This is a genomic window from Enterobacter sp. MGH 24 (genome assembly GCF_000493015.1).
In the GTDB taxonomy this organism is placed as follows: Bacteria; Pseudomonadota; Gammaproteobacteria; order Enterobacterales; family Enterobacteriaceae; genus Enterobacter.
This window is the reverse complement of sequence record NZ_KI535657.1, coordinates 3657218-3714888: the sequence shown is the minus strand read 5'-3', so window position 1 is coordinate 3714888 and position 57671 is coordinate 3657218. Positions and strand designations below refer to the sequence as shown.

The 57671-nt window shown below is 57.1% G+C and carries 41 protein-coding genes (2 of these 41 running past the window's edge); 23 read left to right on the top strand and 18 right to left on the bottom strand.

All coding sequences use genetic code 11. The annotated features are described in order from the left end of the window. Both L370_RS04535 and L370_RS04540 read right to left on the bottom strand, forming a co-directional pair. A protein-coding gene (locus L370_RS04535) for a transporter substrate-binding domain-containing protein (RefSeq protein ID WP_021242531.1) crosses the window boundary here: on the bottom strand, nt 1-667 show its 5' portion. Its footprint begins 107 nt before the window's first position; only the first 667 of its 774 coding nucleotides appear in the window; it begins with the start codon at nt 665-667; its stop codon lies beyond the left edge, outside the window. Between the two features lie 10 nt (nt 668-677). Continuing rightward, nucleotides 678-1847 (bottom strand): pyridoxal phosphate-dependent aminotransferase, encoded by a 1170-nt coding sequence (locus L370_RS04540; RefSeq protein WP_023335672.1) that lies wholly within the window; start codon nt 1845-1847, stop codon nt 678-680. Nucleotides 1848-1962: 115 nt separating this feature from the next. On the opposite strand from L370_RS04540, the gene L370_RS04545 reads away from it, so the two are divergent. Next, complete coding sequence (locus L370_RS04545; protein ID WP_023335671.1) at nt 1963-2805, top strand: LysR family transcriptional regulator; 843 nt, start codon at nt 1963-1965, stop codon at nt 2803-2805. On the opposite strand, the gene L370_RS04550 is transcribed toward L370_RS04545, so the two are convergent. Both L370_RS04550 and L370_RS04555 read right to left on the bottom strand, forming a co-directional pair. Continuing rightward, nucleotides 2792-4297 carry a carboxylesterase/lipase family protein gene (locus L370_RS04550; RefSeq protein WP_023335670.1) on the bottom strand — a complete coding sequence of 502 codons (1506 nt, stop codon included), beginning with the start codon at nt 4295-4297 and terminating at the stop codon, nt 2792-2794. The genes L370_RS04545 and L370_RS04550 overlap by 14 nt on opposite strands. Before the next feature lie 43 nt (nt 4298-4340). Continuing rightward, a complete protein-coding gene (locus L370_RS04555; RefSeq protein ID WP_023335669.1) occupies nt 4341-5684 on the bottom strand; it encodes a 2-oxoadipate dioxygenase/decarboxylase HglS in 1344 nt (447 codons plus the stop codon). A 527-nt stretch (nt 5685-6211) separates the two neighbouring features. Between L370_RS04555 and L370_RS04560 the strand changes: the two genes are divergently transcribed. The 8 genes from L370_RS04560 to L370_RS04595 all read left to right on the top strand — a co-directional run bounded on the left by L370_RS04560 (nt 6212) and on the right by L370_RS04595 (nt 12747). Continuing rightward, nucleotides 6212-6397 carry a con-10 family general stress protein gene (locus L370_RS04560; RefSeq protein WP_004136767.1) on the top strand — a complete coding sequence of 62 codons (186 nt, stop codon included), beginning with the start codon at nt 6212-6214 and terminating at the stop codon, nt 6395-6397. 94 nt (nt 6398-6491) lie between these two features. Continuing rightward, on the top strand, nt 6492-6986 hold the full coding sequence (locus L370_RS04565; RefSeq protein WP_023311678.1) for a YciE/YciF ferroxidase family protein: 495 nt from the start codon (nt 6492-6494) through the stop codon (nt 6984-6986). A gap of 22 nt (nt 6987-7008) precedes the next feature. Next, nucleotides 7009-7212, top strand: coding sequence for a hypothetical protein (locus L370_RS04570; protein ID WP_023335667.1), 204 nt, complete (start codon nt 7009-7011; stop codon nt 7210-7212). Nucleotides 7213-7236: 24 nt separating this feature from the next. After that, nucleotides 7237-7743 carry a ferritin-like domain-containing protein gene (locus tag L370_RS04575; RefSeq protein ID WP_014883791.1) on the top strand — a complete coding sequence of 169 codons (507 nt, stop codon included), beginning with the start codon at nt 7237-7239 and terminating at the stop codon, nt 7741-7743. A 15-nt stretch (nt 7744-7758) separates the two neighbouring features. Then, a complete protein-coding gene (locus tag L370_RS04580) occupies nt 7759-8631 on the top strand; it encodes a manganese catalase family protein (RefSeq protein ID WP_008502274.1) in 873 nt (290 codons plus the stop codon). 68 nt (nt 8632-8699) lie between these two features. Then, the gene (locus L370_RS04585; protein WP_023335666.1) at nt 8700-10103 is read left to right on the top strand and encodes a cytochrome ubiquinol oxidase subunit I; all 1404 of its coding nucleotides are present in this window, start codon (nt 8700-8702) and stop codon (nt 10101-10103) included. After that, nucleotides 10103-11113 carry a cytochrome d ubiquinol oxidase subunit II gene (gene cydB, locus L370_RS04590; RefSeq protein WP_023335665.1) on the top strand — a complete coding sequence of 337 codons (1011 nt, stop codon included), beginning with the start codon at nt 10103-10105 and terminating at the stop codon, nt 11111-11113. Before L370_RS04585 ends, cydB begins: the two co-directional genes overlap by 1 nt. An 8-nt stretch (nt 11114-11121) precedes the next feature. After that, a complete protein-coding gene (locus tag L370_RS04595; protein WP_023335664.1) occupies nt 11122-12747 on the top strand; it encodes an alpha-amylase family protein in 1626 nt (541 codons plus the stop codon). Here L370_RS04595 and L370_RS04600 read toward each other — a convergent pair whose 3' ends face one another. From L370_RS04600 to L370_RS04615, 4 genes are read right to left on the bottom strand one after another with little or no spacing between them, the layout of a single operon-like run. After that, nucleotides 12748-13734: an SDR family oxidoreductase gene (locus L370_RS04600; RefSeq protein ID WP_023335663.1), complete on the bottom strand. Its 987-nt coding sequence runs from the start codon at nt 13732-13734 to the stop codon at nt 12748-12750. It lies immediately after the preceding gene. 17 nt (nt 13735-13751) lie between these two features. Beyond that, a complete protein-coding gene (locus tag L370_RS04605) occupies nt 13752-14270 on the bottom strand; it encodes a 2-oxo-tetronate isomerase (RefSeq protein WP_023335662.1) in 519 nt (172 codons plus the stop codon). An 11-nt stretch (nt 14271-14281) separates the two neighbouring features. Next, a complete protein-coding gene (locus L370_RS04610; RefSeq protein ID WP_023335661.1) occupies nt 14282-14728 on the bottom strand; it encodes a DUF421 domain-containing protein in 447 nt (148 codons plus the stop codon). 9 nt (nt 14729-14737) lie between these two features. Next, nucleotides 14738-15241 carry a hypothetical protein gene (locus L370_RS04615; protein WP_023335660.1) on the bottom strand — a complete coding sequence of 168 codons (504 nt, stop codon included), beginning with the start codon at nt 15239-15241 and terminating at the stop codon, nt 14738-14740. 138 nt (nt 15242-15379) lie between these two features. Here L370_RS04615 and L370_RS04620 point away from each other — a divergent pair, with 138 nt between their 5' ends. From L370_RS04620 to L370_RS04635, 4 genes are all read left to right on the top strand, one after another. After that, nucleotides 15380-15769 carry a YdeI family stress tolerance OB fold protein gene (locus L370_RS04620; RefSeq protein ID WP_023335659.1) on the top strand — a complete coding sequence of 130 codons (390 nt, stop codon included), beginning with the start codon at nt 15380-15382 and terminating at the stop codon, nt 15767-15769. Between the two features lie 64 nt (nt 15770-15833). After that, on the top strand, nt 15834-16718 hold the full coding sequence (locus L370_RS04625) for an SDR family oxidoreductase (RefSeq protein ID WP_023335658.1): 885 nt from the start codon (nt 15834-15836) through the stop codon (nt 16716-16718). Between the two features lie 181 nt (nt 16719-16899). After that, entirely contained in the window at nt 16900-17823 is a 924-nt protein-coding gene (locus L370_RS04630; protein ID WP_023335657.1) for a LysR substrate-binding domain-containing protein, read from the top strand. Between the two features lie 257 nt (nt 17824-18080). Further along, complete coding sequence (locus L370_RS04635) at nt 18081-20462, top strand: glucose/quinate/shikimate family membrane-bound PQQ-dependent dehydrogenase (protein ID WP_023335656.1); 2382 nt, start codon at nt 18081-18083, stop codon at nt 20460-20462. A 90-nt stretch (nt 20463-20552) separates the two neighbouring features. Here L370_RS04635 and L370_RS04640 read toward each other — a convergent pair whose 3' ends face one another. From L370_RS04640 to L370_RS04650, 3 genes are all read right to left on the bottom strand, one after another. Continuing rightward, on the bottom strand, nt 20553-22244 hold the full coding sequence (locus L370_RS04640; RefSeq protein WP_023335655.1) for a methyl-accepting chemotaxis protein: 1692 nt from the start codon (nt 22242-22244) through the stop codon (nt 20553-20555). 160 nt (nt 22245-22404) lie between these two features. Then, a complete protein-coding gene (locus L370_RS04645) occupies nt 22405-23523 on the bottom strand; it encodes an S-(hydroxymethyl)glutathione dehydrogenase/class III alcohol dehydrogenase (protein WP_023335654.1) in 1119 nt (372 codons plus the stop codon). A gap of 30 nt (nt 23524-23553) precedes the next feature. Next, a complete protein-coding gene (locus tag L370_RS04650; protein ID WP_023335653.1) occupies nt 23554-23829 on the bottom strand; it encodes a metal/formaldehyde-sensitive transcriptional repressor in 276 nt (91 codons plus the stop codon). A 230-nt stretch (nt 23830-24059) separates the two neighbouring features. Between L370_RS04650 and L370_RS22980 the strand changes: the two genes are divergently transcribed. The 4 genes from L370_RS22980 (at nt 24060) to L370_RS04665 (ending at nt 26756) form a co-directional block, all read left to right on the top strand. After that, complete coding sequence (locus L370_RS22980) at nt 24060-24428, top strand: hypothetical protein (protein ID WP_023335652.1); 369 nt, start codon at nt 24060-24062, stop codon at nt 24426-24428. Next, nucleotides 24428-24931 carry a YqhG/Tai3 family protein gene (locus L370_RS04655; RefSeq protein ID WP_023335651.1) on the top strand — a complete coding sequence of 168 codons (504 nt, stop codon included), beginning with the start codon at nt 24428-24430 and terminating at the stop codon, nt 24929-24931. Before L370_RS22980 ends, L370_RS04655 begins: the two co-directional genes overlap by 1 nt. Before the next feature lie 63 nt (nt 24932-24994). Continuing rightward, the gene (locus L370_RS04660) at nt 24995-25861 is read left to right on the top strand and encodes an AraC family transcriptional regulator (protein ID WP_023335650.1); all 867 of its coding nucleotides are present in this window, start codon (nt 24995-24997) and stop codon (nt 25859-25861) included. Nucleotides 25862-26165: 304 nt separating this feature from the next. Continuing rightward, the gene (locus L370_RS04665) at nt 26166-26756 is read left to right on the top strand and encodes a LysE family translocator (RefSeq protein ID WP_023335649.1); all 591 of its coding nucleotides are present in this window, start codon (nt 26166-26168) and stop codon (nt 26754-26756) included. Nucleotides 26757-26761: 5 nt separating this feature from the next. On the opposite strand, the gene L370_RS04670 is transcribed toward L370_RS04665, so the two are convergent. Both L370_RS04670 and L370_RS04675 read right to left on the bottom strand, forming a co-directional pair. Further along, complete coding sequence (locus L370_RS04670; protein WP_023335648.1) at nt 26762-27655, bottom strand: LysR family transcriptional regulator; 894 nt, start codon at nt 27653-27655, stop codon at nt 26762-26764. Nucleotides 27656-27707: 52 nt separating this feature from the next. Further along, nucleotides 27708-28664, bottom strand: coding sequence for a LysR family transcriptional regulator (locus L370_RS04675; RefSeq protein ID WP_023335647.1), 957 nt, complete (start codon nt 28662-28664; stop codon nt 27708-27710). 90 nt (nt 28665-28754) lie between these two features. On the opposite strand from L370_RS04675, the gene L370_RS04680 reads away from it, so the two are divergent. The 3 genes from L370_RS04680 to L370_RS04690 all read left to right on the top strand — a co-directional run bounded on the left by L370_RS04680 (nt 28755) and on the right by L370_RS04690 (nt 30415). Then, nucleotides 28755-29231, top strand: coding sequence for a GNAT family N-acetyltransferase (locus tag L370_RS04680; protein WP_023335646.1), 477 nt, complete (start codon nt 28755-28757; stop codon nt 29229-29231). Nucleotides 29232-29354: 123 nt separating this feature from the next. Continuing rightward, complete coding sequence (locus tag L370_RS04685; protein WP_023335645.1) at nt 29355-30023, top strand: epoxyqueuosine reductase QueH; 669 nt, start codon at nt 29355-29357, stop codon at nt 30021-30023. Between the two features lie 119 nt (nt 30024-30142). Beyond that, nucleotides 30143-30415, top strand: a complete 273-nt coding sequence (locus L370_RS04690; protein ID WP_023335644.1) for an ElaB/YgaM/YqjD family protein — start codon at nt 30143-30145, stop codon at nt 30413-30415. A gap of 26 nt (nt 30416-30441) precedes the next feature. Here L370_RS04690 and L370_RS04695 read toward each other — a convergent pair whose 3' ends face one another. Then, on the bottom strand, nt 30442-31905 hold the full coding sequence (locus L370_RS04695; protein ID WP_023335643.1) for an EAL domain-containing protein: 1464 nt from the start codon (nt 31903-31905) through the stop codon (nt 30442-30444). Nucleotides 31906-32179: 274 nt separating this feature from the next. On the opposite strand from L370_RS04695, the gene L370_RS04700 reads away from it, so the two are divergent. After that, nucleotides 32180-33064, top strand: coding sequence for a helix-turn-helix domain-containing protein (locus L370_RS04700; protein ID WP_023335642.1), 885 nt, complete (start codon nt 32180-32182; stop codon nt 33062-33064). Nucleotides 33065-33106: 42 nt separating this feature from the next. Here L370_RS04700 and L370_RS04705 read toward each other — a convergent pair whose 3' ends face one another. The 4 genes from L370_RS04705 to L370_RS04720 all read right to left on the bottom strand — a co-directional run bounded on the left by L370_RS04705 (nt 33107) and on the right by L370_RS04720 (nt 56100). Next, the gene (locus L370_RS04705) at nt 33107-34282 is read right to left on the bottom strand and encodes an HlyD family type I secretion periplasmic adaptor subunit (protein WP_023335641.1); all 1176 of its coding nucleotides are present in this window, start codon (nt 34280-34282) and stop codon (nt 33107-33109) included. After that, the gene (locus tag L370_RS04710; RefSeq protein WP_023335640.1) at nt 34279-36459 is read right to left on the bottom strand and encodes a type I secretion system permease/ATPase; all 2181 of its coding nucleotides are present in this window, start codon (nt 36457-36459) and stop codon (nt 34279-34281) included. Before L370_RS04710 ends, L370_RS04705 begins: the two co-directional genes overlap by 4 nt. A gap of 176 nt (nt 36460-36635) precedes the next feature. Next, entirely contained in the window at nt 36636-54641 is an 18006-nt protein-coding gene (locus tag L370_RS04715; protein ID WP_023335639.1) for an Ig-like domain-containing protein, read from the bottom strand. A gap of 121 nt (nt 54642-54762) precedes the next feature. Beyond that, nucleotides 54763-56100, bottom strand: coding sequence for a TolC family outer membrane protein (locus L370_RS04720; RefSeq protein WP_023335638.1), 1338 nt, complete (start codon nt 56098-56100; stop codon nt 54763-54765). A 739-nt stretch (nt 56101-56839) separates the two neighbouring features. On the opposite strand from L370_RS04720, the gene L370_RS04725 reads away from it, so the two are divergent. Together L370_RS04725 and L370_RS04730 are read left to right on the top strand one after the other, a co-directional pair. After that, nucleotides 56840-57583, top strand: a complete 744-nt coding sequence (locus tag L370_RS04725) for a DeoR/GlpR family DNA-binding transcription regulator (RefSeq protein WP_023335637.1) — start codon at nt 56840-56842, stop codon at nt 57581-57583. A gap of 13 nt (nt 57584-57596) precedes the next feature. Next, nucleotides 57597-57671, top strand: the 5' end (the start) of a protein-coding gene (locus L370_RS04730) for an oxidoreductase (protein WP_023335636.1). 993 nt of this gene lie beyond the right edge of the window; 75 of the gene's 1068 nt are visible here — the first part of the coding sequence; the start codon lies at nt 57597-57599; its stop codon lies beyond the right edge, outside the window.

Here is a 57671-nt window from a genome sequence, read left to right as displayed (position 1 = left end):
CCTCGTCACCCTTACGCAACCCAAAACCGATCCCACTGCCGAGGATAGTGTCGTCAGACACCGGTTTGCCGATGAAGCCAAACCCTTTCCCCTGCGGCTTGCTGAGGAAACCTGCCTGCCCGGCCGCGGACATGACCAGCGAGGCGTCGATACGGCCATTGAGCAGATCGCCCCAGGCCATATTCTGATCTTTATAAGACACCACGGTGACACCCTGCTTTTCCCAGTGCTCTTTCGCATAGGTTTCCTGGATGGACCCCTGCAGCACGCCGATGGTTTTCCCCTTCAGCCCTTCTGGCGTTGCCTCAACCGCCGTACCGGCCTTGCCGACCAGCTGCGACGGAATACGGTAGATCGGCTGGGTAAAATCAATGCTCTTGCGGCGCTGCTCGGTGATGTTCATCGCCGAGTTGATGGCGTCAAATTTCTTCGCCACCAGGCCCGGGATCAGCGCATCAAACGAGGTTTCAACCCAGCTGCACTTCAGCGCAGCCGCTTTGCAGATGGCGTTCCCCAGCTCAACGTCAAACCCTTCCAGTTCGCCCGCCGCATTGCGGCTCTCGAACGGCGGGTATTCCGCTTCCAGGCCGTAACGCAGCTCGCTGGCCGCGAAAGAAGAAAAAGTACACAGCAATCCCATGCCGACAACTAGCGCGCGTAATTTCATCTACAACTCCTCAGCGTGGTTTAACCCGACACAGGGCCTGGGCACCTGCCCGTAACGTCGCCTCATCTTTCGCGAAAGAGAGACGAATCAATTTATTATCCGTACCGTCCGCATAAAACGCCGACAGCGGAATAGTTGCAACGCCGTACTCAACAATCAGCCGCTTCACCAGCTCGCTGTCGCGCTCGTCGCTGAACTGGCTGTAGTCCGCCAGCATGAAGAACGAACCGGCGCTCGGCAGCAGCGTAAACGGCGAATCGGCCAGCAGGCTGTGCAGCAGATCGCGCTTGCGCTGGTAAAACGCCGCCAGCGACAGCCAGGTTTGCGGGTCGACCATATGCTCAGCAAACGCGTGCTGCATTGGCGTATCGGCAGAAAACATTAAAAATTGATGGACTTTACAAATCTCGTCCATCAGTACCGCCGGTGCAACACAGTAACCCACGCGCCACCCGGTGACGTGATAGGTTTTTCCGAAAGAGGAAATAATCACGCTGCGCTCCGCCAGCTGCGGGTGCGTGGCCATCCCGTGGTGCGGCTCGCCGTCAAAAACGACGTGTTCGTACACTTCGTCAGACAAAATAATGATGTCGGTATTGCGCGTCAGCGCCGCCAGCTGCTGCAGGTCATTGGCGGAGAAGACCTGGCCGCTCGGGTTGTGCGGCGTATTGATGATGATCATGCGCGTGCGCGGGGTGATCGCGGCGCGAACCTCATCCCAGTTGACGGCAAAATCCGGCACCGTGAGCTTGATGGCAATCGGGGTTGCCCCCTGTAGACGGACAATCGGCGCGTAGCTGTCAAATGACGGCTCAAAGTAGATCACCTCATCACCCGGGTGCACCAGCCCGCTTATTGCCGAATAGAGCCCTTCGCTGGCGCTGGCGGTCACCAGCACCTCGCTGGCAGGGTCATACCGCGTGCCGTAGAGCGTGGCAATTTTATCGGCAATACGTTCTTTTAGCGGCTGCAGGCCGGTCATTGACGCGTACTGGTTATGCCCCGTCTCCATTGCGCGGGTGACGCCCGCAATCAGCTTCGGGTCGCAGGAGAAATTCGGTGCGCCCTGAGAAAGGTTAATCGCGTTATGCTGCGCCGAGAGCTGGCCGATAACGGTAAAAATGGTGGTTCCCACATCCGGCAGTTTGGAGCGCGTTTGCACAGGCGTTCGTAAAGTCATCCTCTTTCCCTTCTCATGGACATTGCATAACTATTCAAACAACATCTTTGCTGTCGGGACAATCGAATTGTTGTCATAATAGCCATGAGAAAAATGCATAGCTGAGGTGTTTTCTATGTCACGCCGTTCGCTCCCCCTTAATGCCATCGACGCATTTTTAGTCACCGCGCGTCATCTCAATCTGACCCATGCCGCCGCGGAACTGTGTCTGACGCAGGGGGCCGTGAGCCGTAAGATTGCCTCCCTTGAGGCGTGGTTTGGCTTCCCGCTTTTTGAACGCCACGCGCGCGGGCTGCGCCTCTCACCGCAGGGCAGCGCCCTGCTTCCGGAGCTGCAGTCCGCTTTCGAGCAGCTGCTGTCCGTGGCCGACCAGGCCCGCAGCCAGCACACCGTGATTCGGCTGAAGGCCCCCACCTGCGCTATGCGCTGGCTGGTACCGCGCCTGCTGGAGGTGGAGCGCGAGCATCCGGACCTGCAAATTGCGCTGACCACCACCACCGATCACAACGTCAATTTCAAAACCGAATCTTACGACGCGGCCATCGTGTTCGGCACGCACATGAGTGCAGGCGATCTGCTGTTCGAAGAGGCGCTCACCCCGGTGATAAGCCCGGTGCGTGCGGGCGCAGCGCTGGGATCGTTAACGTTCCTTCACCCCACAAGAGATAAGACAGACTGGTCGCTGTGGCTGACGAAACAGGAAGGTCCAGGCTTTGCCATGCACAAAAATCAACACTTCGATACGATGGATCTCGCCATTACGGCCGCCATTCAGGGGCTGGGCGTCGCCATCGCCGACGAAACGCTGGTGGCAGAAGATATTCACGCTGGAAGGCTGATGCGGCCCTACGAGACAAGCATAAAAACCGGCGCAAGCTACCGGCTGGTGCTGCGCGAAACGCCTGCCGAGGAAAATGGTCTCGCGGCGTTTCGCGCCTGTTTGCTTAATCGAGGCTGACGTGGTGCTTCATTACCCTTTTAAAGAGACTCATGCGGGCACGCATAAAGCGGTTTTCAAGCCGGAAATCTGCATGTTTATTCACGCCAATGCGTAACAGAACGTCCCGACCTTTGCGACACGCGGGCCAGTGCGTCGGCCCGGGCAGGATGTCGCGACGGCCCGCGTCACGCGCGAAGCTTACCCAGTAATCCGCCACCTGGGCAGCAAACTGCAGATCCCGCTCATTGGCATACTGACGTGAAGGCTCCACCTGGCCGAGCGTATCGAAGACATAGGGAATTTCGTTGCCGTGCCAGGCGCCGTTGATATACGTGCCATGTTCCGCCTCGGCGACATAGTCAAACCAGTAACGCCAGCACAATCCACCCACGCGCTGCTGGGCCTGCATCACCACATAGCCCATGGTAGTAAACGCCATGTCGCGGCACACCTGCCTGCCCAGCTCTTCATCGCCTTTCACGCCCGGATAGAGCAGCTTAATCAGCCCCAGCCCGAAGCGACGCTCCCGGCGAAGCTTCTGAATTTGTCCGGCGAGATCGATGCCAAACACCGCCATCACGCTAGCTTCATCGCTGTTGGAGCCAATCATCACCGGCACCGGGTGCTGACGGGCGGCAAAAAAGACGTCCAGCATGGCTTCCGGCAGAACGCAATCCCCGACGATGGGCGCCGGGGCGATATTCAGCGGCGCGGTGAGCGGCCAGAACGCGTCGGGTGGAATGGCGCGCAGCTCCCCGGCGGTCGCATTTTCCAGGCCGAAATGGGCGGCCAACGCTTCCCCATTTTGCAGCGCCTGCTCGCGCGGCGTGTCCGGCAAGGTGTACCCGCTTTGCACAATCGCCTTATGGAACAATCCTGCTGCCAGCGGCGAGGCCAGCAGAGAAAGCACGCTGCGCGCGCCGGCGGATTCGCCAAACAGGGTCACATTATCGGGATCGCCACCAAACCCGACGATATTCTCCCGCACCCATTCGAGGGCGGCGATCTGATCCAGCAGGGCAAAATTATGCACCACGCGCCCTTCCTCGCCTTCCAGCGCCGGATGGGCGAAGAAGCCGAGATGACCGAGACGGTAGTTAAGCGTGACGACAACCACGCCGCGCGTGGCCAGCGCTTTGCCGTTATACGGCGGCAGGCCCCCGGCACCAATCGTAAACCCGCCTCCGTGCAGCCAGACCATAACCGGAAGCGGCTCGTCGCGCTCTGCGGGGGACCAGACGTTAAGGTAGAGACAATCTTCAGAAAACTGGCCCGGATCGCCGCCGCCTAACTCCTGACAATACTCGCTGCTTTGCCAGCTTGAGGGCGAGAAAGCCGTGGCCTCGCGCAGGCCATCCCAGCGTTCAGGGGGCCGAGGAGAGCGCCAGCGCCACGCCCCCACGGGCGGTGCGGCATAGGGAATACCGCACCAGAGGTGAACGTTTTCATCGGTTAAACCTGACAGTGCGCCCTGGCGCGTTTCAACCACAGGGGCGGAAGGATTTTGCATAACGACCTTATTTTTTCCATCACACCCCAGCAGAGTAACGATTTCAGAGCAAACCGCAACGCTGTTTGCTGCGCGTTTCCGCCTCCTGGTAGAGCGTAAACTCGTCATACACCGGGCAGCCCAGCGCCTCTTCAAACGCATCGCGGCTGGCGTTACCGTGGCTGCGGGCCTGGGTTTCGTTCCCAAGATTGGACTGGAAAATTCCCGCGGCGCTGACCGGGAGGAAATCTTCGTAGGTGATTGGCTGGGCAACCACCCATCCGCGCTCAATCAGCGGCTGCGGATCGTCTCCCGGACGAAACGCATGGCGATGGGCTTCCCCTGATGGCGTCAGGCGATAGCGGAAATAGGCCAACTCCTGACGGCGCATGAGCATTTCGCTGTCCGGGAAGGCGCTAAAGATCTCCCGGAGATGCAGCTGGTGCGTGAGGTTATCTTTACCGGTTCCGGCCTGGGCGAGGAGGCTATCGTACAGTTCCCGGCCTTTCGGGGCCAGCGCCACGCCGCGCTGTTCAATCTCACCAAAGCGCGCGGTGTGGGTGCCCTTATGTTCCCCGGCAAACAGCACTGGCTCTTCCAGCGCCTTGAAGCTGGTTTGACGCAGCAAGACGGGCACCTCGCGACGCGGCGGCCCTTCAATCAAAATCTTCGGCTCGATACCGTACTTCGGCATCAGCTCCTGCACCCGATCAATATCCAGCGTGCGCGGCGTGAGGTGGTTAATATGGCAGCCCGGGAAGCAGACCACGTCGGCAATCAGGCGATGCTCGTTGCTCAGGGCCAGATAGGTCTCCTGATCGACGGTCGCGTGACGGTGCCAGCGGAAGGTTTCTAACGCTTCGTGCACAAACTCGTGAGCCTGTGCGTCAGTAAAGTGCCCTTCCGAGTCATGGAGGTCGATCAGTTCCAGACAACGGGGGGTAAAGATGTTCCGCTGAGACAGGATCTCTGCCGCACGTTCGCGCAGCGCGACGTTATCAATCAGCTCAAGACGCAGCAGCGAAGTAAAGATACGGAACGGATTACGGCAGAGCGCCGCATCATCGACCGGGCGAAACGCCGTTGAGTGGACCGGTACTCCCGCCTGCGAGAGATCGTAATAGCTGACCGGGTACATGCCCATAATGGCAAACATACGACGCAGGGTTGAAAGTTCCTGTGCCGTGCCGACGCGGATGGCCCCATGACGCTCCACGTTCAGGCGCGCAAGCTCGTCGGCGTTAGCCAGTTGTTCATGTAAAAGTGGGTTATTTTCCAGAACCGCCAGGTTGACGTCCGCAACCAGTTCGAGCAAGGTGCCGTACTGCGGAACTTCCTGCTGGTACATCGCCGACATAGCCTGCGAAAAGCGTTCCCGAATGTCATCAGCCGTGATGGTGTTCGCCATGATGTCATGCCTCCAGTGAATATTACCTGGAGTGTAGAGAAACCCGTTCCTTCCGGGGGGAAGAATTTCTGATTTGTGATCTTAAGACGACAGTGGTCAAAGCGTGTGCTACTGGCCCTGAACAGGTCCGAACGGAACCGCCCTTTCGACCTGAACGCTTTTATCCAGGATTTTCCTTATAATTATTTAGGGTTCCGTTTACTAGCTATAAAGGAGTATTTTTTGCTTTTCTTCTGACTGCAAATCAACCAATTTGAGCGCGCCATTATTTTCCCCTCACCTTTCAAATTTTTAGTTCTAAGTTAGGATTAATCCGAATGGCTGTTTACAAGTCCCTCCTGCCTATCCATATTTCCATTTTAAGCGAAGCGCAAATTTACAAATATTTAAAAATAACGCAGCCGCAAATAGCCAAACGCATTTGACGGATGCCGCACAGCGACTAGAGTTATTACTCGAACGACGAGTGATACGGAGATATTTTCGTATCGTACTGACATAACCAATATATGACTATGAGGTTTAATATGGCAGAGCATCGTGGTGGTTCCGGTAATTTCGCTGAAGACCGTGATAAAGCATCAGAAGCTGGACGTAAAGGTGGCCAGCACAGCGGTGGTAATTTTAAAAACGATCCGCAACGCGCATCCGAAGCGGGTAAGAAAGGGGGCCAGAACAGTCACGGCGGAGGCCGTAAATCTGATAACTCCTGATCTTATTTAAAACTCTTTTAATAAAACCAGAGAGCATGCTGCGGGCTGAAAAGCTCGCAGTACCCTTTCTTTATTTTACCGGAGCGTAATTATTATGAATATGAAAAGCGTCGAGGATGTTTTTATTCATCTTCTGTCGGATACCTACAGTGCGGAAAAGCAGCTTACCCGAGCACTCAGCAAGCTTGCCCGCGCCGCCTCCAGTGAGAAACTGAGCGCAGCCTTTACCGCGCACCTTGAAGAGACGCAGGGTCAGATTGAACGTATCGATCAGATCGTCGAACAGGAAGACGGTATCAAAATTAAGCGCATGAAATGCGTGGCGATGGAAGGCTTAATTGAAGAAGCGAATGAGGTCATTGAAAGCACCGAAAAAAATGAAGTGCGTGATGCCGCGTTAATTGCCGCCGCGCAAAAAGTCGAGCATTACGAAATTGCCAGCTACGGTACCCTTGCGACATTAGCAGAACAGCTGGGCTATAAAAAAGCCGTTAAACTTCTGGCCGAAACGCTGGAAGAAGAAAAAGAAACCGATCTTAAACTCACCGACCTGGCCGTAGGAAATATTAACCAAAAAGCGCAAAAATGACGCAATAAAAAGGTTAAATAAAATGAGCATCAGTCCCAGGACAATTAAAAGGTGCCATTTAACGGCAGCCATAATATGGTTCATTCTCGCTATCCCTTCCGTAATATGGTGGAAGAGCAGCGTGCTATGGGTCATTATCATCAGTATCTACGCCAATATTGTCGGCCATTTATCTGGCTACAGTGCCGCGCGTGCCGATCAGGCTGCTGAAAGTGAGACCAAATAAGCGAACCCTAATGAGGATACAATGATGAATCACGTAGAACACTACCATGACTGGCTACGCGATGCCCATGCGATGGAAAAGCAAGCCGAATCTATGCTGGAATCCATGGCCAGCCGTATTGATAATTATCCTGATGTTCGCGCCAGAATTGAGCAGCATATTAATGAGACAAAACGGCAAATTACCTTGCTGGAAGAAATCCTCGACCGGAATGATATTTCTCGTTCAGTTTTAAAAGACTCGATGAGCAAAATGGCGGCGCTGGGGCAGTCCATCGGCGGCATGTTCCCGTCTGATGAGATCGTTAAGGGGTCGATCAGCGGCTATGTTTTCGAACAGTTTGAAATCGCCTGCTATACCTCCCTGCTCGCGGCGGCGAAAAAAGCGGGCGATACCGCCTCAATACCCGCTATTGAGACGATCCTCGCCGAAGAGCGCGAAATGGCCGACTGGTTGATTCGTCATATTCCGCAGACCACGGAACAGTTCCTGCTGCGTTCAGACGCATCGGGCGTCGAAGCGAAAAAATAAACCGGGAGAATCGCCATGTTCCGACACGTCAAACAGCTGCAATACACGGTTCGCGTTGCCGAACCGAACCCTGGCCTCGCCAACCTTTTACTGGAACAGTTCGGTGGGCCGCAGGGCGAACTGGCTGCCGCCTGCCGGTACTTTACGCAAGGGTTGAGCGATGACGATCCTGGCCGTAAAGATATGCTGATGGATATTGCGACCGAGGAGTTAAGCCACCTCGAAATCATCGGTACCCTGGTGGGCATGCTGAATAAAGGTGCCAAAGGCGCGCTGGCGGAAGGGGTGGAAAACGAGGCCGAGCTGTATCGGTCCATGACCGAAAACGGCAATGACAGCCATATTACCTCCCTGCTCTACGGTGGTGGCACCCCGCTCACTAACTCTGCGGGCGTGCCCTGGACGGCGGCCTACGTGGACACCATCGGCGAGCCAACGGCGGACCTGCGCTCAAACGTGGCAGCAGAGGCCAGAGCGAAAATCATCTATGAACGGCTGATCAACGTGACCGACGATCCCGGCGTAAAGGATGCGCTGGCGTTTCTGATGACGCGCGAGGCGGCGCATCAGCTCTCCTTTGAGAAGGCGCTGCAGTCTATCCGTAATAATTTCCCGCCGGGAAAATTGCCGCCAATCGAGGAATTCACCAACAAGTACTACAATATGTCTGAAGGTGGAGAGGTTCGCGGAAGCTGGAACAGCGATAAACATTTCGATTACGTTGAGTCCCCCCAGCCTGCGGTTGACGGCGGCGATGGCAGCGCAAGCGTCACGCTCACGACCGAACAGGCAACCCTGGTCAAGGCGATGTCTGCCCGCACGAAGTCCGATCCACATTCCGACCCGCTGACCGGTGCCGAGCTGGGTGCCGGTAAGACTAAACCGTAATCGGTTTTGCCGGGCAGCCATAAACTGCCCGGCAATTCTCGTGCCCCATCGTTTCAGAGGTACGGACCATGTTCGAACTCGACGCGTTCCATCTGGCCAGAATTCAGTTCGCTTTTACCGTCTCGTTTCATATCCTTTTTCCTGCGATCACCATCGGCCTCGCCAGCTATCTGGTTGTGCTGGAGGGTATGTGGCTGCGCACCAAAAACGACGTCTGGCGTTCGCTTTACCATTTCTGGCTCAAGATATTTGCCGTTAACTTCGGGATGGGTGTCGTTTCCGGGCTGGTCATGGCGTACCAGTTTGGCACCAACTGGAGCGGGTTCTCACAGTTCGCAGGCAGTATTACCGGCCCACTCCTGACCTATGAGGTGTTAACCGCCTTCTTCCTGGAAGCGGGCTTCCTCGGCGTCATGATGTTCGGCTGGAATAAGGTTGGCCCGGGCCTGCATTTCTTCTCAACCTGCATGGTGGCGCTCGGCACGCTGATGTCGACCTTCTGGATCCTCGCGTCCAACAGCTGGATGCATACGCCGCAGGGTTTCACTATCGAGAACGGACAGGTTATCCCGCAGGACTGGCTGGCCATCGTCTTTAACCCCTCCTTCCCTTACCGCCTTATTCATATGGCTATCGCCGCGTTTCTGAGCAGCGCGCTGTTTGTCGGCGCGTCGGGCGCATGGCACCTGCTGCGCGGTAACGATACGCCCACCGTGCGCACCATGTTTTCCATGGCGATGTGGATGGCGCTGCTGGTCGCCCCCATCCAGGCGGTCGTGGGCGATATGCACGGCCTGAACACGCTTGAGCATCAGCCGGCTAAAATCGCCGCCATTGAGGGACACTGGGAAAACCCGCCCGGCGAGGCCACCCCGCTGCTGCTGTTTGGCCTGCCGGATATGGAAGAGGAGCGCACCAAATATGGTCTTGAGATCCCCGCCCTCGGCAGCCTTATCCTGACGCACAGCCTGGACAAGCAGGTTCCGGCGCTGAAGGACTTTCCGAAAGCGGATCGTCCAAATTCAACCATCGTTTTCTGGTCGTTCCGCGTCATGGTCGGGATGGGGCTATTGATGATCACCCTGGGTCTGGTCAGCGTCTGGCTGCGCTATCGCCATCGGCTTTACCACTCTCGCCCGTTCCACTGGTTCGCCCTCTGCATGGGGCCTGCCGGGCTGCTGGCGCTGCTCGCCGGCTGGGTGACCACCGAAGTGGGCCGCCAGCCGTGGGTGGTCTATGGCTATCTGCGCACCGTCGACGCGGTATCGCTGCACAGCACCCTGCAGATGAGCATCAGCCTGCTGGCGTTCTTCGTCGTCTACACGTCGGTGTTTGGCGTGGGCTATGTTTACCTTATCCGGCTGATTAAGAAAGGACCGCAGCCCGTTGATACGCTGACGTCAAACACCTCGGGCACGCCCGCGCGTCCGCTGTCTGCCGCCGAGTCTGTTCCGGAAGAGGAGAAAATCTGATGGGCGTCGATATCTCAGTTATCTGGTTTGCCATCATTGTGTTTGCCACGCTGATGTACATCGTTATGGACGGATTCGACCTCGGGATTGGGATGCTCTTCAGCTTTGTCAGCGATGCCAAAGAGCGCGACGTGATGGTCAACAGCGTCGCGCCGGTCTGGGACGGCAACGAAACCTGGCTGGTGCTCGGTGGCGCAGGGTTATTCGGCGCTTTTCCGCTGGCCTATGCGGTGATCGTGGATGCGTTGACCATTCCCCTTACCGCCATGCTAATTGGCCTGATCTTTCGCGGCGTGGCGTTCGAGTTTCGCTTTAAAGCAACGCCGTCGCACCGGAAGTTCTGGGACTACTCCTTTGCGGGCGGATCGCTGCTCGCGACCTTCAGCCAGGGCATCGTCGTGGGCGCAATGATCAACGGCTTCGACGTGGAAGGCCGTCGTTTCGTAGGGTCCGCGCTTGACTGGCTCTCCCCCTTCAACCTCTTCTGCGGTATCGGGCTGGTTGTTGCCTACACGCTACTGGGCACTACCTGGCTCATCATGAAAAGCGAAGGTGCACTGCAAAGCCGCATGCGCGAGCTGACCCGCCACGTACTGCTGGCGCTGATGGTCGTCATCGCCGTGGTGAGCATCTGGACACCGCTTGGCTGGCAGTACGTGGCCGAACGCTGGTTCACGTTGCCCAACTTCTTCTGGTTCCTTCCCGTCCCGATTCTGGTCGCGGTGTTTAGCCTGTGGATCTGGCGGCTGACCCGCAATCCGAACAGCCATGCCCGCCCGTTCCTGCTGACGCTTGGGTTAATCTTCCTCGGCTTTAGCGGGCTCGGCATCAGCCTCTGGCCGCACATTATTCCGCCGCGCATCACCCTGTGGGAAGCCGCAGCGCCGCCTGCCAGCCAGCTGTTCATGCTGGTAGGCACGTTGCTGATTATTCCGGTGATCCTGGTGTACACCGCCTGGAGCTACTACGTCTTCCGGGGCAAAGTGTCGGATACTGAAGGCTATCACTGAGGAACGCTATGACGGACTGGCATACACGGGCCATTATTTATCAGATTGATACCGCGCTATTTTATGATTTGAACGGCGATGGCTGCGGGGACATCGCCGGGATAGCGGCCAAGCTGCGCTATATTCGCCGCATGGGGGCGACGGTCATCTGGATCACGCCGTTTTACCTGACCCCTTTTCTTGATGAAGGCTATGACGTCAGCGACCATCTCCAGGTGGATCCCCGCTTCGGAAAACTGGCCGATATCATCGCCTTTATCGAACAGGCCCGCGAGCTGGGCATGCAGGTCATTATCGAGCTGCTGATCCAGCACACGTCAGACGCACATCCCTGGTTCCAGCAGGCCCGCCGCAGCCCGGCGTCACCCTATCGTGATTACTACCTCTGGTCGGATAACGACGAGGACGATACGCCCCCCATGTTCCCCGGCGTGGAGAAGAGCATCTGGAGCTGGGACGACGAGGCGGGGCAATACTACCGCCACATGTTCTATCGCCACGAGCCGGATCTGAACCTCACCTCGCCCGCTGTGTTAAAAGAGATTGAGAACATCATCCTTTTCTGGCTCAAGCTGGGCGTGTCGGGATTTCGCCTCGACGCCGCGTCCCATCTCACCACGCAGGCGGGCAACGGCGATGAAAAAAAGGGCCTGTGGATCCTCGAACATATGCGGCGTCTTATCGAAGAGCGCAATCCGGACGCGATCCTGCTGGGTGAAGTGGACGTAGACGTTGAGACCTATAAAGACTACTTCGGCGATAATGACCGCCTGAATCTGGTGCTTAATTTCTGGCTCAACAAGTATTTTTACGTCAGCCTGGCCCGCAAAAGCGCCCGCCCGCTGCGCAACGCGGTGAAGAAGATGATTGTCCCGCCTGATGCCTGCTGTTTTGCTAACTGGCTGCGCAACCACGACGAGCTGGATCTTGAAGGCATTAGTCAGAAAGACAAACAGTTTGTCCTCGATACCTTCGCCCCTGACGAAGAGATGAACGTCTATCAGCGCGGGATCCGCCGCCGCCTGGCGCCGATGCTCAACGGCGATCGCAAGCGGCTGGCGTTCTGCCACGCGGTGCTGTTTTCCCTGCCGGGTGTCCCGGTGATGCGCTACGGCGATGAGATCGGCATGGGTGACGACCTGGAGCTGGAGGAGCGCTACGCCGTTCGCACCCCGATGCAGTGGGCAGGATCGCAAGGGGGCGGTTTCTCCGCAGCCGCCCCTGAAAAATTTATCGCACCGATTATCGACCACGGCCCTTACCGCTATCAGAAAGTGAACGTCGCCGATTCGCTGCTTCACCACAACTCGCTCCTGCACCGGATAATCGATATTGCCAATACCCGCTCGGAGTTCCCCGAAATTGCCGTTGCGCCCTTTCGGCTTATCACAATCGATGATGACGCGGTGCTGGGGCTCTATTACGAGACCGACGAGCGCAGCATCCTGACCTTCGTCAACTTCAGCGACCAGCCGGTGCAGTTCACCGCAAAAGGGATCCGCAACGCCACCTGGACCGCCTGTCTCGAGGACAAGCGCTACGATGACGCGCTGATTTGCGGCAAAACGGTTCAGCTCACTCTTGGCGGCTACGGTTATCGCTGGTTCTGGATGCACCGTAGCGCGCTGCGCTGACTACGGTTTCCGGCGGGTTATCAGCCGCGTCACCATTAACCCTGCCACCGCGAGGGCGCCCAGCGCCATTTTACCCGGCATGCCTGAGGTGACGGACGGCGCGCGGGTTTTCGCCTCGTCAGTAAAGCGACCGTGGATTTTATGCAGGTCGTTAACCGGCTGGTCGAGATAGTCCCGGCGATCCGGCGCGTTGAGGTCGTCGGTCATCTGGCCTTCCCAGGCCTTTTTTACCATCAGCCGGTCCAGAAAACCGGGGAAGAAAAATTGCCCGACGATGGACTGGATGGTGCTGCCGCCTACCCACAGCTCGCGCACCGGTTTTTGCGCCACCCTGAAGATGGCGCTGGCGGCCACCTCAGGCTCAAAGACCGGCGGCACCGGGCGCATCGCCCAGGCGAACTTATTCCTCGCCCATTCGAACTGCGGGGTGTTGAGCCCGGGCATCTGCACCATCGAAAGCTGAACCCGGCTGTTCTCATGCATCAGCTCGGTACGCACCGCATCGGTGAACCCGCGGATCGCCGCTTTGGCCCCGCAGTAGGCTGACTGCAGTGGAATGGAACGGTAGGCCAGCGCGGAGCCGACCTGGATAATCACGCCCCTGTCGCGGGGTACCATGAGCTCGAGCGCGGCGCGGGTGCCGTTCACGTAGCCGAGGTACGTCACCTCAGTCACGCGCCGAAACTCGTCCGGCGTGAGGGTTCGAAACGGTGCCAGGACGGCCCCCATGGCGTTGTTCACCCAGACATCAATCGCGCCGAGGCGATACTCAATTTCATTAGCGGCATCCAACACCGCCTGGCTGTCGGCGACGTCCGCCTGCACGGCGTAGGCATTAACGCCATAGCGCCGCAGCTCCTCCTGGGTAGAGTGCAGGCTGGCTTCATCGCGGGCGATGAGCCCGACGTCGTAACCTGCCTTTGCAAAGTGCAGCGCCGTGGCTTTTCCCACGCCCGCCGTTCCGCCGGTAATCACTATGACAGCCATAGAACCTCCCCGTGAGTTTAACCGTTATCCTCGTCAGACAATGCTGCCAGCAGCTCCGCCAGCGAGAAATGCACCGCTTTTTCCACCACATCCTCACAGTCACCGGAGAAAAGCACGGTGCGGGTTTCCGTCTCGCCACGGATATTCCACGCAAAGCAGACCGTGCCGGCCGCCGTACCGTCGTCGCCCCCTTCCTGGCCCGCGTAGCCGCTAATGGCGATGCTGATATCCGCCTGGGCGATATCGCGGATACTGGCGGCCATCTCGGTAACCGTCTGTTCGCTGACGGCGGTATACCGCGCAAGCGTCTCAGGACGCACGCCGAGGATCCGCGTTTTGGCTTCGTCGCTGAACACGACCAGGCCGACATCATAAAATTCAGCGGTATTTTCCTCAGCGCAAAGCGCCACCGAGAGCTTGCCGCCCGTGCAGGATTCCGCGGTGGTTAAGCGAAGCCCGAGATCGGTTAATTTGCTCGCCAGCTTTTTTGTCAGTTCACTCACGGTATTATTGCTGTCGTGAAAAAGATTGCTCATCTTGCCGCCTCTTATTTCTCGAAAGGAATGATTGAAATATGTCCATTGCGCTCAAGTATGGCATATTTAATGTCGCTTATTTCCGTAATGCCATTATTCTGCCGCGCAGACACCAGAATATCATCACAGGAGACATCGACTTTTTTCAGCTTATCGGCTAACGGCACGCCGTTCTCGACCAGAATCACAGGCGTACCGTCCAGAATATTCTCCACCGGGGAAAAATATTTCTTCATCAGCCCAAATATAATGTCAACCACCACCAGCGTGGTAATGGTAATCATCGCGCCGGTGACGGAAAAATCCTGTCCGAGCAGCGCCTGCTGTGTGGCTTCACTAATTATCAGGAGCAGAATGAGATCGAAGCTGGTCATCTGCAGCAGCGCGCGACGCCCTGCTACTTTAAATACCACCATGAGAAACAGATAAATAGCCAGCGCGCGAAAGACCATATCCATATCAGCCTCCTAGGGGTAGATAAATTGCCAGATGTTAATCTCCGGCTCGCTGTTGACGCGGAGCACGGTGTTCCATTTACCGGCTCTGGAAGGTGTCGTGAAGAGTAACACTGAGAAGCTGTCAGATTTTTTCAGGTTGTTATAGACAAAATAGAGGGTCTTTCCACGGCTGAACATGCTGTCCGGCTGCGGCCAGACGCTGCCGGGCTCGTAAACCTCGCTGCTCTCGCTGGTCATGCTGAGGACATACTTTCCCTCTGTTTGCACCGGGAACGCCAGCTCCATTCGCGTCTCTGTCTCCCGTCGTCCAAAGCGTTCATAGTGTATGGTCAGTGAATTAGCGGAATTCGTTTTGATCGTATCGCTGATCGTTCCGCTGGAAAACAGACCGGCAATCGCCGCGACGATAATAACTAACAGAACAATAAACCCCACCTGACGAAACGCGTATTCAAACGTCAGCAAACGGTAATGCTCATCTATCCCGGGTAACTTTTCATTTTCACGCTTCATGGCCGTCGTCACCGTTTCGCTTATTAACCGATAATTTTGATTTCTCACGCGAATCTTTTTAGGACTTATCACATTTGCCACATAAAGGAATAGCAACAATACTTAATAAGTCAAGACACGCTAAATGAAGGATATCGGATGAAATTATCACTTATTTCCGCTTTATTGATATTTCTGGTTCCGGCCGCATGGGCAGATAATAACGAGGGTTTACAAAAAGGCGAAGCGCCACCGCCGCCCCACGCGCTTGATAGCGGATATCGCGGAACCGATGACGCGCGTATTATGACCATCGACCAGGCAAAAGAAATGCACGATGGTGCGACAATTTCTTTACGCGGTAATCTTATTGACGGTAGCGGCGATAAGTTTGTATTTCAGGATAAAACCGGAAAAATCGACGTTATTATTCCCCAGGCAGTTTTCGACGGCAGAACGGTAAAACCCGACCAGATGATCAGCATCAACGGTTCGCTTGATAAAAAATCATCTCCTGCCGTCGTCCGTGTTGATCGTTTGCAGAAATAATTCAGCGAAGCGTTAACGCTGCAGTTATCCATCAAATCTCACCCCTTGGCTTAAGGAGTCAGCTATGAGTGATACAAAACAACGTATGAACGCTTACCCGCAGCCCCCGTTCCCGGAACAGCCGCAAACGCCGCCGGGACTGGCATCAGAAATGCAGCCTGTACCCGACCACGGGGAAACAAGCTACAAAGGACATGGCCGCCTCGCCGGCAAAAAAGCGCTGATTACCGGTGGTGACTCCGGTATTGGTCGCGCGGTCGCTATCGCCTATGCTCGTGAAGGCGCTGACGTTGCCATCAACTATCTGCCTGAAGAAGAGAAAGATGCCTCCGAGGTTATTGAGCTGATCGAAGCCGAAGGCCGCAAGGCTATCGCGCTGCCGGGGGACGTCCGGGACGAAACGTTTTGTCAGAATCTGGTCGAAGAAGCCGTCTCGAAGCTGGGCGGGCTGGATATTCTGGTCAACAACGCGGGGCGTCAGCAGTTCCGTGAATCGCTTGAAGAACTGACCACCGAGGATTTTGACGCGACGTTTAAAACCAACGTCTACGCTCCGTTCTGGATCACCAAGGCGGCGCTGCGTCACCTGAAAGCCTCATCCGTTATCATTAATACCTCCTCCGTTCAGGCGGTGAAGCCCAGCCCCGTTTTGCTGGACTATGCCCAGACGAAAGCCTGTCTGGCGGTGTTTACCAAATCCTTAGCCAAGCAGCTGGGTCCGAAAGGCATTCGCGTTAACGCGGTTGCTCCCGGCCCTTACTGGACGGTACTGCAATCCAGCGGCGGGCAACCGATGGAAAAAGTGAAGGAGTTCGGTGGCGACACCCCCCTGGGACGTCCAGGCCAGCCCGTCGAGATTGCCCCGCTGTACGTCACGCTGGCTTCGGATGAATGTTCCTTTACGTCCGGCCAGGTGTGGTGTTCTGACGGCGGTGACGGCGTGATCTAAACCGATTAGCAATTCCTCCTCCGCAATGAGCAATAAATGAACAAGGACGTTCGCTTATCGCCCCTCCTGAAAAACATGTTGTAACTCAAACAGATCAAATGTTAAAAATATTTTGCTATAAGGTTATCAAAATTAAACAACTTAACTTGTCACCCGCATCGCTCTGTTTTTAACATCGCCTATGGAAAAAAATGGTCTGTTCAGTCAGCGCATACGCTTGCGCCATTTGCATACATTTGTGGCCGTCGCTCAACAGGGAACGCTGGGGCGTGCGGCTGAAACCCTAAATCTGAGCCAGCCTGCGCTCTCGAAAACCCTCAACGAGCTGGAACAGCTGACCGGAGCCCGTCTTTTTGATCGCGGGCGACTGGGGGCGCAGCTCACTATCGTGGGCGAACAGTTCCTCACGCACGCCGTTAAGGTGCTGGATGCGCTCAATACCGCAGGCCAGTCCCTGCATCGAAAAGAAGAACAATCCAGTGAGGTGGTGCGCGTGGGTGCTTTGCCTACTGCGGCGCTGGGCATTCTTCCGCCGGTTATCGGCCAGTTCCACAAGCAGCAGCGGCATACCACTATCCAGGTTGCCACCATGAACAACACCATGCTGCTCGCGGGGTTGAAATCAGGCGAACTGGATATTGGTATCGGCCGAATGTCCGACCCTGAGCTGATGGGCGGACTTAATTACGAACTGTTATTCCTGGAATCTCTGAAGCTGGTGGTTCGTCCCAATCACCCCCTTTTGCAGGATACGGTGACGCTAAGCCGCGTGATGGAGTGGCCGGTTGTGGTTTGCCCGAAAGGCACCGTGCCCCGCCAGACTGCCGAAACGTTGCTGCAAATGCAGGGATGTACGTTGCCTTCAGGGTGTATCGAAACGCTATCGGCCTCGCTTTCACGCCAGCTCACCCTGGATTATGACTACGTCTGGTTCGTCCCCTCCGGCGCGGTAAAAGATGATTTACGCCAGGGGACGCTGATCGCCCTGCCGATTACCTCCCCAGGAGCCGGGGAACCCATCGGCATTTTGACCCGGGTGGATACCCCACTTTCTACCGGCGCACAGACGCTGCTGAGCGCTATCCGTAAATCAATGCCGGTATAAAACCTTTTTCACCCCTCACCCTAACCCTCTCCCCTTAGGGGCGAGGGGACCAGCCCGTGCGTTAATCAAATAATGCGGAATAATCCATTAACAATTGCGTAAAACAATTTAACAGTTTTATCATAACGGTGAATTCACCAAATGGTTCGCAAATCATTTTAAAAAACCGAATTCACCCGTATTAATCATTATTCTTCCCGCCATTATTACCCAACTGGTACACGCCCGACACGGCGGGGGATCGAAAGGAGAAAGACATGGCATTTGGCAGCGCGCCGCGCGGGATACCTCGTATTCTGCAGTGGCTTCTTGCCGGACTGATGATGCTCATCGGTCTGGCGGTCGGCGGGTTGGGCTTTAAGCTCGCCACCGTGGGCGGAAGTGGATACTTCCTGATAATGGGCGTGGTCATGGTGATTGCCGCGATCCTGATTTTCCTCAATCGCACCAGCGGGATCGTGCTTTACAGCATCGCCTTTATTGCCTCGCTGTTCTGGGCGGTAAGCGATGCGGGCTGGGATTTCTGGCCGCTCTTCTCTCGCCTGTTTACCTTTGCTGTACTGGCCTTCCTCTGCGCCATCGTCTGGCCTTTCCTGCGTGCTGCGAACCACAGCGCCGCGAACAAGGCGCCCGCTTTTGGCGTCGCGGCCGTGCTCGCGGTGGCCATGCTGGTCAGCCTGGGCTGGATGTTTAAGCCACAAACCCTGGTGGCCGCGAACGAGGCCGTTCCGGTCAAGCCCGTCGCCCCCGGCGAGCAGCAAAAGAACTGGGAGCACTGGGGCAATACCACCCACGGCGACCGTTTCGCCGCGCTGGACCAGATTAACAAGCAAAACGTCAGCGATCTGAAGGTCGCCTGGGTTGCGCACACCGGCGATATTCCGCAGAGCAACGGCTCGGGTGCGGAAGATCAGAACACCCCCTTACAGGTTGGCGACACGCTGTATGTCTGTACCCCATACAGTAAAGTGCTGGCGCTAGACGTGGATTCCGGTAAAGAAAAATGGCGCTACGATTCAAAAGCCACGGCGCCTAACTGGCAGCGCTGCCGCGGTCTGGGCTATTTTGAAGACCATTCCAGCGTGACAACGTCACAGGCGGAGACACCGCCTGCGGCATGCCCTCGCCGCCTGTTCCTGCCGACCACCGACGCCCGCCTGATTGCCATCAACGCGGATACCGGCAAGGTCTGCGAAGACTTCGGCGACCATGGCACCGTGGATCTGAGCATCGGCATGGGCGAAATTAAGCCCGGCTACTATCAGCAAACCTCCACGCCGCTTGTCGCCGGGAATGTCGTTGTCGTCGGCGGTCGCGTCGCAGATAACTTCTCCACCGGCGAACCGCCGGGCGTGGTGCGCGCCTACGACGTACACACCGGTAAACTGGCGTGGGCGTGGGATCCGGGTAATCCAAACCTGACCGGCCTGCCGCCGGAAGGTCAGACCTACACCCGCGGCACGCCGAACGTCTGGTCAGCGATGTCCTACGACGCTAAGCTGAACCTGATCTACCTGCCAACCGGCAACGCCACCCCGGATTTCTGGGCGGGCGAACGTACCGCGCTCGACGATAAATACAGCTCTTCCATCGTCGCCGTTGACGCGACCACCGGTCAGGTGCGCTGGCATTTCCAGACGACCCACCACGACCTGTGGGATTTCGACCTGCCTTCCCAGCCGCTGCTGTACGACCTGCCGGACGGTAAAGGCGGCACCACGCCTGTGCTGGTGCAGACCAGCAAGCAGGGCATGATCTTCATGCTTAACCGCGAAACCGGCAAGCCGGTGGCGAAGGTAGAAGAACGTCCCGTTCCGGCGGGGAACGTTGAAGGTGAACGCTATTCTCCGACCCAGCCGTATTCCGTTGGTATGCCGATGATTGGCAACCAGACGCTGACCGAATCCGACATGTGGGGGGCGACGCCTGTCGACCTGCTGCTGTGCCGCATTCAGTTTAAAGAGATGCGTCATCAGGGCGTCTTCACCCCGCCGGGTCTCGACCGTTCCCTGCAGTTCCCTGGCTCTCTCGGCGGGATGAACTGGGGCAGCGTCTCCGTTGACCCGAACAACAGCCTGATGTTCGTCAACGATATGCGCCTGGGCCTGGCAAACTACATGGTACCGCGCGCTAACGTGGCGAAAAACGCCAGCGGCATCGAGATGGGCATCGTACCGATGGACGGCACGCCGTTCGGCGCGATGCGCGAACGCTTCCTGTCGCCGCTGGGCATTCCGTGCCAGAAGCCGCCGTTTGGCACAATGTCTGCCGTTGACCTGAAAACCGGCAAGCTGGTGTGGCAGGTGCCTGTCGGCACGGTGGAAGATACCGGCCCGCTGGGCATTCGCATGCACATGCCAATCCCAATCGGTATGCCGACCCTGGGCGCATCGCTCTCGACCCAGTCCGGCCTGCTGTTCTTCGCCGGCACGCAGGATTTCTACCTGCGCGCGTTTGATACCGCCACCGGGAAAGAGATCTGGAAAGACCGCCTGCCTGTCGGTAGCCAGTCCGGCCCGATGACCTACGTGTCGCCGAAAACCGGTAAACAGTACATCATCATCAACGCCGGGGGCGCTCGCCAGTCGCCGGATCGCGGTGATTACGTTATCGCGTACGCATTACCCGATAAAAAGTAAGATGTGAAAAAGGGACCGAAAGGTCCCTTTTTTTGTAGGTCAGATTTGGTGGGTCGGGTAAGCGAAGCGTCACCCGACACAACACGCCACTCAGAACGTCTCCCAGTTTTCCCCGGAAACCGTCGCCGCAGGGCGCAACGGCGCGTTCTTCACCGCTGGCGCAGACACCACCGCCCGGCCCGACTTTGCACCGCTCAAACGAAACGCCCCAACCGCCTCGGTCAGCCGCGCGCCCTGTTCCTCCAGTGACGCCGCCGCGGCGGAGGCTTCCTCCACCAGCGAGGCGTTCTGCTGGGTCACTTTATCCATCTCGGAAATCGCCTGACTCACCTGCACAATACCGCGGCTCTGCTCATCGGACGCGGCGGCAATCTCCAGCATGATGTCGGTTACGCGTTTAACCGCATCGACGATTTCATTCATGGTATGACCGGCGGCGACAACTTCACCGGAGCCCTGATCGATCAGCGAAACCGATTCGTTGATCAGGCTTTCGATCTCTTTTGCGGCATTCGCACTGCGGCTTGCAAGAGTACGGACTTCACTTGCCACCACGGCAAACCCGCGCCCCTGTTCACCCGCACGCGCGGCTTCTACCGCCGCGTTAAGCGCCAGGATATTGGTCTGGAACGCAATGCTGTTAATCACGGCGGTAATCTCAGAGATCTTTTTCGAACTGGTGGAGATATTGCCCATGGTTTTGACCACGCCGGAGACCATCTGTCCGCCGCGGCTGGCCTTACCGGAGGCATCTTCCGCCAGCTTGCTGGCATGATGGGCGTTATCGGCGTTCTGTTTCACCGTCGCGGTAAGCTGTTCCATGCTTGCGGCGGTTTGCTCAATGGCTGCGGCCTGCTGCTCGGTGCGCGAAGAGAGATCGGTGTTACCGGCTGAAATCTCGCTGGTGCCGCGGTAGATCTCCTCCGCCCCCTGACGTACGGTGCCCACGGTGTTTTCCAGCGAGTGCTGCATGGTTTGCAGATCGCGCGTCAGGCGGCCAATTTCGCTGCGCCCGGCCACATCGTCCGGCATCGTCAGGTCGCCTTTGGCGATATTCTCGATACGTTTCGCTGCCCGCTGCAGCGGATTGATTACCGTACGGCGCAGCACAACAAAGGTCATCGCCGTCAGCACCAGCGCCAGCGCAAACGCGCCCACCATAAACATCAGGCCCAATTGCGTGCGGCTGTGCGCCTGCGCCGTCAGCGCACTTGCGCGGTCGGTACGGATCTTAATCGCCTTCAGCAGAACGGCGTTGTACGCGTCATCCAGCGGGCGGGCCGTTTCATTTTCGTGATTGATTATCGCTTCGAACATGCCGTTTTTGGCGAATTTCACCATCGGCTGCAGACCCGCAATATAGGCGTCGTAGCGCGATTTAAGGTCAGCATCCAGCGCTTCGTCCTCAGCGGTACGCACGGCACGATTCATATAGGCGGTAAAGCTCTCCTGGGACTGCTTAATGCGCGTTTCCGCCTCGCTGATGTTTTGCTTCATCGCATCCATCTCCGCGATGCGGCTTGCCGCACCGGCGTGGATCAAATTGATACGCGCGGTTCGCAGATGGTTTGAGCTGTTCGACAGCCCCATACGCACCTGAATTTCGGATGTGACATCCTGCTGATCGCGATCGGCCTGCAGCAGGAAATACCCCGCCAGACCCGAGCTCAAGGCAAACAGAAGAATAATGCCACCGAGAATGGAGGAAAACAGCGGAACCAGCCTGATGTGATGCAAGAAGCCCAGCTTGCGCTGCGCCAGCATCGAAGTAGTGTTGTCCATGACCGTCGACTCTCTTGTAGGTAAGATGCGTAAAAACACGCCTGTTAGATAGTCATCGGCACGGCTGAGATTTAGATTACGGCTAAAAACGCCGCACTGGTCACACTTTAGAGAAGATTATTAAAGAAACGCCAGCGGCGAAAAACCGCTGGCAGAAGAGTTACTTGTCGCCGAAATGAATGACGGTGCGGATGGATTTTCCTTCATGCATCAGATCGAACGCCTCGTTGATCTGCTCCAGCGGTAAACGGTGGGTGATGAACGGGTCAAGCTGGATCTTGCCGGCCATAGCATCTTCAACCATCCCCGGCAACTGGGTACGACCCTTCACGCCGCCAAACGCGGAACCGCGCCACACGCGCCCGGTCACCAGCTGGAATGGACGGGTTTTAATCTCCTGACCCGCACCGGCCACGCCAATGATGATGCTCTCGCCCCAGCCTTTGTGGCAGCACTCCAGCGCGGAACGCATCACGTTCACGTTGCCGATACATTCGAAGCTGAAGTCAACGCCGCCGTCGGTCATCTCAACAATGACATCCTGAATCGGTTTTTCGTGATCTTTCGGGTTCACGAAATCGGTCGCGCCCATTTCACCCGCCAGCTTGAATTTCTCCGGGTTGGTGTCGACCGCGATGATACGCCCGGCCTTCGCCTGCACCGCGCCCTGAATCACCGCCAGACCAATGCCGCCGAGACCGAACACCGCAACGGTATCGCCCTCTTTAACTTTTGCTGTGTTATGCACCGCGCCAATACCGGTGGTCACGCCGCAGCCCAGCAGGCAGACTTTATCCAGCGGTGCCTGCGGGTTTACCTTCGCCAGCGAAATCTCCGCGCAAACGGTGTATTCGCTGAAGGTGCTGGTGCCCATGTAGTGATAAACAGGCTCGCCGTTATAAGAGAAACGGGTAGTGCCGTCCGGCATCAGTCCTTTCCCCTGAGTCGCGCGAACCGCCTGGCAGAGGTTGGTTTTACCGGATTTACAGAACTTACACTCGCCGCATTCCGCCGTGTACAGCGGGATCACGTGATCCCCCGGCTTCAGGCTGGTCACGCCCTCGCCCACTTCCACGACAATCCCGCCGCCTTCATGACCCAGCACCGCCGGGAAGACGCCTTCCGGATCGTCACCGGAGAGCGTAAACGCATCGGTATGGCACACGCCGGTATGGGTGATTTTGATCAGCACTTCGCCTTTCTTCGGCGGTGCCACGTCTATTTCAACGATTTTCAGCGGCTGGCCGGGACCAAATGCAACTGCAGCGCGAGATTTCATATGTCTTCCCTTCTTGTCAGGTGTGTGGGTTTATTTTAGATAAGAGCGCAGCAAATGGCCGACTTCCGCCATGCGTACGGCTCGCTGATCCGGCGTGGTTTCCCCCGTTACCAGCTCATCTTTGAGGTGAATTTCAACCATTTCGCCCATCAGGCCATTGGCAGCCCCGCGCACGGCGGCGATTTGCTGCAGGATGGCCAGACAGGGGGCGCCCGACTCCAGCGCGCGTTCCAGGGCATCAACCTGGCCCCGAATGCGGCGGACGCGGGTAAGAATACGTTTTTTATCTTCGGGTGAATGCGGCATACGCCCTCCTAATACTATAGGGGGGTATGGTATTTAACTTTTATCTCGATGTAAACCTTCTGTTTCCATTGCAACATCAGCGTATCTACCGCATATCATCAACCAAGCGAATAAAACTTCAAAAAGAGATAATCTTCTGAAATATATAATTTTTTAATGACATTATTTGCCTAACCGGATTGTAGCTTCCGTTGTTTAGTGACGATTTCATATACAACAGGAGTTAACACATGGCATGGAACAAACACGCAGCGGCCCTGCATGCACGCCAAAATGCAGGAACTTCATCGCAAAAACGCTGTGGAGAATATACGCGTAAGGCAATACGTGCAGGTGGCGTGGATGTTGGCAATGCACCTAACGCAAAAGACTATGGCAGTAACCTTGAACGGGCAGGTTTTCGAGTTTTAGGGCAAGGTGAAACATTACAGGAAGGCGATGTGGTTGTTATTCAGCCTTATGCTGGAGGTAATCCTGCGGGTCACATGGCAATTTATGACGGCACTACCTGGTACTCTGACTTCAGACAAAGAGATATGTGGGGTGGCCCGGGATATCGCTCCTCACGCCCTGCTTACAAAATTTACAGGAAAAGCTGATGCGTTACGTTCTCTTGATGTGCCTGTTACTAACGGGATGTTCAACGCAAATGGATGCGCCGGAAAAACGTACTCATGACTTTTACACGTTTTACCTCACTGCTTTCGTTACAGACAGCAAAGAAGATAATCTCGATTCACCAAAAATGCGTGACTATATTGCGCAAGACACGCTCTCCCGACTGCAAAAAATTTCCTCTCTCTATGAACAAGAAATTATCGGTTCTGATTATTTTACCTATACGCAAGACTATGCGGCGGAGTGGATCCCTGACCTAAGCGTAAGCAACGCGATAAACTCGGTGTCCGGAAAAGTTGTTAACGTCGAACTGGGTGCAGGTAATGGGCAAAAACTGCGGTTAAACGTGTATCTGCGCAATGAAGACGGTAAATGGAAAATATATCGCGTCACCGATGCGAATCATCATTTCGAACAGTATATTTTTGACGAGAGGGCGATTGCTGCGGCACAACGATATGCGGCCAGTATAACTTCTCCATAATTAGCAAGATCGGTCAGGATTCTGGCCGTTCGCTGATGCAAAGTGGGTCATCAGGAGGATGCAATGAACGATGCAATCAAAACGGCTTACCGCGAGCGCTTCACGATGGTGTGCGACTATATCGCCCGCCATCTTGATGAACCGCTCACGCTGGAGAAGCTCAGCGCGTTAGCCTGCTGTTCGCCTTATCATTTTCACCGGCAGTTTCTGGCATTTAACGGTCAGCCTCTGTATCGCTATATCCAGTGGCTACGCCTGCGTCATGCGTCCTGGCGACTGGCGTTTAACCCTCAGGATAAGGTGATTGATATTGCGCTCGATGCCGGGTTCCAGAGCCCTGAATCGTTCAGTCGCGCCTTCAGAAATGCGTTTGGAAAAAGCCCGCGTCAGTTTCGGCAACAGCCGGACTGGCTGAACTGGCACCAGCGCGTACCTAAAATGACCTTTCAGGAGCAAAAAACGATGGAAATTAAGATTGTAAATTTCCCACAGACCCAAGTGGCAATGCTACAGCACCGCGGCAGTCCGGAACGGGTTAATGACAGCGCGGCGAAATTTATTGCCTGGCGTAAAAGCACGGGCCTATCGCCAGTACACGAAAGCAGCACGTTTGGCATTGCCTGGGATGACCCGGCAACCACACCCGCAGAAGCCTTTCGTTTCGATATCTGTGGCAGTACCTCTGAAGCAATACCAGAGAATGAATTTGGGGTTTTCAGCGGTGAAATCGATGGTGGTCGTTACGCCGTCGGGCGTCACACGGGCTCGCTGGATACCATTTCCGCCACGGTGTGGGCGATGTTTCGCGACTGGCTACCGGCCAGCGGCGAAACGCTGCGTGATGCCCCGGTATTTTTCCACTACCTCAACTTTATTCACGAGGTGCCGGAACATGCGCTGCAAACCGATATCTATCTGCCGTTAAATTGACTATCCCTTATTAACCGCCATTTCTGCCGGGCGGCACTGCGCTTACCCGGCCTACAGTCTCCTGCCAGCCTGCGTCGCAAGCCAGCGAGTCGTCCTCGCAGACCACAGAGTAAATAACGGAAACCCTGTCACTAATGGGCCACCCGCGCCTGCGCGGTCGGAGCAAAAAATCAAACACACCTTTAGATAAAGGCCACTTACTCTGTCGTACGTTCCCAGATAGTATTCAGAAACATAACAAGTAAAGTCGTGACTTAATAGTCGCGGTACCTCTAATGCAGATAAGCCAACCCACGGAGATAAAATGCTGTTACTTTTTACAATGTTTATATTTTCACTGACGCTTTCATTTTCTCCTGGCCCGGTTAATATGGTGATTATATCGTCTGGTGCCGTTCACGGTTTTAAAAATACCTTCTCATTTGTCTCCGGTGCAACGATAGGGTTTACGTTATTACTTATCTTTATTTGTTTCGGTTTTTACGCTGCAATCGAAAAATATCCTGTATTTTTCCGTTATCTTAATATTGCCGGTTCTTTATTTATTATGTATCTGGGCTATAGGATAGCATCGTCCCGGCCCGATATGTCATTAACCAAAACGGATTCACCCGGTTTTGTTCAGGGTTTTGTCATGCAGTGGATCAATCCCAAAGCATGGACCGCGTGCGCTTCAGGGGCAGCGTTGTTTTCAGAACCCGCAAACCCTGCGACAGCACTCGTCTTCATAACAATCTATTTTTTAGTCTGTTACCTGTCGCTTTCGGCATGGGCATTGATGGGAGAAAAGGTGTCGGTGCTGCTCAGGAGCACACGGCAGCTCCGTACGTTTAACGTGATGATGGGCGGACTGTTGCTTATTACGGCGTGTTACATGCTTTCTTTAGCATTTTAAAACCTTTATAACGTGTGAAATTCAATCGCGTTATAAATATCATTAATCAATTTGTAGGCAATACTGCTGGTCGACATATTAGAAGGCCATACGGCATACACTTTCAGCGGTTCTAATGACCAGTCAGGAAGTATTTCCTGCATTTCTCCACGCTTAACGTCCTCTTCGCTTAAATAGCGAGGAGGTGCTGCGAGTCCAATTTGTTGTCTGGCAAGGGCATACGCGGCTTCGACATTATCTACATACACCCCAGGCGTATACGTTACGACAGCCACCTCCCCAGATTTATGCCGGAATTCCCGGTTATTCTGCCTCATATTGAGTCCAATCCACGGCAGTTTCGCCAGGTCATCAGGATGCGTAATCGTCGGGTAATGACTGAGCAAATCACGGGAAGCGACTACCTGGCGCGGCAGCACAAAAAGATGGCGCGCTTTAAGAGAACTGTCCGGAAGTTCGCCGATTCGAAATGCCACATCGATACCGTCGGCAATAATATCTCTGCGCGTATCGCTGTAAGAGATATTCAGTAAAATGCCCGGATGACGTTTTATAAAATCGGCCAGATGGCGGGTAAACGCACTCTTCAAAAAAACGGCAGGAAGAGAAACCGTAAGCTTATTCGCCGTTGAGATCGAACGCTGCTTAAATTCAATGACCCCCTGCTCATAAAGCGCCAGCATCGATTTGGCCGTTTCCAGCAAGCTTGCGCCATCGTGAGTCAGAGAGAGTTTACGGGTGTTTCTGTAGAGCAACGCGCAGCCAAGATTTTTTTCCAGCTTTGATAAATGCGTGCTTGCCGTTGCAGTTGTAAGCCCTAGCGCTTCTGCCCCGCCTGAAATGGATCCTGCCTCAGCAATCTTTGCAAACACTATCAGATAACGGATGTCATCAATCATTTATCGTCCTGTTGCGAAGGCGTTCCTGCGAACTCCTGATTCAATCATAGAGTTACGATATCGTACTTTCCTCCCGGGAGCCAGACAGCCCGGAATGACGCGCCAGCGTTTGCAGCGCCTCCTTAAGCCAGCGCGTTGCGCCCCGCTGTCCGCTGCGTTTGTGCGAGTAAATTTTCACCTCAAACGTGCGTATCGTAAACGGTAAAGGAAAAATCCTCAGGTCCGCTGCCGCAGCTAGCTTCTCAGCGGCAAAACGGGGGATTGCCATCAGCAGGTCGCTTTCCGCAACGATAAACGGCGCGCTGAGCATCGACGGCGTTTTGATCGCGATTTGTCGGGTATAGCCCAATTGCTCAAGCCGCACGTCCAGAACGCCCTGCTTCTCATTCCATGGCGTCACCACCAGGTGTCGGGCTGCGAGATAATCCTCCAGCGTAAGACGCGTTCGGCGCGCGTTGCTGATGACCACATACTCATCTTCAAACCAGTCGATCTCTTCCAGTTCCGGGTGCCGGATATCATCCTGAGTGCTGAACCCCAGCGCGAGATCCACTTCGCCAGCCAGCAGTTCCGTCAGCGCCGGGCTGTGCGGAAGATAGCGTAATTCGAAACGCAAACCCGGAGCAGCAAGCTGCAGTTTGTGCATCAGCGCCGGGAAAATGCACAGCGCGGTAAAGTCCGTAATCCCAATGAGTAAGCTTTCGGTACTGCTGGCCGGATCAAACTCCGGCTGCGGGGTCAGCTCATGATTCAGGAACGACAGTGCGGAAGCAATGGAAGGCGCAAGGTGAGAGGCATACACGCTGGGGGACATGCGATGCCCTTCCCGAAAAAAGAGCGGGTCATTAAGGGTGATGCGCAATCGCGACAGCGCATGGCTCAGCGCTGAAGTGCTCATCGCCAGCTCATCAGCAGCAAGCCGAACGGAACGGTGGCGGTAAATCGCGTCGAAAACGGGCAGCAGGTTTAAATCAAGGCGTCTCAGTACTGGATGCATAATATTCATCATTTGTTGATTTCATTGCACTTAATTCTTCGGACAATACTCCGTATGCTTAACGCCATCAATCGAAACACAGGCTAAAAAACAGGAAAAACAATGAGCATAACCATTCGTCAGGCCCGTCCCGAAGATGCGGCGGCAATTTACGCCATGATCTACGAGCTCGCGGTGTATGAAAAAGCGCCGGAAGAGGTGGTTACCACGCCAGAGGAGATCCGGGAAACGCTCTTTGGCACCGGCGGTAAAACCGAAGCGTTGATCGCGGAATATGAAGGTAAGATCGCCGGCTATGCCGTGTTCTTCACCAGCTATTCGACCTGGCTCGGACGCAACGGTATTTACATGGAAGACCTGTACGTTTCCCCGGACTATCGCGGTAAAGGCGCGGGAAGAGCGCTGCTGAAACATATTGCGCAGCTCGCGGTAAAACGACAGTGCGGTCGCCTTGAATGGAGCGTGCTGGACTGGAACCAGCCCGCCATTGATTTTTACCTGAGCATAGGCGCGCTGCCGCAGTCCGAATGGGTTCGCTATCGTCTTGATGGCGAAGCGCTGCTGAAATTTGCCGAATAGCGACACGTGGTATCGGAGAAGATCCCGCCCGCGGGATCGCTCTGTCCTGGCTTGATCCCGCCTCAACAGATTCTGAATTTATGCTACCCTTCCATAAATTTCATAAACATAGTGCAGAACGCCATGACGACAGCCCCTTTTATCCGCCCACAACTTTCCCTGCCAGACGGTGCCGACAAGCTGCTGTTGCACTCCTGCTGCGCCCCCTGCTCGGGTGAAGTGATGGAGGCTATCCAGGCGTCGGGGATTGACTACACGATTTTCTTCTACAACCCTAATATCCATCCACAAAAGGAATACCTTATTCGGAAAGAGGAGAATATTCGCTTTGCGGAAAAACACGGCGTGCCGTTTGTTGATGCCGATTACGACACCGATAACTGGTTTGAGCGCGCGAAAGGCATGGAATGGGAACCCGAGCGTGGCGTCCGCTGCACCATGTGCTTCGATATGCGTTTCGAACGTACGGCGCTCTATGCAGCAGAAAATGGATTCAGCGTCATCAGCAGCTCGCTGGGGATCTCCCGCTGGAAAAACATGCAGCAGATAAATGACTGCGGCCAGCGTGCTGCCGCACGCTATCCGGGTATGGTTTACTGGGACTATAACTGGCGTAAACAGGGCGGCTCCTCTCGCATGATTGAGATCAGCAAGCGGGAGCAGTTTTACCAGCAGGAATACTGCGGGTGCGTTTATTCGCTCAGGGACAGTAACCTGCATCGTAAGTCTCAGGGCCGCCCGCTGATCCGCATCGGGAAACTGTATTATGGTCAGGATGACAATGAGAAATAACGGGTTCCCGGTATAGAGATATATCCTAAAACAGCCCTGTCAGGTGCCGAAATTAACCTTTCGCCTCCCACATCTGCAAAGAGCGGCTATCCTTTAATTATCAACAAAAGGAGGCAAAAATGTCTGATTTCGGTACTGATAAAAACACCCAGTTTGCTGAAGACAAAGCAAAAAATAAACTTGATGAACTTGCAGGTTCAGCGCAACAGCAGTTCGGTGATTTTGTAGATTCACCAAAGCATCAGGTCAAAGGTGCAGCTAAAAAATATGCCGCGCAGGCCAACGATGCCGTTACCGACGTTACTGAAGCTGTCAGAAATAACCCCCTCACCGGCCTCGTTGCAGCAGGTGCGGTCGGTATTGTTCTCGGCCTGCTGCTGGGTCGAAAATAATGAAAGGCCCTTCGGGGCTTTTTTTATTAACTAAACAACCTCACCATGCGATCTAACTCCTCCTCTTTCACGGCTCGCGATAAATAATAACCCTGAAAATTCTTGACGCCCAGCGCGACTAATTTCTCAAATTTTTCTTCACTATCAACCCCCTCCGCAATACAGTCCGTTCCGGTCATGTCGCTATAAAGCTGTATCGCTTTAATCAGGTTATAGTCATTGTCATTTGCTACAAAATGCTCAACGATGTCCCGATCCAGCTTAAGACCATCAAAATGTACTTGCCGCACCGGGAACATGGTTTGATGATTAGAGAAACAGTCATCCAGAAACAATCGACATCCCGTGTTACGTAAATGCCGCATGGTTTCAGGGATCCTTTTGTCCTTCGTCACGTCAATATCTTCAGCAAATTCAAAGACCAGCTTTTCGGCCCATTGTGGTTTGAGCAGCATGTCGATAGCTTTTTTCGCCATATCAGGCAATGCGTTTCCGGAAGCCAGGCGTGGTGGGATATTCACTGAAAAATAGTATTTTCCATTATATTTATTAATCCCCGACACGGCAGCATGGATGACTAGCGCTGTTATTTTTAACCATATTTCATGACTGGAGATATCCGCGAGAAAGCTGGCTGGCTTGACAATTTTACCGTTTTTATTCCAGCGAATCAGTATTTCAAATCCAACACCCTTTTTGTCGCGATCGGTAATTATTTGATAGGCAGGAAATATCTCTCTTTTAAGTAGCGCATTGAAGATTTCTGTTTCCTTATTCGTAAACTCTTTTTTTGGACGCTGATATTTAACCCCTCCTTCCGCTTTAAAATTATGTGGATCGTGTAGCCATCGCTTAATTAAGCGTAATTTCAGCACGCCTTCCTTGCGATGGGTATAAACCGTTTTATTAGAAAGCCCCATTTCGTCACACATCTCTTTTACGGACATGCCGCGGTAGAAATTTAACAAAACGTCAATTTCTCTTTTTGTTAACCACTTTACGTTTTCTTGCGAAGCATTATCTCTACAGCGATCGCGTAACAGGTACGAACGATCCTTAAAGACGTTATATTTCGTATGAATACAGCTTATGACATCTGAAACGCGGGCTACACGAATTAATGATAATTGATAACTGTTATTTAAAAGACTGGTCAGGGTACGATACAACCAGCCATCCGGCATGTCTCCGTACAGGGTGACGCGTCGAATAACGGGAAGCGCATTGAGCACGGATGCCAGTCGCTTCAGGCTCTCCAGGAGAGTAACGATACCTTTTCCGAGGAACACCACAATATTAGCATTCTGATTTATAAGAATATTTTCAATATCTTCATGAGAAGCCTCATCCCCGTTAAAGTGAATACGCGAAGCCTGAATACCATACTGATTAAGGATCAAACTGTATCCCTGGAACGTAAAACCGCAGGCTGAAATGACAAATTTTTGTTCGTCGCACGCCCCATTTCTGAGAGAAATTTTGTGGGTCATAACCTGCTCCTGGGCACTAAAGCGCCATGTCCATCTGTGAATGTGCAAAATTTAACGCACCTGTTATAAACATTAATTTTACAGTACAGCCTGAGACTAAGAAACCGTTATCAACTGAACTCACAGGAACATCTTTGCGTTAATCACCGCCATTGAAATATACTTTTATTTTCAAATAACAACGGCAAACCTCTCATTCTCAGGTATAATGAGAAGTCCGAAAAAGAAGACTAAACACTTCATCTATCGGCTCATTCAAATACGAGAAAATGCTATGGATAATCACATCTCATCCAGGGCCTTGCTACATCGAAGGGATGTTATAAAAAACAATCCACGATTCGGTGAGGCAATATTAGAGCACTACACAATTAATGACACCATCTACAAAAAACAACCTCTGTTCTACAAAACGATGCTGCAGGAATCACGATTTAACATTATCCTCTCCATGTGTTGTTTTATTTTTGGAAATCAGGCCGAGTCAGTTTCTGAGATTAAAGAGTTATGTTCTCGCTATAAGATAGCCAGCCCCAACAGCGTTATTGCGATCATTACGATACTGCGAACCACAGGGCGCATCAGGACCTGGCGCTGTACGGAAGACAGGCGAAAAACAAGAATTGCCCCAACCGAAAAAGGATTGAATGAACTTAAACGCTATATGTCCGGCGCATTTATACCCGTCAGCATTCTGTATCCTGCGTTTAATATTGACGTCAATTTGCTGGACAATGACATTTTAAGAAATAACTTTTTCCGCCGCGCGGCGGAATACCTCTTTCGGGGATTAACGTTCAGGAAGGTTTTACCGGAAGTGGGGTTATTTATCGATAAAGACGGAGGCCGAATGATTATGCTATATCTTTATCTGCAGGCGGTAAAAAACAAATCAGCACACGGTGCAATTATTGATTATTCTGCCAGCACCCTCGCTAAGGAATTTTTCGTTTCACGCATTCACGTCAACCGAATTATCAAAACGGCGCAAGAGGCGGGCTATCTTAAAGATAGGGGTGATGGAAGGATGTCGATTTACCCGGCCTTTATCGAACTGGTGGAAAATTATGCCGGTTTGTATTTTGCGTATGTCACGCATTACATCAACGTGGTTCCGAAAGAACGACGCCACCTCAACAACGTGACGTCAACGGTATAATTTATAATTCACATGGCGTTCGGGATCCCGAACGCCACTATTTTATCTTTCGCGCAGCGCCTCTTTTGCCTTGTTCAGCGGCTTCAACAGATAATCCAGAATGGTTTTACTGCCGGTTTTAATATCAACGGTAGCAATCATGCCCGGAAAGACCGGAAATTCCTGACCTTGCTTATTGGTCAGATGGTTACTGTCGGTACGAATATAAACGCGATAGTAGTAAACATCCCTTTTCACCTCATCCTGCAGGGTGTCCGGGGAAATCATGGTCACTTCCCCTTCCAGTCCGCCATAGATGGAATAGTCATAGGCCGTAATTTTCACCAGCGCTTTCTGGCCAGGATGAATAAACGCCACATCGCGCGGCGAGATTTTCGCTTCGACCACCATCTGATCGTCAAGCGGGACAAGGCTCATCAGCTTGCCGTTCGGCGGGATAACGCCCCCCACGGTCGTAACGTCAATATCCTTCACGATCCCGCGAACCGGGGCATTGAAGGTCAGCCGGGTCAGGGAGTCCTCACGCCCTTTCATCACCGAACGCTGGGCTTCAATCTCCGCATTGGCTTTCGCCAGTTCTTCACGGGCGCGAACGTAATATTGGTTTTTCATCTCGGTGATTTTGTTCTCAAGCTCATTTTTTTGACGCTCAAGACGTAATACCTCAACCTTGCTGGCCGCCCCCTGGGTCACCAGTGGACGAGTTAACGACAGCTCGCGCTGCACCAGCTCGGCGCCCTGACGCAATCCGGCCAGCCCTTTTTCGAGGCTCTCACGACGGGACTGGTAGAGCGCCGTTTCCTGTTTAACCAGCTCAACGTCGTCATCCAGCTCTTCCGGGAACGCAAGTTCCGTATCGTTCACCTCGGCCTTCAGGCGCGCAGCGGTTGCCAGCGCCGCATTCAGACGAGACTCGCTCTCCAGCACGCTGGACTCGGTTTTCGTCCGGTCAAGCTGCGCGAGCTGCTGGCCGCGTTCAACAATATCGCCCTCGCGCACCATCAGGCTGTGGATAATGCCGCCTTCCAGGGACTGAATGACCTGCTCATGAGAAGACGGTATGACTTTGCCGCTGCCGGTCGTCACTTCATCAAGATGGAACAGGCTTGCCCAGACGATAAACACCGCCAGCAGGGCGAACAGGGACCATGCCACCAGTGACGAGCGCGGCAGGCGCGGCTCCTTCAGTCGGCTATTGAAACGAGACAAATCATTCATGCCGCACCCTCCTCGGCAACCGCCGCCGGCTTCATGGTCACGGTGCGCTGCGCGGCTTTCTGCGGCGCCATACCGTGCTGATGCAGGATCGCATCGCGCGGGCCGTCCATCACCACCTTGCCGTTTTCCAGCACAATGATGCGGTCGACCAGGTCCAGAATCGGCAGGCGATGCGTCGCCACGACCAGCGTCCGGCGTTTACCCAGCCATTTGTGAAGATGCTGTATAAACTGCTTCTCGCTCATTTCGTCCAGCCAGGCGGTAGGCTCGTCCAGCAGCAGGATATTCGGGGAGGTGATTAGCGCGCGCGCCAGCAGCAGCGCCTGACGCTGCCCGCCGGAGAGGCCAGCCCCGCCTTCGTTGATGATATAGTTCAGCCCCATTTTCTGCTTGCGCACAAACTCCAGCGCGCCGCTGTTGACCAGCGCCTGATGAATCTCATCGTCAGTGGCTAACGGGTTCCCCATCAGGATGTTGTCCCGCACGGAGCCAAAGAACAGCCGGGCCTGCTGGCCGAGCAGCTGCATGTCGCGACGCACGTCGGCCGGGTCCAGATGATTGAGGGCGATATCGTCGAGCAGGATGCTGCCCTGCTGCGGCTCCTGCATGCCCGCCAGAAGCTGTAGCAGCGTGCTTTTACCGGAACCATTGCGCCCGAGCACCGCCACGCGCTCTCCGGCGCGGATCTGCAGCTTGCTGATGTTGAGCACGGTGAGTTTCTCTTCCTCGTCGTAATAAAACCCGACGTCCTCAAGGCTATAGTCGCCGCGCAGGTGGGCTTTGTGCACCTTTTTGCCGTGCTGCGGATCGTCAATGGGACGCTGCATCAGGTCGTCCAGCCCCTTGCGGGCCACCTTTGCCGACTGCCAGCGCGAGAGCACGCCTGAGATCTGCGACAGCGGCGCGATGGTGCGCGATGCCAGAATCGAGGTTCCCACCAGCGCACCGGTGGTCATGTCGCCGCTGATGACCAGATAACAGCCCACCAGCAGTACCACCGCATAGACGATGGACTGCACCTCCTGCGTCCAGGTGAGCAGCAGGCCCGTCAGCCAGCGCTGCTTCATGCCGACGCTGGCGGCGACGTCGTTGGTGTTGTTCCACTGGTTCTGGAAACGCTGCTCGGCGCGCATGAGCTTGATGTCCTCAATGCCCTGCACCGCTTCCACCAGCGTGGCGTTTCGTATGGCGGATTCACGCATCCCTTCGCTGGAGAGTTTCCCCAGCGGGCGCTGCACCAGCAGGCCGGGGATGAGCAGCAGCGGCACGGCGAGCAGGACCACCAGCACCAGCGGGCCGCCAATCATCCACAGAATAAAAACGAACAGCAGGAAGAACGGCAGATCGGAAATGGCCGCAATGGTGGTGGATGTGATCAGCTCGCGCACCGACTCCAGCTCGCGGATCTGCGCGATAAACGATCCGGTTGATTTGGATCGCGCGCCGTTTTTAATTCGCAGCGCGTGGGCGAAAACGCGTTCAGAGATGCGCAGGTCGGCACGCTTCCCCACCACGTCAGAAATATGCACGCGCAGCATGCGCATGATGAATTCGAACACGATGGCAATCATCACGCCGCCAAACAGCACCCACAGCGTGGCTTCCGACTGGGACGGCACCACCCTGTCGTACACCTGCATGGAGAAGACCATGCCGGAAAGCGCCAGCACGTTGGCCACCAGCGCCACCAGCATAATGTCGCTGTAGCGCCGCCAGTCTTTCAGCGCCAGCTGCCAGAACCAGTTTTTCTCATACGGTTTGATGTAGTCGTCCACGCGGGCATCCGGCGTGGATTCGAGCGGGCGCAACACCATCAGCCCTTTCAGCCGCGCACCGAGTTCGTCACGCGTCAGGGTCGTCTCCAGCCCCGCGTCACCGCTAAACTGCAGGCTGACGTTGCCTTCGCTGTCCATGCGGTTAATGACCGCGATTTGTCCGCCGGTGAATTCCGCCAGCAGCGGCACGCGCCAGGGATCGAGGGATACCGCTTCAGCCGCCACCACACGCATCCCCAGCCCAAGCTGACGCGCCATCTCCTCCAGCACCAGCTGGCGTGGAGACTGGCTTTCATGGTTAATCGTGACCCGAACATGCTCCGCTGAGAAATCCAGCCGGTAGTGCTTCGCGATGATGAGCATGCCCTGCAGCCAGGGTTCGTACTGTGGATGTGTCTTCATAATGCTACGTCCTGTCCAGTGCGGTAATTTCGCACTGAAATGATACCTTTACGGGATGATTTAAAATCGAACATTCTCTAAACGACCCCGCAAAATAATCTTGTGAAATATAGGGTTATCGCTATTCATGTAAAGAAACGCAAAAAGCCGCGAGGATCGCTCCCCGCGGCGTTGTTTTACGCAATTAACAGCTGATGGTTCGCCAGCAGCGTCGCCAGATCCGTCTGCACGCCGTTCAGCGTCACCAGCGTGGTTGGCGAGAACTGGCCGCCGGTACCGTCCAGGTCAACCTGGATCTCGGTATTGCTGCCGTTCTGCACCACGCGGATGTAATCGCTGATGTTGCCCGCGCTGCTGTCCAGCGTGGCCACGCCGTTCACGTAGCTCGCCGAGCCCGTGCCGGTATAGCCGCTGCCGGAGAGCAGATCGCGCAGGTCAATACGATCCGTGTCCGCGGTCCCTTCCCAGGTGCCGACCGTAAAGCCGTTCACCACGTCGTGACCGTTACCGCCCGTGGCGTCAGACGCGTTGATCAGCTTGTAGAGCAACGTATCGTGACCGCCGCTGCCGATGTTGAAGGTGTCGTTCCCGCCGCGGCCTTCGAACCGGTTATCACCGCTGTTGCCGGTAATGACGTCGTCGAAGTTCGAGCCGTTGATCCCCTCAATGTTGAGCAGTCGTGACGTGCCGAACCCGGTGTCCTGCGCGGTAGAGAGGCGCAGGTCAACGGTCACGCCGGAGGTCGCATTGCGGTAATCCACCACGTCCATCCCGCCGGTGTTGCTCCAGGTGTCGTAGTCGGAATGGGTATTCCAGCCGCCGGAGCCGTTATAGGTATAGGTGCCGTCCTCTGCGATAAAGGTGTCGTTATACCCGGTACCGGTAATGGTCCCGCTGTGGCCGCCGGTGGCGGCTTCGGCCGTCAGGACGTAGCCCTCTTTGCCGTTGCCCGCCTCCAGACCGCTCCAGGTGACGTTATCCGACACGCCGTTGGTAATCTTCAGGATCTCGGCCGAATAGGTTTCATTCGGATCCAGACCGTAGAAGCTCACCAGCGCGGAGGTATCGTTCGAGCCGATACCGGACTGGGCGTTGATGATCTGCGAGGCCACCAGTACGCCCGCGGCGTTGTACAGATTGACCGTGTTGCCGTAGTAGGCGTTGATGCCCTCGCTATCGACAATGTGCAGATGCATCGCGGTGCCGTCAGCAATGGTTTTGCTGTTTTGCACCAGCACCACCTTGCCGTTCTGCTGAGAGACCAGCAGATCCTGCGCGCCGTCCCAGTTGTAGTCCACTGCCGCCACGCCGGTGACGTTCGCCAGACCCGAAGCCAGCTGGCTTGAGGTCCAGGTGGAGCCGTAACCGTTGTTGGTGAACAGGGTCGCCGTCTGCGAACCGCCGTAGGTGCTGAGCTTGATGATGTCCATCTGCCCGTCGCCGTTCCAGTCCACCGCCACCGACAGATAGCCCGCCGTGGCGTTAGAGGCTTCCACCGCACTCTTGGTAGCAGAGAGCTTACCGGTGCCGTCGTTGTAGTAAATCACCCCGCCGTTGTTGTTGTAGCTGCTGCCCAGGTACAGATCCATGTAGCCATCGCCGTTGAAGTCCGCCCACGTCATGGATGCCGCCGTGGTGGTATTCGAGGCGTTTGCCACAAACACGTTCGTCAGGTTCTGACCGATAGAGAGCGTGCCGTTGCCGTTGTTGTTGATCACGGTTAACGAGTACGCGCCGCTGCGGTTGGTGTGCTGAACGATATCCACCGTGCCGTCGTTGTTCAGGTCGACGCCGGAGATTTCGCGCCCGGAATCGAACTGACCGTAGAAACCGCCTTCGCCACCGGTGCCGTCCGGCGACAGAACGCCGTTGTTGTTCACCAGGTAGGTCAGTGAGTCCATGCCGGCATCGCCGTAGGCCAGATCCAGATAGCCATCGCCGGTTTTATCGTACGCAATCACGCCGCCGTACCAGATGGTGGTCCCCATCGCCAGCTGGCTGGCGTTATAGGTGCTGCCATCGTAGGTCCACATCACCTGCGTGGATCCGGCGTAGGTGGTCTCCGTCGCGAAGATATCCTGCGTGCCGTTACGGTCAAAGTCGGCGGCGGTCTGGCTCACCACGTAGTAGCTGCGGGTGTTGGTCAGCGTATTTCCGGCATAGGTCGAGCTATCGCTGCTGGAGTAAGACTGGCCGTTAGCAATGATGTTCCACAGGCCGCTGCTGTTCGTCCCCACCGTCATGGTGGAGTTGTTGCTGTTCCCCGCCGTGGTCGCCCAGTCGGTATTCACCGAGGTGGTATCAATCACCAGGCTGCCGGTCGCCGTTCCGGTCGTGTTGCCGTTACCCGCACTGCTCTTCACCTGCGCCGTCACGCTGTAGCTCGACACGCTCAGCGCATCGCCGTCCGGGATCTGCAGATACCAGGTGTTGTGGTCCGGATCGACCACCACCGCGCCGCCCGTCTGGGAGGTGTAGGTTTTCCCGTTCACCGTTACCACCAGATATTCACCGTTCACCAGATCGGCGGAGACGGTCCCGCTGACAATCGGCGTGGTGTCCGACGTGGTCTGCGCGGTAATCGCCGCCGTGGTGGTCGGGATGCTGGTATCAACGTTCAGCACAAAGCCGTCGGATTCCGTGTAGTTACCGGCCCTGTCGGTGACGCGCACAATGTAGGTGTGATTGCCATCGCTCAGGCCGTTGTCCTGGAAGGACCAGCTTGCACTGCCGTTCATGGTCACCTGGCCGAGCAGGACCCCGTCACGATAGAGCTGCACAATTTCACCGTCGTCCGGAGCGCGGTTAAGTGTACCGTTGATCAGCGGCGAGTTATCGTCCGTTGCCACCGCGCTGCCAAAGGTGCCCTGACGCTCGCCTTCGCCGTCGGTATAGCTCACTACGGTTCCCACCGTGGCTGGCGGCGTGGTGTCTACCGTCACCACCTGAGAGGCGGTGGAGCCGACGTTGCCCGCCTGGTCGATAATCCGCACCTGGTAGGTATAGTCCCCGTCAGGCAGATCGCGGGTATCGGTGTAGCTCCAGCGCTGGTTGGTGACCGTGGTATCGAGCCAGGTGTTTCCGCCGTCCAGACTGATCTGCACGCGCTCGTCGCTTGCCAGCGCGCTGCCCAGCGAGCCGTTGATGGTCAGCGTGGTGTCCATGGTGATGAAGTCACTGCTGGACTGCCCGGTATCTTCGCTGATGCTGTCAACGGTGATGCCGTACTGCGGCGCCTGCGTATCCACCGTTACCGCCTGCGAGGTGGTTGCCCCGACGTTCCCCGCCTGGTCGACGACCCGCACCTGATAGTTATGGCTGCCGTCGGTCAGGGTACGGGTGTCGCTGTAGCTCCACTGCGTACCGCTCACGGTGGCGTACACCCAGGTGCTGCCGCCGTCCATGCTCACCTGCACGAATTCACCCGCGCCCAACGCGGCGCCGAGCGTTCCGTGCAGCGTGTACGAGGTCGAACTGGTCAGGAAGTCGTTATTGTCAAAGCCGGTATCCACGGTGATGTTATCCACGGTCACCGTAATCGCCGCATCCGGGGCGACCGTATCGACGGTCACCTGCTGATGGGCGCTGGCGCCCACGTTACCCGCCGCATCCACCACGCGAACGTAGTAGTCATAGGTCTGGTTACCCAGCGTGCGGCTATCGACGTAGTACCAGCTGTTGCCGGTGACGATCACGTTCTGCCAGGTGACGCCGCCGTCGAGGCTGATCTGGGCATATTCGCCGTCGGCCAGCGTCGCGCCGAGCGAGCCATGCAGCGTCAGGGACGTATCGTTAGTGATAAAGTCGCTGCTGCTCAGGCCGGTATCGTCGCTGATGCTGTCGATGGCGATGGTTTTGCTGGCGTCCGGCGCAACCGTATCAATGGTCACCACCTGGCTGGCGGTGGCGCTGATATTGCCCGCGTCGTCAATCACGCGCAGCTGGTAGTTGTAATCCCCGTCGGCCAGCGTACGACCGTCTACATACGTCCAGCTCAGGCCGCTGACGCTGACGTCGGTCCAGGTCACGCCGCCGTCGAGGCTGATCTGCGCGTGGTCGCCGCTGCCCAGCGCCGCACCGAGCGTCCCTTTCAGGCTGATCTGGTTGTCGCTGGTGATAAAGTCGCTGCCGGACAGGCCGGTATCCTGGGTGATGGAATCGACCGTAATCGTCGTTGCTACAGGCATGGTCAGGTCAATCACCACGTCCTGGCTGTCCGTCGCCCCCACGTTCCCGGCGTTATCGATCACGCGCACCTGGTACTGGTACGTACCGTCCGTCAGGGTGCGGCCATCGGTGTAGCGCCAGGTGGTGCCGGTCACGTTCAGGTCAATCCAGGTGGTGCCGCCGTCGAGGCTGATCTGCGCCTTCTCGTTATTGCCGAGCTGCGCGGTCAGCGAGCCGTTAATCGCGATATGAGCATCGTTGGTGATGAAATCACTCGCGCTCAGGCCGGTGTCGTTTTGCAGTGAGTCAATGCTGATGCCCATCGACGGCGCGGTGAGATCCACGGTAACGCTGTGGTTATCGCTGCCGCTGTTGCCGATGGCGTTGCTGACCTGCGCGTTAATCACGTACGAACCGCCGTCCGCCAGCGCGGTCACGTCTGCGCTGCCCACCGTATAGCTCCAGGTGCCGTCATTCTGGACGGTCGCCGTGTAGGTTTTGCCGTTCAGCGTAATGGTCACCGTCTGGCCCGCCGGGGCGTCGGTGGTGCCGCTGACAACCAGCGGCGTGCCGTGCTCGGCGGCGTTGACGATATCGTCCTGCGCAAAGGTGTTAATGGTGATGGTTGGGACATCGCCGTTCAGCGTCACGTCGTGCGTTGCGCTGCCCGGGTTACCCGCCTTATCGCTCACCGTAGCCGTAATGGTGTAATCCCCGTCGCTCAGGCCGAGGAAATCACGGCCCGGCACGAAGACCGACCACGATCCGTCCGCCCCGACGGTCGCCTGATAGCTGTGCCCGTTGAAGGAGACGGTCACCGTCTGGCCCTGTTCCGCCGTAGTGGTGCCGCTGATGGTCTGGCCCGCCAGCTGCTCCGCGTTGTTGACGATATCGTCATCGGCCACGGTGCTGATGGTCACGGTTGGCGCGACGGTATCGACCGTTAAGGTGTGCGTGGTCTGGCCGTTATTACCGGCTTTATCGTTGACCGAGGCGGTCACCGTCAGCGCACCCTGGCTCAGCGCAGCCAGATCGGCCGCCGGCACGTCGAGCGTCCAGGTGCCGTCGTTTGCCACGGTTGCAGTGTAGGATTTGCCACCCAGCGTCACGGTGACGGTCTGACCCGCTTCCGCGCTGGAAGAGCCGTGCACGGTCAGCGGCTGCTGCGCTTCAAGCGCGTTCAGCATATCGTCACCCGACAGCGTCGCAATGCTCACGACCGGCGCAGTGGTATCCACGCTGAGGCCGTGCGTTGCAGAGGCGCTGTTGCCCGCGCTGTCCTGCGCCGCCACGGAGATCTGATAGCTCGCGCCATCGGCCAGGGCGCCCACGTCGGCGGCCGGAACGGTGGTCGTCCAGCTGCCGTCGCTCTGGATGGTGGCCGTATAGGTTTTGCCGTTCAGCGTCACGGTGACCTGCGTCCCGCTGGCGAACTGGGCGCTGGAGCCGTTAATCACCAGGGACGAACCGGCTTCCGCCGCGTTGATGACGTCGTCACCGCTAACGGTGTTCACCGTCAGCGCCACGGAGGCCGTGTTTACCACCACGTCGTGGGTCTGGGTGCTGCTGTTGCCCGCGCTGTCGGTAATGGTCGCGCTGAGGGTCACGGTGCCGTCGTTGAGCGCGGAAATTACGCTGGCCGGAACACCCACGCTCCAGTTACCGCTGGCGTCAACGGTGGTGGTGTACTGGTTCGAACCGATGGTGATGACCAGCTTATCGCCGACGCTCGCGCCGGTGGCGGTGCCGCTGACGATCTGCGCCTGTCCGTGCTCCACGCTGTTGATGACGTTATCGCCCGCCACGACGTTAAAGCTGACGGTTGGCGGCGTGGTATCAAGCGTAATCGCTTTGCCCGCGCTGCCCGGGTTACCCGCGGCGTCGCTCACGCTGACCTGCACGGTGTAGCCGTTATCCGCCAGAGCGGACAGGTCGGTGCCCGGCACGTTCACGCTCCAGATACCGCCCTGCTGCACCTGCGCGGTATAGCTCTTCCCGCCCAGCGTCACGGTGACCGTCTGACCGACTTCCGCCGTGGTGGTGCCGGAAATGGCCACACCCGCAGCGGCTTCGCTGCCGTTAATCACGTTATCGCCAGCGACCGTATCAATGCTCACGGTTGGCGCGGTGGCGTCTACGCTGTACTCGCGGCCCGCCGAGGCGCTGTTGCCGTTCACGTTGGTGACGCTCACCTGCACGCTGGCATCGCCGTCCTTCAGGCCTGCGAGATCGGCGGAAGGCACGGTGGCCGTCCAGTTACCGTCAGCATCCACCTTCGCGGTGTACGTCTTGCCGCCGAAGGTGACGGTCACGGTCTGGTTTTCCTCCACGTTCGAGGTGCTGCCGGACAGCACCAGATCCGCGCCTTTTTCTGCCGCGTTAATCACGTCGTCGGTGGCAATCGCATCGATGCTGATAGCGACTGCCGCCAGATCCACCGTCACGTCATGGCTGATGGTCACCGGATTGCCCGCCGCGCTCTGGCCTGCAACGGTCACGGTAACCGAGCCCGCAGCCAGGGCCCCGACGTCTGCCGCCGGGATCGCCGCGCTCCAGGTACCGTCTGCCAGCACGGAGGCCGCATAGGTTTTGCCATTGACGGTCACGGTGAGCGTAGTGCCTGCCGCCAGCCCGTCGCTGGAGCCGGTGACAATCAGGTTCTGTCCATGCTCGATGCTGTTAATCACATCGTCGCCCGCGACGGTATCGACGCGCAGGCCCGGCAGGCTGGCGTCTATCACGATGTCGCGCTCGCCCGCGCCGGTGTTCCCGTGGCCGTTGGTGACGGTCGCCGACACGGTCAACTCGCCGTTGCCCAGCGCGGTCAGGACGGATTCCGGCACGTTAACGGACCAGGTCAGGTCGTTCTGCACCGTTGCGGTGTAGCTGTTGCCGCCAATCGTCACGGTCACGGTGTTGCCCGCTTCCGCGTTCGCTACGGTGCCGCTGATGGTCTGGCCTGCGGCCACTTCCGCCGCGTTGATGACGTTGTCGCCCGCCACGGTGTTGATGGTGACGGTCGGCAGCGCGGTGTCGACCAGCAGGTTCGCGGTGTTGCTCACGCTGTTGCCCACGCCGTTGGTCGCGGCGGCGCTCAGGGTGTAGTTGGCTTCGCCGAGACCTGCGAGATCCGCCGCCGGCACCGTCAGGCTCCAGCTGCCGTCCGCCGCAGTGGTCGCGGTATAGTTTTTACCGTTGAGGGTCACGGCCACCACGGTGCCTTCCGCGAGGTTAGCGCTGGTGCCGCTGACGCTCAGATCCTGACCTTTTTCCACCGCGTTCAGGACGTTGTCATCGCTGATGGCGTTGAAGGCCACGGACGGCAGGCCGGTATCGACGGTCACGTTATGCGTGCCGGAACCGGTATTGCCCGCCGCGTCGGTGACTGACGCCGTGACGGTGACGGTGCCGTCGCTGAGCCCGGAAATGACGCTCGCCGGGACGCCCACGCTCCAGTTCCCCGCCGCGTCCAGCACGGTGGTGTAGATCTGGCCGCCGAGGGTGACGGTGACCTTATCGCCCGCCGCCGCGCCGGTGGCGGTGCCGCTGATGATGTGTGCCTGAGCGTGCTCAGTGATGTTAATCACGTCGTCGCCCGCCACGGTGTTGATGGTTACCGCAGGCACGGTCACGTCCACCGTCAGAGTGTGATCGACCGACGCCGGGTTACCCGCTTTATCGCTGACGCTTGCGGTAACGGTCACGCTGCCGTCGGTTAATCCAGCCAGATCCGCCGCCGGAACGTTCAGCGTCCAGCTGCCGTCCGCGCCTGCGGTTGTGGTGTAGTCTTTGCCGTTCAGCGTCACGGTCACGGTCTGGCCCGCTTCGGCGGTGGTGGTGCCGGACACGGTCAGATCGGCCTGAACTTCGGTGGCATTCAGAATATCGTCGTTCGCCAGGGTATTGATGGTCACGGACGGCGCGGTCGCATCCACGCTGTACTCGCGGCCCGCCGAGGCGCTGTTGCCGTTCACGTTGGTGACGCTCACCTGCACGCTGGCGTCACCGTCCTTAAGGTGTGCCAGATCCGCAGACGGTACGGTGTAGGTCCAGTTACCGCTGTCGTCTACTGTCGCGGTATAGATTTTGCCGTTCAGGCTGATGGTCACGGTCTGCCCGGCTTCCACGTTGGTGGTCGCACCGGACAGCACCAGATCCGCGCCCTTCTCCGCCGCGTTAATCACGTCGTCGGTGGCGATGGAATTGATGCTGATGGCAACGGTCGCCAGATCCACCGTCACGTCGTGGCTGATGGTAATCGGGTTGCCCGCCGAGCTGTCGCCGGTAACGCTGATTTTGACGGTGCCTTCCGGCCACGCGCTCACGTCGGTGGACGGGATCGCCGCGCTCCAGGTCCCGTCCGCCAGCACGGTCGCCGCATAGGATTTACCGTTGACGGTCACGGTCAGCGCCGTGCCTGCCGCCAGCCCGTCGCTGGAACCGGTGACGATCAGGTTCTGCGCGTGCTCGATGGTGTTGACCACATCATCACCCGCGACGGTGTCGACGCGCAGGCCCGGCAGGTTAGCGTCGATAGCGATCTCGCGCTCGCCGGTGCCGGTATTGCCGTGGCCGTTGGTGACGGTCGCCGTTACGCTCAGGCTGCCGTTGCCCAGCGCGGTCAGCACGTCAGACGGCACGTTCACGGACCAGGTCAGATCGCTCTGCACCGTTGCGGTGTAGCTGTTGCCGCCAAGGGTGACGGTCACGGTATTGCCCGCTTCAGCGTTCGCCACGGTGCCGCTCAGGGTCTGGCCTGCCGCCACTTCCGCCGCGTTGATGACGTTATCGCCCGCCACGGTGTTGATGGTGACGGTCGGCAGCGCGGTGTCGACCAGCAGGTTCGCGGCGTTGCTCACGCTGTTGCCCACGCCGTTGGTGGCGGTCGCATTCAGGGTGTAACTGGCCTGGCCGAGACCGGCCAGATCCGCTGCCGGCACCGTCAGGCTCCAGGTGCCGTCTGCCGCCGTCGTCGCCGTGTAGTTTTTGCCGTTCAGGGTTACGGTCACCACGGTGCCTTCCGCGAGGTTGGCGCTGGTGCCGCTGACGCTCAGGTCCTGACCTTTTTCTACCGCGTTCAGGACGTTGTCATCGCTGATAGCGTTGAAGGCCACCGATGGCAGACCGGTATCGACGGTCACGTTATGCGTGCCGCTGCCGGTGTTGCCCGCCGCGTCGGTGACTGACGCCGTGACGGTCACGGTGCCGTCGCTGAGGCCGGAAATCACGCTCGCCGGGACGCCCACGCTCCAGTTCCCCGCCGCGTCCAGCACGGTGGTGTAGGTCTGCCCGCCAATCGTGACGGTGACCTTATCGCCCGCCGCCGCGCCGGTGGCGGTGCCGCTGATGATTTGCGCCTGGCCGTGTTCTGCGATGTTAATGACGTCGTCGCCCGCCACGGTATTAATGGTCACCGCAGGCGCGGTGATATCTACCGCCAGGTTGTGGTCCACCGACGCCGGGTTACCCGCCTTGTCGCTAACCGATGCGGTAACGGTGACGCTGCCGTTGGTTAATCCAGCCAGATCCGCCGCCGGGACGTTCAGCGTCCAGCTGCCGTCTGCGCTGACGGTTGTGGTGTAGTCTTTGCCGTTCAGCGATACGGTGACCGTCTGGCCCGCTTCGGCGGTGGTGGTGCCGGACACGGTCAAATCGGACTGCGCTTCAGCGGCGTTCAGAATATCGTCGTTCGCCAGGGTATTGATGGTCATGGACGGTGCGGTCGCATCCACGCTGTACTCCCGGCCCGCCGAGGCGCTGTTGCCGTTCACGTTGGTGACGCTCACCTGCACGCTGGCGTCGCCGTCCTTCAGGCTGCCCAAATCGGCAGACGGTACGGTCGCCGTCCAGTTGCCGCTGGCATCCACCGTCGCGGTGTATGACTTGCCGCCGAAGGTGATGGTAACGGTCTGGTTTTCCTCGACGTTCGAGGTAGTGCCGGAGAGCACCAGATCAGCGCCCTTCTCGGCGGCGTTAATCACGTCATCGGTGGCGATGGCGTCGATGCTAATGGCAACGCTCGCCAGATCCACCGTCACATCGTGGCTGATAGAAACCGGGTTACCGGCGCTGCTCTGGCCAGCAACGGATACAGTAACCGTGCCGGCACTCAGTGCGCCGACGTCTGCGGCCGGGATCGCCGCGCTCCAGGTGCCGTCCGCCAGCACGGTCGCCGGATAGGTTTTGCCGTTGACGGTCACGGTCAGCGCCGCGCCCGCCGCCAGCCCGTCGCTGGAACCGGTGATAATCAGGTTTTGAGTATGTTCGATGCTGTTGATCACGTCGTCACCCGCCACGGTATCCACGCGCAGGCCCGGCAGGTTAGCGTCTATCACGATTTCGCGCTCGCCCGTTCCGCTATTACCCACGCCGTTCGTGACGCTGGCTGACACGGTTAAATCACCGTTGCCCAGTGCGGTCAGCACGTCGGACGGCACGTTCACGGACCAGGTGAGATCGCTCTGCACCGTTGCGGTGTAGCTGTTGCCGCCAATCGTCACGGTCACGGTATTGCCCGCTTCGGCATTCACCACCTTACCGCTGATGGTCTGGCCGGCTGCCAGTTCCGCCGCGTTAATGACGTCGTCACCTGCAATGGTGTTGATAATCACGCCCGGCAGAACGGATTCCACGTTCACGGTGTGTGACGTGCTGGTATTGTTGCCGACGCCGTCCGTTGCTGAGGCGGTAACGGTGTACAACGCTTCACCCAGTTGGCCCACCTGGTCCGCCGGAACGGTGGTGGTCCATTTCCCGTTATCATCCACCTGCGCGCTGTACGCTTTGCCGTTCAGCATCACGGTTACCACCGCGCCTGCCGCCAGACCGGAAGCCGTACCGGAGATCGTCAGATCCTGGGTTTTCTCGCTGTTGTTGATTACATCGTCACCGGAAACAGTGTCAATGGTCAGCACCGGCGCGGTCAGGTTCACCTCCACGCCGTGCGTGGCGCTGTTGCTGTTGCCCGCTTTATCGGTCAGCGCCGCGGTAATGGTGTAATCCCCGGCGGCCAGCGCGGTGACGTCCGCCGCAGGCACGCCCACGCTCCAGTTGCCGGAGGCATCCAGGGTAGCGGTGTACGATTTGCCGTTGAGGGTGACGGTGACCACGTCGCCCGCCGCCGCGCCGGTCACGGAGCCCGTGACAATCAGCGCCTGCGCGTGCTCGGCGCTGTTGATCACATCGTCGTCGGAAACGGTGTTAATAGTCAGCTGCGGGACGGTGGTATCGACCAGCACGTCGCGATCCGCTGAGGCCGGGTTGCCCGCCTTATCAGACACGGCGGCGCTGATGGTGTAGCTGCCGTCGGTAATGCCGCTCAGATCCGCGGACGGCACGGTCACGCTCCAGCTGCCGTTTGCCTGCACGGTGGTGGTGTAGTCCACGCCGTTCATCGTCACGGTGACGGTCTGGCCCGCTTCGGCGTTGGTCACGCCGTTAACGACCAGATCCTGCTGCGCTTCGGCCGCATTGATGATGTTGTTGTCGCTGACAATCTCGATAGACACCGTCGGTGCGGTCGCATCCACGCTGTACTCGCGGCCCGCCGACGCGCTGTTGCCGTTCACGTTGGTGACGCTCACCTGCACGCTGGCATCGCCGTCTTTCAGGCTGCCCAAATCGGCAGACGGTACGGTCGCCGTCCAGTTGCCGCTGGCATCCACCGTCGCGGTGTATGACCTGCCGCCGAAGGTGATGGTAACGGTCTGGTTTTCTTCCACGTTGGTGGTCGAGCCGGACAGCACCAGGTCCGCGCCTTTCTCCGCCGCGTTGATTACGTCGTCCGATGCAATAGGGTCAATGCTGATGGCGACCGCCGCCAGATCCACCTTTACGTCGTGGCTGATGGAAACCGGATTACCCGCCGCGCTCTGGCCTTCCACGGTCACGGTGACCGTGCCCGCGTTCAGCGCGCTGACGTCTGCTGCCGGAATGGCCGCCGTCCAGGTGCCGTCCGCCAGCACGGTTGCGGCGTAGGTTTTACCGTTGACGGTCACCGTTAACGCCGCGCCCGTTGCCAGTCCTTCGCTGGAGCCGGTGATAATCAGGTTTTGCGCGTGCTCAATGCTGTTGATGACATCGTCACCCGCCACGGTATCGACGCGCAGGCCCGGCAGGTTGGCATCAATGGTGATGTCGCGCTCGCCGGAGCCGGTGTTGCCGTGGCCGTTAGTCACGCTTGCTGACACCGTCAGATCGCCGTTACCGATGGCGGTTAAAACGTCAGACGGCACGTTGACCGACCAGCTCAGATCGTCCTGTACCGTCGCGGTCCAGGTATTGCCGCCGACTGAAATGGTGACAGTGTCACCGCTGGCCGCACCGCTCACTTTCCCGCTCAGGGTCTGCCCGGCAGCCACTTCCGCTGCGTTGATGACATCGTCCGTGGCGACAGGGTTGATGGTGACCTGCGGCAGCGCGCTGTCGACCAGCACGCTGTGCCCGGTGCTCGCGCTGTTGCCTGCGGCGTCGGTTACGCTCGCCGTCACGACGTAGCTTGCTTCGCCCAGCGCAGAGACGTTTGCCGCCGGAACGGTCACGCTCCAGTTCCCGCTGGCGTCGGTAGTCGCCATATAGTTAATCCCGTTCAGGGTCACCGTAATGGTGGTTCCGTCCGGCTGGTTGCTGGTGCCGGACACCAGCAGATCCTGGCCTTTCTCGGTTGCGTTGATCACGTCGTCAACCGCCAGGGTATTGATGGCAACCACCGGCGCGGTCAGGGAGACGTCAAACGCGTGCGTCGCGGTGGTGCTGTTACCGGCTTTATCGGTGAGGGTCGCAGCGATCGTCTGGTCGCCATTTGCCAGCGCGCCAACGTCCGCCGCCGGAACGCCCACGCTCCAGTTGCCGGACGCGTCCAGCATCGCGGTGTAGTCTTTGCCGTTCAGGGTCACGGTAATCACGTCGCCCGCCTGCGCGCCCGTCACCTTACCGGAGACGATCAGCGCCTGGCCGTGCTCGGCAATATTGATGACGTCGTCACCCGCAACGATGTTGAACGAAATCTGCGGTACGGTGGTGTCGACCAGCACCGAGGAGCCCGCGCTGGCCGGGTTGCCTGCCTTATCGGACACGGTCGCCGTGACCGCCGCATTGCCGTCGGTGATGCCTGCCATATCCGCCGCCGGCACGTCGAGCGTCCAGCTGCCGTCCGCCTGCACCTGCGCGGTATAGGTGTTGCCGTTGAAGGTCACGGTGACCGTCTGGCCCGCTTCGGCAGTAGAGGTGCCGCTCAGGGTCAGATCCTGCGCCGCCTCTGCCGCGTTCAGCATATTGTCATGGCTGATGGTGTTGATGGTCACCGTCGGCGCGGTGGTATCGACGCTGAACTCCTGCGCCGAAGACGCCGCGTTGCCGTTCACGTTGGTGACGCTAACCTGCACGCTGGCGTCGCCGTCTTTCAGGCCGCTCAGATCGGCAGCCGGAACGGTCCAGGTCCAGTCGCCGTTGGCATCCACCGTGGTGGTATAGGTTTTACCCGCAAAGGTAATGGTCACGGTCTGACCCGCTTCAACGTTGGAGGTGGTGCCGGAAAGCACCAGATCCTGGCCTTTTTCCGCCGCGTTAAGCACGTTATCGTCGGTCACGCTGTCGATGCTGATGGCAACCGGGGTGAGATCCACATCCACAACGGTGCCGATAGCCACCGGGTTGCCGGAAGCATCCTGCGCGCTGGCCTTGATATCCAGCGAACCGTCCGCCCACTGGGAGACATCGGCCGCCGGTACCGCCGCCTGCCAGGTGCCATCCGCCATGACCGACGCTGAATAATCCTTGCCGTTGATAGTCACGGTCACGGTGCTGCCCGCCGCCAGATCGGTGCTGGTGCCGGACACAATCAGGTTCTGAGCGTGTTCGATCGCGTTGATGACGTCGTCACCTGCGACGGTATCAATACGCAGGCCCGGGAGCTGGGCGTCGATACTAAAGTCGAGAGAAGAAGAGCCGGTATTGCCGTGCGCGTTGGTCACGCTGGCGGATACCGTGAGGCCGCCGTTGCCGAGCGCGGTAAGCTGGCTCTCGCTTAACGGCAGGCTCCAGGTCAGATCGTCCTGCACGGTAGCGGTGTAGGTCTGGCCGCCAAGGATGATAGTGACAGTGTCACCTGACGCCGCATTCGTCACCTTACCGGTCAGGGTTTGCCCTGCCGCCACTTCCGCGGCGTTAACGATATTGTCGCCCGCCAGCGTGTCGATCGTCACCACCGGCAGCGAGGTGTCCACCAGCACATCGTGTGAGGTTGACGCGCTGTTGCCGACGCTATCCGTGACGCTCGCCGTCACGGTGTAATGGGCTTCACCCAGCACGCTGACGGCCGAGGCCGGTACGGTCACGCTCCAGTTACCGCTGGCGTCGGTGGTAGCGGTGTAGTTGATGCCGTTCAGGTTAACGGTGATGCTGGTCCCTTCCGGCTGGTTGCTGGTGCCGGAGAGCAGCAGATCTTCGCCCTTCTCGGTCGCGTTAATCACATCGTCCGCCGCCAGCGTGCTGATACCGATGACAGGCGTCACGGTATTCACTACCACATCCAGTGAACTGCTTCCGGTATTGCCGGATCGGTCGGTCACGGAAACATCGATGGTCCAGGTGCCGTCCGCCAGCCCCTGCACGACGGATGCCGGCAGGCCAAGGCTCCAGTTCCCCGCCGCATCCACCACGGTGGTGTAATCGACGCTGTTAATGGTGATGGTCACCCGATCGCCCGCTGCCGCCCCGGTGACGGAGCCGCTCAGGATCTGCGCCTGTGAATGGGCGAGCTGATTAACGGTATTGGTGTCGGTGACAAAGTCGTTAATGGTCACCTGCGGAACGGTGGCATCCACCAGTCCCACGCGATCGGCGCTGCTGCTGTTGCCCGCCACGTCGCTCACGGTTGCCGTCACGGTCACGATGCCATCCGTCAGGGCACCCACGTCTGCCGCCGGGACGCTCAGCTGCCAGGTACCATCCGCCTGAACCGTGGTCTGATACGTTTTGCCGTTCAGCGTCACGGTGACCGTCTGGCCCGCTTCCGCAGTGCTGGTACCGCTTAAGGCTAAATCCTGCTGCGCTTCAGCCGCGTTGATGATGTTGTCGTCGGTCAGGTTATCGAGCGTAATCGCCGGTGGCTGCGTATCCACCGTGACCACGCGCGACGCGTCCGCGCTGTTGCCGCTGACGTTAGTGACGCTGACGCTCACCTGCGCGCGCCCGTCGATCAGGGTTTCCATGGCGCTGGCGGGTACGCTCAGGCTCCAGGAACCGTCCTGCTGCACCTGCGCGGTAAAGGTCTGGTCGGCAAATTTCACCACCACGGTTTGCCCTGCCTCCACGCCCTGCGTCTGGCCGGAAAGGGTTAAGTCCGCGCCTTTTTCCGCCGCATTCAGCAGGTCGTCGCCGGAGACGGTATCAATGGTGACCGCGACGGCGTTCAGATCGAGTTCAATCGGGTGTTCAGCCGCAACGGTATTGCCCCAGGCATCTTCAGCGCTGACGCTAACCGTCATGCCGCCCGCCGTCCAGGCCTGCAGGTCCGCCGCCGGAACGCCGATCTGCCAGTTGCCGCTGGAGTTAACCGCGGTAACGTACTCAACGTTGTTAATGGTGACGACAATCTGCGTCCCCGCGGCCAGATGGGTACTGGAACCGGTGACGCTCAGATCCTGCTGCTGTTCAATGGCGTTGATCACATCATCGCCGGAAATGGTGTTCACGCGCAGGCCCGGCAGCTCCGCGTTGATATTGATATCACGCTCGCCGGTGCCGGTATTGCCGTGTGCGTTGGTGACGGAGGCGCTGAAGGTTAAATCCCCATCGCCGAACGCCTGAAGATCCGCTGACGGAATTTTCAGGCTCCAGGTCAGATCGCTGCCAACCGTTGCGGTATAGCTCTTGCCACCGACGGTTACAGAGACGGTATCGCCCGCCGCCGCGCCACTGACGCGACCGCTGAGGGTTTGATCGACGCCCGCTTCGGCGTTATTGACCAGGTTGTCGCCCGCAAACGTATTGATAATGACCTGCGGAAGGACGGTATCCACCAGCAGATTCGCTTCGGCAGAACCGCTGTTACCCACGCTATCGGTACCGCTGACGCTGACGGTATAAAGCGTGTTCGCCAGATTCAGGACGTCGGACACCGGCACCTGGACCGCCCAGATACCGTTTTCGACGGTAGCCTGATAGTTGACGTTGTTCAGCGTCACGGTGACGGTGGTGCCGTCCGGCAGATTGCTGGTGCCGGTCAGGCTCAGGGGCTGCATCGCCTCCTGGGCATTCAGGACGTTATCCTGGCTGATGGCGTCAATCGTAAATTCCGGCGGGTGTCCGCTCAGCGTAATGCCGTGCGTGGCGCTGCCGGTGTTGCCTGCCGCGTCAGTGACGGAAACCGAAAGCGTGTGGTTGCCTTCTCCCAGCGCGCCCAGCACGGACGCCGGAACGCCGACGCTCCAGCTGCCGTCGGCCTGCACCACACCGGTGAAGGTCTGGCCGCCAAGGGTCACGGTGACCACATCGCCCGCGGCGGCACCGTTTGCCTGCCCGGAAACGATCTGCGCCTGGCCCTGCTCGCTGGTGTTCAGAATGTCGTCACCCGCGACGGTGTTGATCGTCACAACGGGTGCTGCGGTATCGACGGTAAAATCGGCTGTGGTGGTAGAACCGTTACCCGCTTTGTCGCTGACGTTGACCGTCAGGGTGTGTTCGCCGTTCGCCATCGCCTGTACTTCACTGGCGGGAAGCGTGACGGACCAGGTACCGTCGCTGCCCACGGTCGCGGTGTGGTTTTTGCCGTTCAGCGTGACCGTGACAATCTGGCCCGCTTCCGCATCGGTTTTACCCGTCAGCGTTAACGGCTGATTGTGTTCAGCGGCATTAATGATGTTGTCCTGCGCGATTGCGTCGACGGACAGCGTCGGTGCTACGGTATCAACGCCAATCGTCTGGCTGCCGCTGACGGTGTTACCCGCCGCGTCTTTACCGCTAACGTTAACCGTCCAGGTACCGTCGCCCAGCGCCTGCGCGTCTGCGGCAGGCACCTTCACGCTCCACGCGCCGTTTGCTCCCACTTCTGCGGAATAGGTCTTGCCGTTCAGCGTCACGGTGAGTTCGGTACCCTGCGCCAGGTTTTTACTGGCGCCGGAGAGCGTGAAGCCCGCAGACTGTTCGCTGGCGTTGATCACGTTATCACCCGCCGTGGTGGCCAGCGTTAACGTGGCATCAGCCGTCGACACGGTTACGGTAATGCTCCCCGCAGAGGTCGTTTTGCTGCCGTCGATCTGCACGACGGACCAGGTATGTTCCCCGTCGGTCTGGCTCGGGAGTTTTACCGTCCAGGTGCCGTCCTTCGCGACCATAGTGCTGGCAATGGTGCTGCCGCTGCTGTCTTTGACCTGAATGGTCGCCCCAGGCTGCCCCGTACCGCTAAAGGTTGGGGTGTTATCATCCGTGACCTCTTTTGCACTCAGCACGCCCTGCTTGTCACCCGCTTTATCCGATAGCAAGAAGGTCGGCGTCGCGCTTTCCACTTCTTTCGTGTTATCAATGACTTTTGTTTTAGTTTCGCCGTCACCGCCGTTTGCCAGCAGCGCCCCGATGGCACCGCCGCCTAACGCAGCTCCCGCAATCCAGCCCCACGGCGCGTCGCTTAAAACACTTTCCTGCTCAAGGAAAGGTTGAATGCTGCTAATCGGTGTGGCCTGCGCGGTTAACTCGGTCACCGCAGCGCCTGACGCTTCCCCGGCATCGGCAAAAGAAATATGTGTCAGTTCCTGACGGTCGTTGAACACCAGTTCTGACTGATTATGCGTTTCTGGATCTTCAACAAAATAGTTATTGCAGCGAATAACGCTGCCATCTTTCATATAAATGAGGAGGTCTTTACCCTGGCGGACATAACGCACCACATCCTGAGCAGAACCCTGGATTTCAATCACGCTCGGCGATGAAATAGAGACCGACAGATTTCCTTCGCCGGTTAATTTCGTTTTCTCCGCCGTTTTGCGAATGATGACATCAACAACCTTTACGTTACTCATATTTCTCTCCTTGCAGGTGTACGGATTCCTGTGGATATGTCCACCAGACGGATGTAGCTATCCCTGGGAAAAAACACCCATTATTTTCAGTCTTACTTTGCGCAACACTGCGCGTCTTTTATTAACTCAAATCGGGTAATTTTGCGGCAGCGTTTTTCTCTATTCCAATAAGCGGCATTAAATTATCAACTGCGGAAGCATAATTAATTGCCGAACTCCAGCCATCATACTCAGCGATTATTTTCGCTGAAGTGGCCTGCCAGACATCCTGCTCAACGCTGAGCAAATCGTTAATGCTCCGCTTGCTCAGGGTGTATTCATTTTTATAAACATCGCGGGCGCGCAGCGCATTTTCCAGCTGTTGCTTCCCGGCCTCCATTCTTCCACGTGCGCCGGTCCAGTCAGCCTGCGCGACGGACGCTTTTTGCAGTACATCGAAACGTGCCTGATCGACCTGAGAGGAGGCCATGGCCCGTGCGCCTTCCGCCTGACGAACGCGAGCGGAAACCGCGCCCCCCTGATACAGCGGTGCGTCGATATTGAGCTGTATCTGGTCGTCCCAGTATGAACGGTTGTCCGATTCGTAACGGGTACGTCCCCCTTTCAGGCTTAACGTCGGCCAGTGCTGGGACTTCGCCGTTTCCACGCCATACTGAGCAGAACGTTCCATGTTCTGCGCGGCCATCACCGCCGGTATTAACGAATAATCAATACGGTTGAGCGAATCTGGCTCTACCGCGAGGTTCTCAGGTACCGGCGAGTAAGCTTCTGCCTGCATCCCGGTTAATACCGCCAGCCTTGCGCGCGCGCTGTTTAAAGCGGCGTTATACTGCGCGACCGTTGCCTGCATGCCGGCAATACGCGTGCGGGTCTGGAGCTCATCGGAGGTGGAACTCACGCCCGCGTCTGCGCGCAGCTTTGCCAGCTGTTCGACGTTTTTGAGCGCCTGCACATTATCTATTGCCGCCTGCAGCAGGTCGGAATAGCGTTTGACCTCTACATAGCTCAGCGCCGTTTTTTCCGCCACATCGGAAAGCGTGCCCATCAGCTGATAGCGGTAGCTATCGCGCTGGGCGGAAGACTGGCTGATGCTGTTATTGGTCTTGCCAAAATCGTACAGCAGCTGCGTCAGGCTCAGCCCCCATGCGGCTGAATTCTTCAGCGACCCGCTGGAATCGGTGGTCTGGCTGTGCCCTGTACTCCCGTTCAGCGATATTTGCGGCATCCAGCCGCTGCGCGCCTCATCTATTTGTGCCTGACCAATACCTAATTGCGCGGCCTGCTGACTAATTGACGGATCGCGATCGATAGCAAAAAGAATACTTTCTTTTAAGGTTGTGGTTGCCACCGGGGCAATACCCACCTGATTACTATTGCCGTACGCCGTATTTATGGCTAATGAAATGAATGCCAGCGCTGCTGTAAATCGGCATAACATAGGCTTTCGTAATATCGTCATGTTATCTCCCTGACTCTGAGTGATACTCAAGCAAATACCCAAAAAGAGGTATAGATAATTAGACAAATATCTTATTTAGCTACCGTGCTGGATTTTAGGTAATACTTCCCATACCCATTTCCGTTGGAGATGAGATCTGCTTGTGCCTTATTTCAATTAAGAATTTACTTATTTCTTAAACTGGTTAGCAGCATAACAAAATGTGGTATAGCCCACTACAGCCACAATGTTAATGTGGTGTTACAAGTAAGAAAAAATATGGGGTTTCTGGACAAAAGTCTTAAAGTATCCTTTCAAATGAAACATATAAACCCCCTGTTATCTAAGGAAAATTCTTAATTCTTTCTATGCACATTTTTGCGTTAATTTCAGCTCGGGTCAGACACAAAGATTTTCAAAGAAGTGTCAATTTACGTAGCCTAAGAGGTATATTTAAAATTAAAAACCATTAAAAAACTAATTAAAGCAATTAAAACCTGAATAATTTAAATTAAACAGCATTTGACACCATACAATGACGATACACTGGTTACATAACCCAAATCGTTAAATAAAACATAACAATAACATTGTGATTAACATTCAAAACGGCTTGCTTATACCTGCTTAATAAAATCTTAATAATCACCCATCTGAATCATCACGCTGCTGCACATTATTCTGACGACATTCCCCTTCTCTCTGCGTCAAAATGCTGTATTATGCAAACTATTGCGACATTTTGCAGGAACGTACGCCCATGCACAAAACCGCTCGTCAACGCTACGTCCTGGATCTTCTCAGTGAGCAAGGCCAGGCCAGCATCACCGACCTGGCTGAGAAGCTGAAGGTTTCGGCAGATACCATCCGTCGGGATCTGACCGACCTGGAAAAGCAGGGCCTTGCGCAGAAGAACCACGGCGGAGCCATCGCGCTTAACCTCTCCGCCATGAACCGTCAGGGCCGCAATACGCTACTGCCGGAGACTAAACAGCGTCTGGGTAAAGAGGTCGCACAGCAGGTTCCGCCGGGCTCCACCCTGTTTCTGGATGCCGGAAGCACGGTGATGGCGGTCGCCACCTTTCTTCAGGGGCCGCTTACCGTCATTACCCCCTCGCTGGATATCGCGCAACATTTTAGCGACCGGGAAGACGTTGAGCTGATCCTGCTAGGCGGGAAATGGGACCCTAAGCAGCGGCTGTTTGCCGGCAGCGCCACGCTGTCTTTGCTGTCGCGTTATCGGGCAGATATCGCCATTCTTGGGGCGTGCGCCATTCATGCTGAACTCGGTTTGAGCGCCGGTAAAGAAGCGGATGCCGAGGTGAAACGCGCGATGCTCGACGCAAGTCACGCGCACTGGATTGTTGCCGATCACCTGAAAATTAACCGCTGCGAGCCGTATCTGGTTTCCGGGTTATCCAGCATTCAACAACTCTTTTTAGATCGTCCCTGGCCTGAGCTTGGGGACCATAGCGCATTGCAGGTCACGGTATGCGCGAATTAACGTGGAGAAGGTCATGAGTAACGTTCAAACAATTAACATTGCGCTGATCGGGTATGGATTTGTCGGCAAAACCTTCCATGCCCCGCTG

Coding starts and splice junctions, on each gene's coding strand:
- L370_RS04540 (WP_023335672.1), bottom strand. CDS start 1,847: ATGACTTTACGAACGCCTGTGCAAACGCGCTCCAAACTGCCGGATGTG.
- L370_RS04545 (WP_023335671.1), top strand. CDS start 1,963: ATGTCACGCCGTTCGCTCCCCCTTAATGCCATCGACGCATTTTTAGTC.
- L370_RS04550 (WP_023335670.1), bottom strand. CDS start 4,297: ATGCAAAATCCTTCCGCCCCTGTGGTTGAAACGCGCCAGGGCGCACTG.
- L370_RS04555 (WP_023335669.1), bottom strand. CDS start 5,684: ATGGCGAACACCATCACGGCTGATGACATTCGGGAACGCTTTTCGCAG.
- L370_RS04560 (WP_004136767.1), top strand. CDS start 6,212: ATGGCAGAGCATCGTGGTGGTTCCGGTAATTTCGCTGAAGACCGTGAT.
- L370_RS04565 (WP_023311678.1), top strand. CDS start 6,492: ATGAATATGAAAAGCGTCGAGGATGTTTTTATTCATCTTCTGTCGGAT.
- L370_RS04570 (WP_023335667.1), top strand. CDS start 7,009: ATGAGCATCAGTCCCAGGACAATTAAAAGGTGCCATTTAACGGCAGCC.
- L370_RS04575 (WP_014883791.1), top strand. CDS start 7,237: ATGAATCACGTAGAACACTACCATGACTGGCTACGCGATGCCCATGCG.
- L370_RS04580 (WP_008502274.1), top strand. CDS start 7,759: ATGTTCCGACACGTCAAACAGCTGCAATACACGGTTCGCGTTGCCGAA.
- L370_RS04585 (WP_023335666.1), top strand. CDS start 8,700: ATGTTCGAACTCGACGCGTTCCATCTGGCCAGAATTCAGTTCGCTTTT.
- cydB (WP_023335665.1), top strand. CDS start 10,103: ATGGGCGTCGATATCTCAGTTATCTGGTTTGCCATCATTGTGTTTGCC.
- L370_RS04595 (WP_023335664.1), top strand. CDS start 11,122: ATGACGGACTGGCATACACGGGCCATTATTTATCAGATTGATACCGCG.
- L370_RS04600 (WP_023335663.1), bottom strand. CDS start 13,734: ATGGCTGTCATAGTGATTACCGGCGGAACGGCGGGCGTGGGAAAAGCC.
- L370_RS04605 (WP_023335662.1), bottom strand. CDS start 14,270: ATGAGCAATCTTTTTCACGACAGCAATAATACCGTGAGTGAACTGACA.
- L370_RS04610 (WP_023335661.1), bottom strand. CDS start 14,728: ATGGATATGGTCTTTCGCGCGCTGGCTATTTATCTGTTTCTCATGGTG.
- L370_RS04615 (WP_023335660.1), bottom strand. CDS start 15,241: ATGAAGCGTGAAAATGAAAAGTTACCCGGGATAGATGAGCATTACCGT.
- L370_RS04620 (WP_023335659.1), top strand. CDS start 15,380: ATGAAATTATCACTTATTTCCGCTTTATTGATATTTCTGGTTCCGGCC.
- L370_RS04625 (WP_023335658.1), top strand. CDS start 15,834: ATGAGTGATACAAAACAACGTATGAACGCTTACCCGCAGCCCCCGTTC.
- L370_RS04630 (WP_023335657.1), top strand. CDS start 16,900: ATGGAAAAAAATGGTCTGTTCAGTCAGCGCATACGCTTGCGCCATTTG.
- L370_RS04635 (WP_023335656.1), top strand. CDS start 18,081: ATGGCATTTGGCAGCGCGCCGCGCGGGATACCTCGTATTCTGCAGTGG.
- L370_RS04640 (WP_023335655.1), bottom strand. CDS start 22,244: ATGGACAACACTACTTCGATGCTGGCGCAGCGCAAGCTGGGCTTCTTG.
- L370_RS04645 (WP_023335654.1), bottom strand. CDS start 23,523: ATGAAATCTCGCGCTGCAGTTGCATTTGGTCCCGGCCAGCCGCTGAAA.
- L370_RS04650 (WP_023335653.1), bottom strand. CDS start 23,829: ATGCCGCATTCACCCGAAGATAAAAAACGTATTCTTACCCGCGTCCGC.
- L370_RS22980 (WP_023335652.1), top strand. CDS start 24,060: ATGGCATGGAACAAACACGCAGCGGCCCTGCATGCACGCCAAAATGCA.
- L370_RS04655 (WP_023335651.1), top strand. CDS start 24,428: ATGCGTTACGTTCTCTTGATGTGCCTGTTACTAACGGGATGTTCAACG.
- L370_RS04660 (WP_023335650.1), top strand. CDS start 24,995: ATGAACGATGCAATCAAAACGGCTTACCGCGAGCGCTTCACGATGGTG.
- L370_RS04665 (WP_023335649.1), top strand. CDS start 26,166: ATGCTGTTACTTTTTACAATGTTTATATTTTCACTGACGCTTTCATTT.
- L370_RS04670 (WP_023335648.1), bottom strand. CDS start 27,655: ATGATTGATGACATCCGTTATCTGATAGTGTTTGCAAAGATTGCTGAG.
- L370_RS04675 (WP_023335647.1), bottom strand. CDS start 28,664: ATGATGAATATTATGCATCCAGTACTGAGACGCCTTGATTTAAACCTG.
- L370_RS04680 (WP_023335646.1), top strand. CDS start 28,755: ATGAGCATAACCATTCGTCAGGCCCGTCCCGAAGATGCGGCGGCAATT.
- L370_RS04685 (WP_023335645.1), top strand. CDS start 29,355: ATGACGACAGCCCCTTTTATCCGCCCACAACTTTCCCTGCCAGACGGT.
- L370_RS04690 (WP_023335644.1), top strand. CDS start 30,143: ATGTCTGATTTCGGTACTGATAAAAACACCCAGTTTGCTGAAGACAAA.
- L370_RS04695 (WP_023335643.1), bottom strand. CDS start 31,905: ATGACCCACAAAATTTCTCTCAGAAATGGGGCGTGCGACGAACAAAAA.
- L370_RS04700 (WP_023335642.1), top strand. CDS start 32,180: ATGGATAATCACATCTCATCCAGGGCCTTGCTACATCGAAGGGATGTT.
- L370_RS04705 (WP_023335641.1), bottom strand. CDS start 34,282: ATGAATGATTTGTCTCGTTTCAATAGCCGACTGAAGGAGCCGCGCCTG.
- L370_RS04710 (WP_023335640.1), bottom strand. CDS start 36,459: ATGAAGACACATCCACAGTACGAACCCTGGCTGCAGGGCATGCTCATC.
- L370_RS04715 (WP_023335639.1), bottom strand. CDS start 54,641: ATGAGTAACGTAAAGGTTGTTGATGTCATCATTCGCAAAACGGCGGAG.
- L370_RS04720 (WP_023335638.1), bottom strand. CDS start 56,100: ATGACGATATTACGAAAGCCTATGTTATGCCGATTTACAGCAGCGCTG.
- L370_RS04725 (WP_023335637.1), top strand. CDS start 56,840: ATGCACAAAACCGCTCGTCAACGCTACGTCCTGGATCTTCTCAGTGAG.